The 56,023-nt window shown below is 72.7% G+C and carries 50 protein-coding genes, 1 tRNA gene and 3 pseudogenes (1 of these 54 cut by a window edge); 31 read left to right on the top strand and 23 right to left on the bottom strand.

Translation table 11 applies throughout. The features are described from left to right. Together JHAT_RS22585 and mscL are read left to right on the top strand one after the other, a co-directional pair. The coding region (locus JHAT_RS22585; RefSeq protein ID WP_107481993.1) for an RcpC/CpaB family pilus assembly protein at positions 1-377 on the top strand (377 nt) is incomplete at its 5' end. Positions 378-488: 111 nt separating this feature from the next. Further along, entirely contained in the window at positions 489-959 is a 471-nt protein-coding gene (gene mscL / locus JHAT_RS22590) for a large conductance mechanosensitive channel protein MscL (RefSeq protein ID WP_077800076.1), read from the top strand. A gap of 40 nt (positions 960-999) precedes the next feature. Here the strand turns inward: mscL and JHAT_RS22595 are convergent, their stop codons facing one another. After that, positions 1,000-1,176 carry a hypothetical protein gene (locus JHAT_RS22595; RefSeq protein ID WP_077800077.1) on the bottom strand — a complete coding sequence of 59 codons (177 nt, stop codon included), beginning with the start codon at positions 1,174-1,176 and terminating at the stop codon, positions 1,000-1,002. A gap of 151 nt (positions 1,177-1,327) precedes the next feature. Between JHAT_RS22595 and JHAT_RS22600 the strand changes: the two genes are divergently transcribed. The 3 genes from JHAT_RS22600 (at position 1,328) to JHAT_RS22610 (ending at position 4,754) form a co-directional block, all read left to right on the top strand. Further along, entirely contained in the window at positions 1,328-2,371 is a 1,044-nt protein-coding gene (locus tag JHAT_RS22600; RefSeq protein WP_077800078.1) for a P1 family peptidase, read from the top strand. 218 nt (positions 2,372-2,589) lie between these two features. Further along, the gene (locus JHAT_RS22605; protein ID WP_077800079.1) at positions 2,590-3,819 is read left to right on the top strand and encodes an Ig-like domain-containing protein; all 1,230 of its coding nucleotides are present in this window, start codon (positions 2,590-2,592) and stop codon (positions 3,817-3,819) included. 188 nt (positions 3,820-4,007) lie between these two features. Then, a complete protein-coding gene (locus JHAT_RS22610) occupies positions 4,008-4,754 on the top strand; it encodes a DUF6227 family protein (RefSeq protein ID WP_107481994.1) in 747 nt (248 codons plus the stop codon). Between the two features lie 83 nt (positions 4,755-4,837). Here the strand turns inward: JHAT_RS22610 and JHAT_RS22615 are convergent, their stop codons facing one another. The 4 genes from JHAT_RS22615 to JHAT_RS22630 form a co-directional block, all read right to left on the bottom strand. Further along, positions 4,838-6,946, bottom strand: a complete 2,109-nt coding sequence (locus JHAT_RS22615) for a fructose-specific PTS transporter subunit EIIC (RefSeq protein WP_077800081.1) — start codon at positions 6,944-6,946, stop codon at positions 4,838-4,840. A gap of 154 nt (positions 6,947-7,100) precedes the next feature. Beyond that, positions 7,101-8,045 carry a 1-phosphofructokinase gene (pfkB, locus tag JHAT_RS22620; RefSeq protein WP_077800082.1) on the bottom strand — a complete coding sequence of 315 codons (945 nt, stop codon included), beginning with the start codon at positions 8,043-8,045 and terminating at the stop codon, positions 7,101-7,103. Beyond that, a complete protein-coding gene (locus JHAT_RS22625) occupies positions 8,042-8,803 on the bottom strand; it encodes a DeoR/GlpR family DNA-binding transcription regulator (RefSeq protein WP_077800083.1) in 762 nt (253 codons plus the stop codon). The genes pfkB and JHAT_RS22625 overlap by 4 nt, the downstream gene beginning before the upstream one ends. 247 nt (positions 8,804-9,050) lie before the next feature. Then, complete coding sequence (locus JHAT_RS22630; protein WP_077800084.1) at positions 9,051-10,595, bottom strand: MFS transporter; 1,545 nt, start codon at positions 10,593-10,595, stop codon at positions 9,051-9,053. Between the two features lie 62 nt (positions 10,596-10,657). Here JHAT_RS22630 and JHAT_RS22635 point away from each other — a divergent pair, with 62 nt between their 5' ends. Beyond that, positions 10,658-11,629 carry a YafY family protein gene (locus JHAT_RS22635; protein WP_077800139.1) on the top strand — a complete coding sequence of 324 codons (972 nt, stop codon included), beginning with the start codon at positions 10,658-10,660 and terminating at the stop codon, positions 11,627-11,629. Positions 11,630-11,911: 282 nt separating this feature from the next. Here the strand turns inward: JHAT_RS22635 and JHAT_RS22640 are convergent, their stop codons facing one another. After that, positions 11,912-12,598: a TetR/AcrR family transcriptional regulator gene (locus tag JHAT_RS22640; protein WP_307718354.1), complete on the bottom strand. Its 687-nt coding sequence runs from the start codon at positions 12,596-12,598 to the stop codon at positions 11,912-11,914. A 424-nt stretch (positions 12,599-13,022) separates the two neighbouring features. After that, complete coding sequence (locus tag JHAT_RS22645; RefSeq protein ID WP_077800086.1) at positions 13,023-14,021, bottom strand: RNA polymerase sigma factor RpoD/SigA; 999 nt, start codon at positions 14,019-14,021, stop codon at positions 13,023-13,025. A 236-nt stretch (positions 14,022-14,257) separates the two neighbouring features. On the opposite strand from JHAT_RS22645, the gene JHAT_RS22650 reads away from it, so the two are divergent. Next, on the top strand, positions 14,258-14,788 hold the full coding sequence (locus JHAT_RS22650; RefSeq protein ID WP_077800087.1) for a GNAT family N-acetyltransferase: 531 nt from the start codon (positions 14,258-14,260) through the stop codon (positions 14,786-14,788). A 5-nt stretch (positions 14,789-14,793) separates the two neighbouring features. Here the strand turns inward: JHAT_RS22650 and JHAT_RS22655 are convergent, their stop codons facing one another. Beyond that, positions 14,794-15,555: a dioxygenase gene (locus tag JHAT_RS22655; protein WP_077800140.1), complete on the bottom strand. Its 762-nt coding sequence runs from the start codon at positions 15,553-15,555 to the stop codon at positions 14,794-14,796. Positions 15,556-15,690: 135 nt separating this feature from the next. Here JHAT_RS22655 and JHAT_RS22660 point away from each other — a divergent pair, with 135 nt between their 5' ends. Then, positions 15,691-16,206 (top strand): MarR family winged helix-turn-helix transcriptional regulator, encoded by a 516-nt coding sequence (locus JHAT_RS22660; protein WP_077800088.1) that lies wholly within the window; start codon positions 15,691-15,693, stop codon positions 16,204-16,206. Between the two features lie 126 nt (positions 16,207-16,332). On the opposite strand, the gene JHAT_RS22665 is transcribed toward JHAT_RS22660, so the two are convergent. After that, positions 16,333-17,868 carry an MFS transporter gene (locus JHAT_RS22665; RefSeq protein WP_077800089.1) on the bottom strand — a complete coding sequence of 512 codons (1,536 nt, stop codon included), beginning with the start codon at positions 17,866-17,868 and terminating at the stop codon, positions 16,333-16,335. Positions 17,869-18,127: 259 nt separating this feature from the next. Then, entirely contained in the window at positions 18,128-18,778 is a 651-nt protein-coding gene (locus tag JHAT_RS22670) for a TetR/AcrR family transcriptional regulator (RefSeq protein WP_077800090.1), read from the bottom strand. Between the two features lie 436 nt (positions 18,779-19,214). On the opposite strand from JHAT_RS22670, the gene JHAT_RS22675 reads away from it, so the two are divergent. From JHAT_RS22675 to JHAT_RS22760, 15 genes are all read left to right on the top strand, one after another. After that, positions 19,215-20,513 (top strand): M6 family metalloprotease domain-containing protein, encoded by a 1,299-nt coding sequence (locus JHAT_RS22675; protein WP_077800141.1) that lies wholly within the window; start codon positions 19,215-19,217, stop codon positions 20,511-20,513. 81 nt (positions 20,514-20,594) lie between these two features. Continuing rightward, the gene (locus JHAT_RS22680) at positions 20,595-22,229 is read left to right on the top strand and encodes an IclR family transcriptional regulator C-terminal domain-containing protein (protein WP_077800091.1); all 1,635 of its coding nucleotides are present in this window, start codon (positions 20,595-20,597) and stop codon (positions 22,227-22,229) included. A gap of 54 nt (positions 22,230-22,283) precedes the next feature. Continuing rightward, a tRNA-Arg gene (locus JHAT_RS22685) sits at positions 22,284-22,356 on the top strand. A gap of 162 nt (positions 22,357-22,518) precedes the next feature. Then, complete coding sequence (locus JHAT_RS22690) at positions 22,519-22,773, top strand: helix-turn-helix domain-containing protein (RefSeq protein WP_077800092.1); 255 nt, start codon at positions 22,519-22,521, stop codon at positions 22,771-22,773. A 542-nt stretch (positions 22,774-23,315) separates the two neighbouring features. After that, complete coding sequence (locus tag JHAT_RS22700; RefSeq protein ID WP_077800142.1) at positions 23,316-24,176, top strand: class II glutamine amidotransferase; 861 nt, start codon at positions 23,316-23,318, stop codon at positions 24,174-24,176. Between the two features lie 5 nt (positions 24,177-24,181). After that, a complete protein-coding gene (locus JHAT_RS22705) occupies positions 24,182-26,860 on the top strand; it encodes a LuxR C-terminal-related transcriptional regulator (protein WP_077800094.1) in 2,679 nt (892 codons plus the stop codon). A 97-nt stretch (positions 26,861-26,957) separates the two neighbouring features. Continuing rightward, complete coding sequence (locus tag JHAT_RS22710) at positions 26,958-28,619, top strand: MFS transporter (RefSeq protein ID WP_077800095.1); 1,662 nt, start codon at positions 26,958-26,960, stop codon at positions 28,617-28,619. A gap of 17 nt (positions 28,620-28,636) precedes the next feature. Continuing rightward, positions 28,637-29,170 carry a hypothetical protein gene (locus JHAT_RS22715; RefSeq protein WP_077800096.1) on the top strand — a complete coding sequence of 178 codons (534 nt, stop codon included), beginning with the start codon at positions 28,637-28,639 and terminating at the stop codon, positions 29,168-29,170. A 142-nt stretch (positions 29,171-29,312) separates the two neighbouring features. After that, a complete protein-coding gene (locus JHAT_RS22720; protein ID WP_077800143.1) occupies positions 29,313-29,510 on the top strand; it encodes a hypothetical protein in 198 nt (65 codons plus the stop codon). A 412-nt stretch (positions 29,511-29,922) separates the two neighbouring features. Next, positions 29,923-30,582 carry an HdeD family acid-resistance protein gene (locus JHAT_RS22730; RefSeq protein ID WP_077800097.1) on the top strand — a complete coding sequence of 220 codons (660 nt, stop codon included), beginning with the start codon at positions 29,923-29,925 and terminating at the stop codon, positions 30,580-30,582. Positions 30,583-30,607: 25 nt separating this feature from the next. Beyond that, on the top strand, positions 30,608-31,972 hold the full coding sequence (locus tag JHAT_RS34720; RefSeq protein ID WP_171991009.1) for a hypothetical protein: 1,365 nt from the start codon (positions 30,608-30,610) through the stop codon (positions 31,970-31,972). 56 nt (positions 31,973-32,028) lie between these two features. After that, positions 32,029-32,502, top strand: coding sequence for an SHOCT domain-containing protein (locus JHAT_RS22745; RefSeq protein ID WP_077800102.1), 474 nt, complete (start codon positions 32,029-32,031; stop codon positions 32,500-32,502). Between the two features lie 30 nt (positions 32,503-32,532). Continuing rightward, the gene (locus JHAT_RS22750; RefSeq protein ID WP_077800103.1) at positions 32,533-32,979 is read left to right on the top strand and encodes a hypothetical protein; all 447 of its coding nucleotides are present in this window, start codon (positions 32,533-32,535) and stop codon (positions 32,977-32,979) included. A 27-nt stretch (positions 32,980-33,006) separates the two neighbouring features. Continuing rightward, a complete protein-coding gene (locus JHAT_RS22755) occupies positions 33,007-34,368 on the top strand; it encodes a diacylglycerol kinase family protein (protein WP_077800104.1) in 1,362 nt (453 codons plus the stop codon). Continuing rightward, positions 34,365-34,628, top strand: a complete 264-nt coding sequence (locus JHAT_RS22760) for a hypothetical protein (RefSeq protein ID WP_077800105.1) — start codon at positions 34,365-34,367, stop codon at positions 34,626-34,628. Before JHAT_RS22755 ends, JHAT_RS22760 begins: the two co-directional genes overlap by 4 nt. A 110-nt stretch (positions 34,629-34,738) precedes the next feature. Here JHAT_RS22760 and JHAT_RS35425 read toward each other — a convergent pair. The 4 genes and pseudogenes from JHAT_RS35425 to JHAT_RS22780 form a co-directional block, all read right to left on the bottom strand. Next, positions 34,739-35,023: pseudogene (locus JHAT_RS35425) on the bottom strand (helix-turn-helix domain-containing protein); the annotation flags it as partial. Positions 35,024-35,319: 296 nt separating this feature from the next. Continuing rightward, complete coding sequence (locus JHAT_RS22770) at positions 35,320-36,738, bottom strand: DUF234 domain-containing protein (RefSeq protein ID WP_077800107.1); 1,419 nt, start codon at positions 36,736-36,738, stop codon at positions 35,320-35,322. Between the two features lie 119 nt (positions 36,739-36,857). Next, positions 36,858-37,553 carry an NAD(P)-dependent oxidoreductase gene (locus JHAT_RS22775; RefSeq protein WP_077800108.1) on the bottom strand — a complete coding sequence of 232 codons (696 nt, stop codon included), beginning with the start codon at positions 37,551-37,553 and terminating at the stop codon, positions 36,858-36,860. Then, a complete protein-coding gene (locus tag JHAT_RS22780; RefSeq protein ID WP_077800110.1) occupies positions 37,550-38,572 on the bottom strand; it encodes an EamA family transporter in 1,023 nt (340 codons plus the stop codon). Before JHAT_RS22780 ends, JHAT_RS22775 begins: the two co-directional genes overlap by 4 nt. A 79-nt stretch (positions 38,573-38,651) precedes the next feature. Between JHAT_RS22780 and JHAT_RS22785 the strand changes: the two genes are divergently transcribed. Beyond that, on the top strand, positions 38,652-39,551 hold the full coding sequence (locus JHAT_RS22785; RefSeq protein WP_077800111.1) for a LysR family transcriptional regulator: 900 nt from the start codon (positions 38,652-38,654) through the stop codon (positions 39,549-39,551). Positions 39,552-39,601: 50 nt separating this feature from the next. On the opposite strand, the pseudogene JHAT_RS35430 reads toward JHAT_RS22785, so the two are convergent. The 4 genes and pseudogenes from JHAT_RS35430 to JHAT_RS22800 all read right to left on the bottom strand — a co-directional run. Continuing rightward, a pseudogene (locus JHAT_RS35430) lies at positions 39,602-40,054 on the bottom strand (hypothetical protein); the annotation flags it as partial. Positions 40,055-40,277: 223 nt separating this feature from the next. Then, positions 40,278-40,397: pseudogene (locus JHAT_RS34030) on the bottom strand (ABC transporter permease); the annotation flags it as partial. Between the two features lie 153 nt (positions 40,398-40,550). Then, complete coding sequence (locus tag JHAT_RS22795; RefSeq protein ID WP_077800113.1) at positions 40,551-41,393, bottom strand: DUF4097 family beta strand repeat-containing protein; 843 nt, start codon at positions 41,391-41,393, stop codon at positions 40,551-40,553. 101 nt (positions 41,394-41,494) lie between these two features. Next, a complete protein-coding gene (locus tag JHAT_RS22800) occupies positions 41,495-42,022 on the bottom strand; it encodes a toxin-antitoxin system HicB family antitoxin (RefSeq protein WP_077800114.1) in 528 nt (175 codons plus the stop codon). A 336-nt stretch (positions 42,023-42,358) separates the two neighbouring features. Between JHAT_RS22800 and JHAT_RS22805 the strand changes: the two genes are divergently transcribed. The 3 genes from JHAT_RS22805 (at position 42,359) to JHAT_RS22815 (ending at position 44,227) form a co-directional block, all read left to right on the top strand. Beyond that, a complete protein-coding gene (locus JHAT_RS22805) occupies positions 42,359-42,697 on the top strand; it encodes a hypothetical protein (protein ID WP_077800116.1) in 339 nt (112 codons plus the stop codon). Between the two features lie 52 nt (positions 42,698-42,749). Continuing rightward, positions 42,750-43,271, top strand: coding sequence for a glutathione peroxidase (locus tag JHAT_RS22810; RefSeq protein WP_077800117.1), 522 nt, complete (start codon positions 42,750-42,752; stop codon positions 43,269-43,271). Positions 43,272-43,348: 77 nt separating this feature from the next. Further along, complete coding sequence (locus JHAT_RS22815) at positions 43,349-44,227, top strand: MerR family transcriptional regulator (RefSeq protein WP_077800118.1); 879 nt, start codon at positions 43,349-43,351, stop codon at positions 44,225-44,227. A 94-nt stretch (positions 44,228-44,321) separates the two neighbouring features. Here JHAT_RS22815 and JHAT_RS22820 read toward each other — a convergent pair whose 3' ends face one another. From JHAT_RS22820 to JHAT_RS22830, 3 genes are all read right to left on the bottom strand, one after another. Next, positions 44,322-44,513: a DUF397 domain-containing protein gene (locus JHAT_RS22820; protein ID WP_077800120.1), complete on the bottom strand. Its 192-nt coding sequence runs from the start codon at positions 44,511-44,513 to the stop codon at positions 44,322-44,324. A 172-nt stretch (positions 44,514-44,685) separates the two neighbouring features. Next, positions 44,686-45,543, bottom strand: a complete 858-nt coding sequence (locus tag JHAT_RS22825; protein WP_077800122.1) for a helix-turn-helix transcriptional regulator — start codon at positions 45,541-45,543, stop codon at positions 44,686-44,688. 345 nt (positions 45,544-45,888) lie between these two features. Next, entirely contained in the window at positions 45,889-46,647 is a 759-nt protein-coding gene (locus JHAT_RS22830; RefSeq protein WP_077800123.1) for a GPP34 family phosphoprotein, read from the bottom strand. A gap of 387 nt (positions 46,648-47,034) precedes the next feature. On the opposite strand from JHAT_RS22830, the gene JHAT_RS22835 reads away from it, so the two are divergent. From JHAT_RS22835 to JHAT_RS22845, 3 genes are all read left to right on the top strand, one after another. Then, positions 47,035-49,407 carry a D-alanyl-D-alanine carboxypeptidase gene (locus tag JHAT_RS22835; RefSeq protein ID WP_307718355.1) on the top strand — a complete coding sequence of 791 codons (2,373 nt, stop codon included), beginning with the start codon at positions 47,035-47,037 and terminating at the stop codon, positions 49,405-49,407. Positions 49,408-49,589: 182 nt separating this feature from the next. Then, on the top strand, positions 49,590-51,590 hold the full coding sequence (locus tag JHAT_RS22840) for an MFS transporter (RefSeq protein WP_253195576.1): 2,001 nt from the start codon (positions 49,590-49,592) through the stop codon (positions 51,588-51,590). Positions 51,591-51,889: 299 nt separating this feature from the next. Next, on the top strand, positions 51,890-53,464 hold the full coding sequence (locus tag JHAT_RS22845) for a sodium:solute symporter family protein (RefSeq protein ID WP_077800124.1): 1,575 nt from the start codon (positions 51,890-51,892) through the stop codon (positions 53,462-53,464). Positions 53,465-53,479: 15 nt separating this feature from the next. Here the strand turns inward: JHAT_RS22845 and JHAT_RS22850 are convergent, their stop codons facing one another. Together JHAT_RS22850 and JHAT_RS22855 are read right to left on the bottom strand one after the other, a co-directional pair. Next, positions 53,480-54,595, bottom strand: coding sequence for an ADP-ribosylglycohydrolase family protein (locus tag JHAT_RS22850; protein ID WP_077800125.1), 1,116 nt, complete (start codon positions 54,593-54,595; stop codon positions 53,480-53,482). Between the two features lie 191 nt (positions 54,596-54,786). Further along, on the bottom strand, positions 54,787-55,218 hold the full coding sequence (locus JHAT_RS22855; RefSeq protein ID WP_077800126.1) for an ATP-binding protein: 432 nt from the start codon (positions 55,216-55,218) through the stop codon (positions 54,787-54,789). Between the two features lie 116 nt (positions 55,219-55,334). Here JHAT_RS22855 and JHAT_RS22860 point away from each other — a divergent pair, with 116 nt between their 5' ends. Next, positions 55,335-56,023, top strand: partial view of a helix-turn-helix transcriptional regulator gene (locus JHAT_RS22860; RefSeq protein WP_077800127.1) — the 5' portion only. 124 nt of this gene lie beyond the right edge of the window; the window shows 689 of its 813 coding nt (coding positions 1-689); its start codon is at positions 55,335-55,337; the stop codon falls past the right edge of the window.

Genomic DNA, 56,023 nt, shown 5'->3' on the forward strand with positions numbered 1-56,023 from the left:
CCGCGGCGCTGGTGGCGGCGGGCCCGCATCCGGGCGGCGGGGCGCAGGACGGCGGCCGGGCGCGCGGCCATCCGGTGACCGACCGGGCGCGCGAGCGGCCGACGACGCGGCCGGTGGCGGCGCCCGTGCGGATCGCCGACGCCGCGACGGTGCGGCTGCTGGCGCCGGGCGACCGGGTCGACGTCGTCGCGTCCGAGGAGGACGGGGGCGGCGGTGCCTCCGTGATCGCGCGGGGAGCACGGGTGCTGAAGGTGCCCGAGCCGGTCACCGGGGCGCCGGGGGCCGGAGCGCTGGTCGTGCTGTCGGTGCCGCCCGCCACCGCGCACCGGCTGGTCGGCGCGGGGGCCCGGGCGCGACTGGCGGTGACAGTGTGCTGAGCCTGTCAAGTCCCTCGGTCGAGGGGGCGGGGTGGACAGCACCGCCGGACGACGGCGTAGGTTGCGGAGCGTTTTGTTCTACAACCTGGTCGTGTGAGGAGTGCCCCCGAGGTGAGCGCGAAGAAGGATCCGGGCGTCTGGCAGGGCTTCAAGGCCTTCCTGATGCGCGGGAACGTCGTCGATCTGGCGGTCGCGGTGGTCATCGGCGCCGCCTTCACCAACATCGTCAACTCGGTGGTGAAGGGAATCATCAATCCGCTGGTCGGCGCGTTCGGCACGAAGAACCTGGACAGTTACAGCTCCTGTCTCAAGGGCCCGTGCACCGGTACGGGCGACAGCGCGACCGGCGTCCGGATCCTGTGGGGTTCGGTGCTCGGCGCCACCCTCACGTTCCTGATCACGGCGGCCGTCGTCTACTTCCTGATGGTCCTGCCGATGTCCAGGTACCTGGCCCGCCAGGAGGCCCGCCGCAAGGCCCGGGAGGGCACGCAGGAGGTCGTCGAGGTGTCCGAGCTGGAGGTGCTCAAGGAGATCCGCGACGCCCTGGTCGCGCAGCGCGGACCGGGCCACGACCGCACGTAGCGGGGACGGGCCGCCGGCGGCGGGCGTCCGCCCGCACGGCTCACAGGTGGTGGGGCGGCTTCTCGTCGAGGAAGCGCTTCAGGTCGGCCGCGCTGTCGGCCTCGGGCCGCTCGCCCCATCCCCGGTCGGTGTCGTCGGAGGACTGCTGGTCGAGCGGGTCGTCGAAGACCAGCGCGGGCTTCGGCGCGCGCGGCTCGGGTTCGGGGGCGGTACTCATGGCTCCAGGGTACGGCCCGCCCCGTTCCCGGCGGTCGGGAGCGCATCCGCCGCGTCCCTGCCGTGCCGGGCCCCGTGATGTCCGCCTCCGCTCCCCCGCCCGGGCCCGCCTGTCGCGGCCGGGGTGCCGGGGCCCGGCCGACACTGGGGGCATGACAGTGGACGCATTGACGGACGTCGCCGGAGTGCGGGTGGGGCACGCGACACGCATCGGCGACGGATGGCTCACGGGTACGACGGTGGTGCTCGTGCCGGAGGGCGGGGCGGTCGCCGCCGTGGACGTGCGCGGCGGTGGTCCCGGCACCAAGGAGACCGACGCGCTCGACCCGCGCAACCTGGTGCAGCGGATCGAGGCGGTGGTGCTGACCGGTGGCAGCGCCTACGGACTGGACGCGGCGTCGGGGGTGATGGCCTGGCTGGAGGAGCGTGGGCGCGGGGTGCGCGTCGGCCCCGACCCGGCGCACGTGGTGCCGGTGGTGCCCGCCGCCTGCGTCTTCGACCTGGGGCGCGGCGGCGACTTCCGGGCCAGGCCGGACGCGGCCACCGGGCGGGCGGCCGTCGAGGCGGCGGACGCGAGCGCACCGGGCGCGCGCGTGGCCGAGGGAGGCGTCGGGGCCGGCACGGGAGCCGTGGTGGGGCTCCTGAAGGGCGGGGTCGGCACCGCGAGCACCGTGCTGGACTCGGGCGTCACGGTGGCCGCGCTGGTGGTGGCCAACGCCGCGGGGTCGGTCACGGACCCGGAGACGGGGGTGCTGTACGGGGAGCTGTTCCGGGGACGGCGCGTGGAGTACCCGGCGGCGGACGTGCACGAGGCGGCGCGGCGGCGCCTCGCCGAGTCCGCGGCGCGGAACACGGCGCCTCCGCTCAACACCACGCTCGCCGTGGTCGCCACCGACGCCGAACTGTCCAAGGCGCAGGCGCAGAAGTTGGCCGGCACGGCGCACGACGGCATCGCGCGCGCCGTGCGGCCGGTGCACCTGCTCAACGACGGGGACACGGTCTTCGCCCTGGCGACCGGCGGGCGCCCGCTCGACGCGACGCGGCCGCTCGCGCTGAACGAGGTGCTGGCGGCGGGCGCGGACGTGGTGACGCGGGCGATCGTGCGCGCGGTGCGCGCCGCCGGCCCGGTGGACGGGCCGGGCGGACTGTGGCCCTCGTACGGCGAGTTGTACGGGGACCCGCGCGAGGTGCCGTAGCGGGACGGGCGTCCGGGCGAGGGCGAGTCTCCGGGCGGGAGCGGGCGTCCGGGCAGGGACGGGCGTCCGGGCGGGGGCAAGTCTCCTGTGTGCGGGGGCGATTGTCGCGGTTCTGTCACTGATCGGCTTTTCCGACGGTCGGCTGGAACCCCGTCGGCCGCCGGTCCGCTCTTCAGGGCTGAAGCGGACAGGCATACGACCCGAACCTGGAGCAGCCCGTGACAACGCAGGACATATCAGCGCGCCGTGCACTGGTGGCCTGTGCCGCCCTCGTGGTCGGCGCCCTGACCCTCACCGCCTGTGGTGGCAGCGCCAGCGCCGACGGCAAGGACGGCGGCGACGGCAAGGACGGCACCAGCTCGGTCAAGACCTCCGAGGCGAAGGTCGTGATCTCCGCGAAGGACGGGTCGACCAGCGCGTCGATCAACGCGACCGGCGTGAAGGTCAGCGGCGGCAAGCTGACCGACGTGAGGATGACGGTGGCGGAGACGGGGACGGCCGTAGCGGGCTCGATGTCCGCCGACGGTACGAGCTGGAAGCCGAAGGAGCAGCTGGAGCGCGGCACGAAGTACCGGATCAGCGCGACCGCGAAGGACGCGAACGGCCTGCCGGCCGCGGCCGACTCGACCTTCACCACCGTCTCCCCGAGCAACAGCTTCATCGGCACCTACACCCCGGACGGGGGCACCACGGTGGGGGTGGGCATGCCGGTGTCGTTCACGTTCGACAAGGAGATCGGCGACAAGAAGGCCGTGCAGTCGCACATCTCGGTCACCTCCAGCAGCGGGCAGAAGGTGGTCGGGCACTGGTTCGGCTCGCAGCGGCTCGACTTCCGGCCCGAGGACTACTGGAAGGCCGGCTCCAAGGTCACGATGAAGATCGACCTGGACGGGGTGGAGGGCGCGAACGGCGTCTTCGGCGTGCAGAAGAAGACCGTCACCTTCACCGTGGGCCGCTCGCAGGTCTCCACGGTCGACGTGAACACGCAGACCATGACGGTCGTGCGCGACGGCAAGACGGTCAAGTCGATCCCGATCTCCGCGGGCAGCGCCGAGAACCCGACGTACAACGGGCAGATGGTGATCTCCGAGAAGTCCCTCCAGACGCACATGGACGGCTCCACGGTCGGCTTCGGCGGCGAGTACGACATCCCGGACGTGCCGCACGCGATGCGGCTGAGCACCAGCGGCACGTTCATCCACGGCAACTACTGGTACCTGCAGAGCAACCCGCCCTTCGGCCGCCAGGGCACCAGCCACGGCTGCGTGGGGCTGCAGGACGTGCGGGGCGGCCAGGGCGACACCCAGAGCAAGTGGTTCTACGACCACTCGCTCATCGGGGACCTCGTCATCGTCAAGAACTCCCCGGACGACACGATCGCGCCCGACAACGGCCTCAACGGCTGGAACATGGGCTGGAGCGAGTGGGTCGCGGGCAGCGCCGTCTGACCCCGGCCGTATCAGCAGACCGGGTCGCCGAGCAGCGTTTTTTGACGATTCGCCGGGTCGCGCGGGAACTTCTCGCGCGACCCGCGCGTTTTTCGTGCGGACGTTTTCCCGGTTCCCGAACATGATGTCCGACCGAGGGGCTACGGTATGCACCCACCAGGTGACATGCAGCGACGCCGGGAGAAACCTTGAGCGTTCCGTACGACACGGCAGCGTACGAACCAGCCGAGTCGCCCGAGTCTCCGGAGGAGCACCTCATGCGACTGCTCGGCCGCGCCCTGAACTCGTTCGAGCTGCCCGACGAGACGATACGGCGACTGGACTGCGCGCTGGCGCACGACGGTTCGCTGCACTCCGCGCACCACAGCGCGGGGCTGCATCGCGAGACGTACCGGCACACGTGGCTGCTCGCCGACGGTTCGGCGCTCACCCTCTGGGAGCTCGTCCACAACACCGCTCCGGGCGGCGAGGCGCAGCACGAGGTGTACGTCGACGAGGAGGAACTGCGCGCCGCCACCGCCCGACTGGCGCTGCCGCCGGACACGCCGGACTTCGAACTGCCGGTGCCGGTGCAGCTGTCGCCGATCCCCACCCCGCGGCACGTCTACGTCCAAGGCGGCACCGCGGACCACGCGCGCAGGCTGCTGCGGCGCGCGGAGAACGCGGACCGGCCCGGCGCGGACACCGCCGCCCTGCTGGCCACGGCGTCCGCGCACCAGATCACGCAGGCCTTCGGCGTTCCCGGCCGCACGGGCCGCGCCGCGGTCGGCTTCTCGCTCTACGAGCACGCCTTCCTGCTCCAGGACGGCACCGAGGTCTCCCTGTGGGAGGTCGAGCACACGGCCACGCCCGACGGGCGGCACATGTGCGAGGTGTACGCCAGCGAGGACGCGGCCCGCAGGGCCATGGAGCGGCGGGCGGCGCAGGTGTCCTGAACCGCCGTCACCGGCCGGGCGGGCCAAGACGCGGGCGGCCGGGCCGGGTCCTCGTCGGATCCGGCCCGGCCGCCCGCGGCGTCTCAGGCCGCCACCGGCTGCTTCGTCCCCGTCGTCGAGGCCGAGGAGTCGGCGTCGCCGGTTCCCGGTGCCGCCGCTGCGGGCGTCTGCTTGCGCAGGCCCTTGAGGACGATCACCAGGGCCGTGGTGACGCACACGCCGGCCGCGACGGCGACCAGGTAGAGCAGCGGGTTGCCGATCAGCGGGACCACGAAGACGCCGCCGTGCGGGGCGCGCAGCGTCGCGCCGAAGGCCATCGACAGGGCGCCGGTGAGCGCGCCGCCCACCATCGAGGACGGGATGACGCGCAGCGGGTCGGCCGCGGCGAACGGGATCGCGCCCTCGGAGATGAAGGAGGCGCCCAGCACCCAGGCCGCCTTGCCGTTCTCGCGCTCGGTGGCGTTGAACAGCCGGCCGCGCACGGTCGTGGCCAGGGCCATCGACAACGGCGGGACCATGCCGGCCGCCATCACCGCCGCCATGATCTTCATCGCCGAGTCGCTGGGGTCGCTGACCGCGATGCCGGCGGTGGCGAAGGCGTAGGCGACCTTGTTGACCGGGCCGCCGAGGTCGAAGCACATCATCAGGCCGAGCAGCGCGCCGAGCAGGACGGCGTTGGCACCGGACAGTCCGCTCAGCCAGTCGGTCATCGCCTGCTGCGCGGACGCGATGGGCTTGCCGATCACCACGAACATCAGGAAGCCGACGACCGCTGAGGAGATCAGCGGGATCACCACCACCGGCATGATGCCGCGCAGTGCCGCCGGGATCCGCACCCGCTGGATCGCCATCACCACGGCACCGGAGATCAGACCGGCCGCCAGGCCGCCGAGGAAGCCCGCGTCGATGGTCAGCGCGATCGAGCCGCCGACGAAGCCGGGGACGAGGCCGGGCCGGTCGGCCATGCCGTAGGCGATGTAACCGGCCAGGACCGGGACGAGGAAGCCGAACGCCACGCCGCCGACCTGGAACAGCAGCGCCGCCCAGCTGTCGGCCTGCGTCCACACGAAGTGGTCCATCACCGACGGCGCCTTGTTGATCTCGTAGCCGCCGATCGCGAAGCCGAGGGCGATCAGCAGGCCGCCCGCCGCGACGAACGGGACCATGTAGCTGACGCCGGACATCAGCCACGTGCGCAGCTTGGTGCCGTAGCCCTCGCCGGGTTCGCCGCCGCGCTCGACGGGCGTCGCGCCCGGGGACGCGGAGGTGACCTCGCCGCGGGCCGCCTTGCCGCGGACCTCGCCGATCAGCTCGCCGGGCCGGTTGATGGCCGCCTTGACGCCGGTGTCGACGGTGGCCTTCCCGGCGAAGCGGTCCTTGTCGCGCACCGGCACGTCGTGGGCGAGGATCACGCCGTCCGCCGCCTCGATCACCGCCGGGTCGAGCCGGGTGAAGCCGGCCGAGCCCTGGGTCTCGACGACGAGGTCGACGCCCGCCTCGCGGGCCGCGTTCTCCAGCGACTCGGCCGCCATGTAGGTGTGCGCGATGCCGGTGGGACAGGAGGTGACGGCGACGATGCGGAAGGGCCGCTCGGACGCCGACTCCGTCTCCGCCTCCGCCCCGCCGCCGTTCGCGGTGCCGTTCGCCGTGGTGCCCGGGGCGGTCCCGTTCGCCGTGCTGCCCGTGGCGGTCCCGGCGGAGGCCGCCGCCGGGGCCGCCACGGAGTCCTCGGCGCCGTCGGGGGCGGCCGGTTCCTCCCCGCGGATCAGCGCCGCGGCGGCCGCGGCGTCGCCCACCGAGCGGAGCGCGGCGGTGAACTCGTCGTTCATCAGCTGCCGCGCCAGGGAGGAGAGGATCGTCAGGTGGGCGTCGTCGGCCCCCGCCGGAGCGGCGATCAGGAAGATCAGGTCGGCCGGGCCGTCCGCCGCGCCGAAGTCGACGCCGGGCGTGCTGCGGCCGAAGGCGAGGGTCGGCTCGGTGACGTGCTCGCTGCGGCAGTGCGGGATGCCGATGCCGCCGTCCAGGCCGGTCGGCATCTGCGCCTCGCGGGCGGCCACGTCGGCGAGGAAGCCCTCCAGGTCGGTCACCCGGCCCTGGGCCGCCATGCGTTCGGCGAGGGCGCGCGCCGCCGCTTCCTTGGTGTCGGCGGACAGGTCGAGGTCGACCAGGTCCGCGGTGATCATGTCGCTCATCGCGGGCTCCTTAGCTCGCGTATCGCCCGGGACACGGGGTGGTGGGCGAGGGTGGGGACGGAGGTGCTGCGGGGAGTGGTGGTGCGGTGGGGACTTCGGGGGACGGGGGCACGGGGGTGCGGGCCGGGGAGGGCGCCGAGGGCGCGCGGGCCGGTCACGACACCGGTTCCCTCAGCGCCAGGTCCACCGGCACCTCGGCCGTGACCGTCACCGCGGCCGGATCCAGGTCGGCCGGGGTGGGCATGACGCTGCCGGGGAGCCGGACGGCCGCGGCACCGTGCGCGACGGCGGAGGCGAGGGCCTGCGGTCCGCCGCCGGCGACGAGGAAGCCGGCGAGCGAGGCGTCACCGGCGCCGACGTTGCTGCGCACGGCGTCCACGCGGGCGGTGCCGAACCAGGTGCCCGCATCGTCCACGAGCAGCTGCCCGTCGGCCCCCAGGCTGGCGAGCACGGCCCGCGCGCCCAGCTCCCGCAGCTCCTCGGCGGCCTTCAGGGCGTCGCCGACGGTGGCCAGGGGGCGTCCGACGACCCCGGCGAGCTCCTCGGCGTTGGGCTTGACCACGTCGGGCCGCTCGCGCAGCGCCTCGCGCAGGGCGGGGCCGGAGGTGTCCAGGGCGATGCGGACCCCGGCGGCGTGCGCCCGGGCGACCAGGGCGGCGTACCAGGAGGGGGCGAGTCCGCGGGGCAGGCTGCCGCAGCAGGCGATCCAGTCGGCGCCGCGCGACTGCCGCCGCACGGTCTCCAGGAGCAGTTCCTGTTCGGCCGCCGACAGTTCGGGACCGGGGGCGTTGATCTTCGTCAGGATCCCGTCGGCCTCGGCGAGCGCGATGTTGGAGCGGGTGGCCCCGGCGACCGGCACCGGCGCGACCTCGATGCCCTGGGCGTCGAGCAGGTCGGCGACGAGCGCGCCGGGTGCGCCGCCGAGGGGCAGCACCGCGACGGTGCGCCGCCCGGCCGCGGTGACCGCGCGCGAGACGTTCACGCCCTTGCCGCCCGGGTCGACCCGCTCGCCGGTGGCGCGGACGACCTCGCCGCGGTCCAGGGAGGGGACCTCGTAGGTGCGGTCCAGCGACGGGTTGGGGGTGACGGTGAGGATCATGCGCGTACTACTTCCGTGCCGTCGCGCTCGATGGCGGCGGCGTCGTCGGGGCTCAGCCCGCTGTCGGTGATCAGCAGGTCCACGTCGCTCAGGGCCCCGAAGCGGGCGAAGTGCTCCTGACCGTGCTTGGAGGAGTCGGCGAGCAGCACCACGCGCCGGGCCGCGGCGACGGCGGCCCGCTTGACGGCGGCCTCGGCGAGGTCGGGGGTGGTCAGGCCGTGCTCGACGGAGAAGCCGTTGGCCGCCACCAGGGCCACGTCGGCGCGGATCTCGCCGTACGCGCGCAGCGCCCAGGCATCCACGGCGGCCCGCGTACGGTGCCGCACGCGCCCTCCGACCAGGTGGAGCTGGAGGCCGGGGTGGTCGGCGAGGCGGGCCGCGATGGGCAGGCTGTGGGTGACGACGGTGAGCCGGGTCTCCGGCGGGAGGGCGGCGGCCAGGCCGGCCACCGTCGAACCGGCGTCGAGGATGAGGGTGCCCTCGGCGGGCAGCTCCGCGAGGGCCGCCTTGGCGATGCGCTCCTTCTCGTCGGCCGCCGTGGACTCCCGCTCGGCGAGGTCCGGCTCGAAGTCGAGGCGCCCGGCGGGGATCGCGCCCCCGTGCACCCGGCGGAGCAGGCCGGCGCGGTCGAGGGCCTTGAGGTCGCGGCGGATGGTCTCCGCCGTCACCTGGAACTCCTCGGCCAGCGACACCACGTCCACCCGGCCGCCGTCCCGGGCGAGCCGGAGGATCTCCTGCTGCCGCTCCGGTGCGTACATGCCTGTTCGCCTCCGCCTGTGCCCGAACGTGTGGTTTCACCGGAGGCTACGCCCGGTTTTCCGGAATGTAAACAGCCAAGCGGAAGTGAACAGGCACAACCGGGCATGAACGGGCATGCACTGGGGGCGACTGCCCGCAGAGAGGGGCCGGAGCCGGGACGCGGGTGGGGCCCGGCACCGCAGTGCCGGGCCCCACCCGCGTCCCCCTGCCCGCCGTGCACCGGCCCCGCCGTGCACGGGCCCGTCGTCAGACCAGTGCGGGCTTCTCCCCCTCCTGCGCGGCCTCCTCCTGCGCGGCCTCCTCCTGCCCGGCCTCCTCCTGCTCCGCCGTCCCTTCCGCGTGCCGGTCCGTCCGCCCGGGCAGGGCGAACATCAGCAGGAAGATGACGCCCAGCACCGCGGCCACCCAGCCCAGCGCGTTCTGGAAGGCGTCGGCGTAGGCCGCCCCGATGCCGGACGGGGCCACGTGGTCGTCCATCGTGCCGAAGAAGACCACCGACACCAGGCCGAGTCCGAGCGCGTTGCCCATCTGCTGCACGGTGTTGATCAGCCCGGACGCCGCACCGGCGTGCTCGCGCGGCACCTGGGACAGCACCGCGTCCGTCAGCGGGGCGACGATCAGGCCCATGCCGACGCCCATGACGACCAGGGGCGGCGCCATCTGCCAGGACGTGATGCCGAGGCCGTACCGCCCGGCCTCCCAGAGGTAGAGCAGCACTCCGGCCGCCATCACCAGCGCGCCCGCCTGGAGCACCTTGCGCCCGAAGCGCGGGACCAGCTTCTGCACCGACAGGCCCGCCGCCACGGACACCGCGATCGAGAACGGCACGCCCGTCAGCCCGGCCCGCAGCGGGCTCCAGCCCAGCCCCTCCTGCATGTAGAGCGTCCACACCAGGAAGAAGATGCCGAGCCCGACCCCGAAGACGGTCTGGACGGCGATGCCCGCCGCGAAGCTCTTCACCTTGAACAGCGACAGCTCGACCAGCGGGGAGCCGTCCCGCGCGCTCTTGCGCCGCTCGTACGCCACCAGCACCGCGAGGACGACGAACGCGCCGCCCATCGACACGTACCCCCACAGCGGCCAGCCCAGCTCGCGGCCCCGGGTCAGCGGGTAGACCAGCATCAGCAGACCGAGGGTGACCAGGGCGACGCCGACCAGGTCCAGCTTGAGGGCGCGCGGGGCCTTGGACTCGGTGATGAAGCGGCTGCCGAGGACCAGGGCGGCGATGCCGACCGGCAGGTTGATGAGGAAGATGGGCCGCCATTCCAGCCCGAAGAGGTTCCACTCGGTCAGCAGGGCGCCGAGCAGCGGACCGGAGACGGCGCCGAGGCCGACGATCGCGCCGAACAGCCCGAACACCTTGCCGCGTTCGTGCGCCGGGAAGGTCGCGTGCACGATCGACAGCACCTGCGGCACCATCAGCGCGGCCATGGCGCCCTGGAGGATGCGCGAGGCGACCAGCATCTCCGGGTTCACCGCGAAGCCGCACAGCGCGGACGCGAGCGTGAAGCCGCCGATGCCCACGAGGAACAGCCGCTTGCGGCCGTGGATGTCGCCGAGCCGGCCGCCGGTGATCAGGCCGGCGGCGAAGGCGAGGGCGTAGCCGGCGGTGATCCACTGGATCTGGCTGAAGGAGGCGCCCTCGTCCCGCCGGATCGACGGGACCGCGATGTTGACGATCGTGACGTCGACGAGGTCCATGAACGCCGCCGTCATCACGATCGCGAGGGCGAACCAGCGCCGGCGGTCGGGCCGGACCGTGGAGGTGTCCGGGGTGTGCGTGAAGGTCATGGGAACAAGCTATGACCCAGATAGGTCAGATCGTGTCCTACTTCTGGGGCATGCTCGGACGCATGACGACGGACACTCCGGCCCGGCTCCTGACCCTGCTCTCCCTCCTCCAGACACCCCGTGAATGGCCCGGCGGCGAGCTCGCCGACCGGCTCGGGGTCTCCCGCCGCACGGTCCGGCGGGACATCGACCGGCTGCGCGAGCTGGGCTATCCCGTGCAGGCGACCATGGGTGCCGACGGCGGGTACCGGCTGGTCGCGGGCAAGGCGATGCCGCCGCTCGTGCTGGACGACGAGGAGGCGGTGGCGATCGCGGTCGGGCTGCGTGCCGGGGCGGGGCACGCGGTGGAGGGCGTGGACGAGGCGTCGGTGCGGGCGCTGGCCAAACTGGAGCAGGTGCTGCCGACGCGGCTGCGGCACCGCGTCGCCACGCTCCAGGCCGCGACGACGCCGCTGACCAGCGGGGACGGACCGAGCATCGCGCCCGAGACGCTGACCGTGATGGCCTCCACGGTGGCCGGACGGGAGCGGCTGCGGTTCGCCTACCGCGCCAAGGACGGCACCGAGTCGCGGCGCGTGACGGAGCCGTACCGGCTGGTCTCGACGGGCCGGCGCTGGTACCTGGTCGCCTACGACCTCGACCGGGACGACTGGCGGACCTTCCGGGTGGACCGGGTGAGCGAGCCGTTCGCGACGGGCGCGCGGTTCGCTCCCCGGGAGCTGCCGACAGGGGACGCGGCGGAGTACCTGCGCCGGTCCATGCAGTGGCGCGGCGACTCGTACGAGATCGTCGTCGCCTTCGCCGCGCCGGTGCGGGAGGTCGCCGCACGGCTGCCGGGGTGGATCGGGCCCCCGGAACCGGTGGGCGACGGGACGTCGTGCGTCCTGCGGGCCACGGTCTCGGACGCGGTGGAGTGGATGGCGGTGCGGCTCGCGATGCTCGGGGTGGACTTCCGGGTCCAGGAGCCGCCGGAGCTGGTCGCCTGCGTACGCGCCCTGGGCGCCCGCCTGACCCGAGCGGCCACGGAGGCCTGACGGCCGCCCGGCCCCCGCCCGCGCACACGCACCCGGCGTCACCAGGCGCGGCCGTGCCACCCCGGCCGCGCACGCGTCCCGCGCCACCACGCGCGCCTGTGCCACCTCCGCCGCACGCGCCCCGCGCCACCACGGAAGCCCGTGCCACCCCCGCCGCACACTCACCCCCACGTCACCACGGACGCTCGTGCCACCTCGCCGCACGCGCCTCGCGCCACCACGGACGCCCGTGCCACCCCCGCCGCGCACGCGCCCCGACCGCCGAGGGCGGCCGCACCGCGCCTACGCCCCCGGTGTCTCCTCCCAGGTGAACCCCCTCAGCACCTCCAGGTTCCCCAGCGCCAGTTCCAGGGCCCTCGTCGGGTCCTCCGCGGACGCGGCCCAGTACTCCACCGCCACCCGTACCGCCGCCCCCGCCGTGGCGGCGGCGAAGCGGAGTCGGGGGCCGGGCTCCGGCACCTCGGCAACGTTGTCGTCGCCGTCCCGCGCGGCCGCGATCCGCTCGGCCAGCGCCTCCCCGAGCGCCCGCTCGGTCATGTGGCACACGTCGGTCCACACCTTCCGCAGCGCCGGGCTCGTCCCGGTCAGGCGGATCAGCGTCCGGGCCCCCTCCCACGACGCGGCGGACACCCCGGCCCCCGGCGTCAGCGTATGCCGCGCCGCGTGTTCCAGGGCCTGCGGCGGGGACAGCTCGGGCGGGGCGTTCCGTACCGCCTCGACCCAGCGCTCGGCGCCCAGGGCGTAGAGGGGCGCGACGGCCTCCTCCTTGGTGGCGAAGTAGCGGTAGAAGGTGCGCGGGGCGATGCCGGCGGCGTGCGCGATGTCCTCGGCCCGGGTGGCCCGCAGGCCCTGGTGCGTGAAGAGGCGGGCCGCCGCGCGGGCGATGTCCATGCGGGTCCGGGCCTTGCGCCGCTCGGTCAGCGAGGCCGGTGGCCGGCCGAGAGCGGGAGTACGGGTGGTGCTGCTCACTTCGGCAGGTTATGCCGCTGTGGCAGAATCTGCCATCCGGCGGGTCACCCCGGGGTTCAGGTTCGGGGTGGCCCGCCTCTTCGGGCTCTGCGCAGCCGTGCCCGTCCACGGACGGAGCCGGTCGTGCCCCCGCCCGTGGACGGAGGGAGCCGGGCTGCGGCACCCGGGGGGAAGGGGCGCCGAGCCCGGCTCGGGAAGTCCCGGCGCCGGGGGGAGTGCGTCGGGACGTGGTCCAAGTGTGCGTCGGATCCGGTGCTGAAGGGGGCCCGAACCGCCGGGCCCGGAATTCTTGTTCCCGGGCCCCCGCCGGTTGAAGCAGCGTTGTACGGCCATGTTTGCGCGGGCTTCGGCCACCGGCGTACGCCCCAGGCGCCCCACCACGCCCCCGTCTTACGGGGCCGCCCGGGGACGGCCCCGACGGGTCCTACGCCGCCGCCTCGAAGCCGGTGTCACGCGCCAGCTTCTTCAGCTCCAGCAGCGCGTGCTTCTCGATCTGCCGGATCCGCTCGCGGGTGAGGCCGTGCTCCTTGCCGACCTCGGTCAGCGTGCGCTCGCGGCCGTCGTCGATGCCGTAGCGCATCTTGATGATGGAGGCCGTGCGCGGGTCCAGGCGGCCGATGAGGTCGTCCAGTTCCTCGCTGCGCAGCAGCGTCATCACGGACTGCTCGGGCGACACGGCGGAGGTGTCCTCCAGCAGGTCGCCGAACTGGGTCTCGCCCTCGTCGTCCACCGACATGTTCAGCGAGACCGGGTCGCGGGCCCAGTCGAGCACGTCGGTGACGCGCTCCGGCGTCGAACCGAGCTCGGCGGCGATCTCCGCGGGCTCCGGCTCACGGCCGTGCTCGCGGTTGAACTCGCGCTGCACGCGCCGGATCCGGCCGAGCTCCTCCACGAGGTGGACGGGCAGGCGGATGGTGCGCGACTGGTCGGCGATCGACCGGGTGATGGCCTGACGGATCCACCAGGTCGCGTACGTCGAGAACTTGAAGCCCTTGCGGTAGTCGAACTTCTCGACCGCGCGGACCAGGCCGGCGTTGCCCTCCTGGATGAGGTCGAGGAGCGGCAGGCCGCTGCGCGGGTACCGGCGGGCGACCGCGACGACCAGACGGAGGTTGGAACGGATGAAGACGTCCTTCGCCCGCTCGCCCGCGTCGATCAGGGCCTGGAGCTCCTCCCGGGTGGCGTCCGCCCCGGTCTCCTCGTAGCCTTCGAGGACCTGCCGCGCGAACACACCCGCCTCGATGGTCTGGGACAGCTCGACCTCCTTGGCGGCGTCGAGCAGGGGCGTCCGGGCGATCTCGTCGAGGTACATGCCGACCAGATCGCGGTCGGCGAGCTCGCCGCCGTTGGCGCGGACGCTGGTTGCCCTGTCGGTCGTCTCGCCGGTGGCGGACTTACGACGGGCGACGGCACGGGTTGCCATGCGTGCTCCCTTGCGATGAGTGGTTCAGCGGGTGGTCCAGCGGACGTTCGGCACCGTGTGGGTCGTCTCCGATCTCTGTCGTGCTGTGGCGGAATCCGTCTCCGGACTCCCTCGGGACTCTCCTCGGGTGCCCTGCATCCGAGGGAAACAACGACTGGAATCCGGACAGAATTCCCAACCCGCCCCTCGATTTTCCTGATCATGCAGTACCCTGTGCCGCCGCAGGAGGAGGTGCGATGCCGTCGGAGCGCACGGATGTGCAGGTCAGGCCGGGGGCCGACGGTGACCTCGAGGCCCTCACGGAGCTCTACAACCACTACGTACGTGAGACGCCCGTCACGTTCGACACCGCACCCTTCACTCCGGAGGAGCGCCGTCCGTGGCTGCTCTCCCACCCTGAAGACGGCCCGTACCGGCTGAGGGTTGCCACGGACGCGGACACGCGGGAGATTCTGGGCTACGCCACGTCCAGCCCCCATCGCGCCAAGCCCGCGTACGCGACGTCGGTGGAGACCACCGTCTACGTCGCCCCGCACGCCGGCGGCCGGGGCATCGGCACGCTGCTCTACGCGTCGCTCTTCGAAGCCCTGGCGGGCGAGGACCTGCACCGCGCCTACGCGGGCGTCGCGCAGCCCAACGAGGCCTCCGTCCGGCTGCACGAGCGCTTCGGCTTCCGGCACGTGGGCACGTTCCGCGAGGTGGGCCGCAAGTTCGGCCGCTACTGGGACGTGGCCTGGTACGAGAAGCCGCTCCGGGACCGTCCCTGAGCCCCTCAGCCGAACTGCACCGACCGCTTCGCCAGCCCCATCCAGAACCCGTCGATCACCGACCGGCCCAGGTCCAGCTCGCCGGCCGCGTCGGCCGCCCCCATCGTGACGAACAGCGGGGCGAAGTGCTCGGTGCGCGGGTGGGCGAGCCGCCCCGCCGGGGACGTGCGGGTGAAGTCGAGCAGCGCGTCCACGTCGCCGCTCTCGAGCGCGCGCCGCCCCCAGTCGTCGAACTCGGCCGACCAGGCGGGGACGCCGGGCCGGCGCAGGGCGGCCAGGTTGTGGGTGAAGAAGCCGGAGCCGACGATCAGCACGCCCTCGTCGCGCAGGGGCGCCAGCCTGCGGCCGATCTCCATGAGCCGCGCCGGGTCGAGGGTCGGCATGGAGACCTGGAGGACCGGGACGTCGGCGTCCGGGTACATCTCCACCAGCGGGACGTACGCGCCGTGGTCGAGGCCGCGGTCGGGGACGTCCTGCACGGGCGTGCCGGGGGCGCGCAGCAGCTTGCGGACGGAGTCGGCGAGCCCGGGGGCGCCGGGGGCGTCGTAGCGCACCCGGTAGTAGTGCTCGGGGAAGCCCCAGAAGTCGTACACGAGCGGCACGGTGCGGGTGGCGCCGAGGGCGAGCGGGGCCTCCTCCCAGTGGGCGGAGACGACGAGGATCGCCGTCGGGCGCGGCAGGCCGGCGGCCCAGGCGGCGAGCTGCCCGGGCCAGACGGGGTCGTCGGCGAGGGGCGGGGCACCGTGGCTGAAGTAGAGGGCGGGCATCCGCTCCCGGACGTCGGTCGACATGGCGGCGGCTCCCCATCACACGACTGTTGCTTGAAGTCTCAATCTCTTCCGTGTTCGAACCTACGTCACTTTTGTTTAATATTCAAGGAGTAGTCTCGTAGAGTGGGATACATGAATACGGCACCCATCCCGGCCCCCGCCGACGAGCCCCGCTGGCTCACCGACGAGGAGCAGCTCGTGTGGCGCTCCTACATCGAGGCCGCCACCCTCCTGGAGGACCACCTCGACCGCCAGCTGCAGCGCGACGCGGGCATGCCCCACGTCTACTACGGCCTGCTGGTCAAGCTCGCCGAGTCGCCGAGGCGGCGCCTGCGTATGACGGAGCTGGCCAAGTACGCGAAGATCACCCGCTCCCGTCTCTCGCACGCGGTCGCCCGCCTGGAGAAGAACGGCTGGGTGCACCGCGAGGACTGCCCGTCCGACAAGCGCGGTCAGTTCGCGGTGCTCACGGACGAGGGGTACGCGGTCCTGCGGCGGACCGCACCGGGCCACGTGGACGCCGTGCGCCAGGCCGTGTTCGACCGGCTCACCCCGGAACAGCAGAAGTCCCTCGGCGAGATCATGCGGATCGTCGCCGAGGGACTCCAGCCCGCCGAGGCGGGCGCGGACCTGCCCTGGCTGCGCTGAGCGGATCGCTCGGGCGGCCGGACGGGTCCGCGGGGGAACCGTGCGCGCGGGGGCGTCCCCTCCCCCTGCGCACGGGTGGCACGGGTGGTGCTCAGGGCCCGGGGGGTATCACCGGCCGGTGTCGTGTCAGTGGGCGACGACCGGCACCGGCAGCTCGTCCTCGACGCCGTCACCGGAACCGGCCCCCGTGACGGACGTGCCGCCCGGACGGCCGGCGGTGACGAAGGTCAGGGCGATCACACCGGCGGCGACCAGGATGCCGACGGCGAACCAGATCGCGCTGGTGTAGCCGTGCACCATGCCCTCCAGCTGGACCAGCTGCTGCTGGGACCGGCCGGCCGCGCCGCCGATGTGGTCGGCGATGTAGGACGTGGTGGCCGAGGCGGCGATCGTGTTCAGCAGCGCCGTACCGATGGCGCCGCCCACCTGTTGGGAGGTGTTGACCATCGCGGAGGCGACACCGGCGTCCCGCGGCTGCACGCCCTGGGTGGCCAGGGACATGGCCGGCATGAACGCCGTACCCATGCCGAGACCGAGCAGCAGCATGCCGGGCAGCAGCACGGCGGCGTAGGAGGTGTCGACCTCCAGCTGGGTCAGCAGCAGCATGCCGACGGCGGCGACCAGGAAGCCGGGACCCATCAGGAGACGGGCCGGGACGCGGGTCATCAGACGGGCGCCGATCTGGGTGGATCCCGTGATCATGCCCGCGACCATGGGCAGGAAGGCGAAGCCGGTCTTCACCGGCGAGTAGCCCTTCACGACCTGCAGGTAGTAGGTCAGGAAGAGGAACAGGCCGAACATGCCGATGATGGCCAGGCCCAGCGAGAGGTAGATGCCGCCGCGGCTGCGGTCGGTGACCACGCGCAGCGGCAGCAGCGGCGCCTTGACCCGGCTCTCGACCAGCACGAAGGCGGCCAGCAGCACGGCGGAGCCGACGAACATGCCGATCGTCAGTCCGTCGCTCCAGCCGGCCGACTCGGCGCGGGTGAAGCCGTAGACGAGCGCGACCAGTCCGAGGGTGGACAGGATCACGCCGGGCACGTCGAGCGGGGAGCGGTTGCGGCCGCCCTCGGGCTCGCGGACGACCAGGTACGCACCGGCCGCGGCGACGACCGCGAACGGGACGTTGACGAAGAAGGTCCAGCGCCAGTCCAGGTACTCGGTGAGGAAGCCGCCGAGGATCAGGCCGACGGCGGCACCGCCACCGGCGATCGCGCCGTAGATGCCGAACGCCTTGGCGCGCTCCTTGGCGTCCGTGAACATCACGGCGAGCAGGGAGAGCGCGGCGGGCGCGAGCAGCGCGCCGAAGACACCCTGGAGGGCGCGGGAGCCGAACATCATCGCCTCGTTGGTGGCCGCACCGCCGAGCGCGGAGGCGACGGCGAAGCCGGCCAGGCCGAGGACGAAGGTCCGCTTGCGGCCCCACAGGTCGGCGATCCGGCCGCCGAACAGCAGCAGGCCGCCGAAGGCGAGGGCGTAGGCCGTGACGACCCACTGCCGGTTGCCGTCGGAGATGCCGAGGTCCTGCTGGGCGGAGGGAAGCGCGATGTTCACGATGGTCGAGTCGAGGACGACCATCAGCTGGGCGAGCGCGATGAAGACGAGCGCCTTCCAGCGGCCGGCGTCGGGGACGCCGGGAGCCTTGACGGCTGTTTCGGACATGGGGATACCCACTTCGGGACGTTGTGACGGAAAAAGATGAGGTGAACGAGGTGGCAGGGACGGCGCGTCTACGGTGACGGCCGCCGGGAGGACCGTCCTGCGTGCGGACGGCCGGGCGTCGTGGAACTCTTCGTGGAACTCGTCGTGGAACACCGGCACCGGCACCGGCGCCGGTGCTGGTGCTGGTGCGGGTGTCGGTGTGGACGCCGGTGCCGATGCCGGTGCCGGTCGGAGGAGTGGTCGCGTACGGGTCGCGGTACTAGTCGCAGGGGCGCCGCAGGTCCTCCATGGTCATGGCCCTCTCCGGCAGGGCGGAGCGGGCGGGGGCCCGCAACCCGTCCAGGAACAGCTGGAGATGACGGTGGACGAACCGGTCGGCGCGCAGGCACTCGGTGCCGGCCGGGGGCCGGCTGAGCTGGGCCACGGCGATCATCAGGTCGCCCACGCCCACGTCGGGGCGGAGCTGACCGGCCGCCGCCGCCCGCTCCATGACCTCGGCGACGAGCCGCTCGACCCGGCCGCGCGCCGCTTCCAGGTCGGGGTGGTACTGGTCGAACGTGCTGGCCACCATCGGGCACAGCGCGCTGATCCGCTCGTCGGCGGCGGCGTGCACGAAGCGCTCCAGCGCCTCGAACGCGTCGCCGGTGTCCGCGAGGGCCAGCTCGGCCGCCCGTGCCGTGCGGTCCATGACCGAGCAGACGACCTCGCGGACGAGGGCGTCGCGGTCGGGGAAGTTGCGGTACACCGTGGCGTTGCCGACACCGGCCCGGCGGGCGACCTCGTCGAGCGGCACGTCGGGGCCGTGCTCGACGAACATCTCCCGGGCGGCGGTGACGATCCGCTCCCGGTTGCGCAGGGCGTCGGCACGCGGCCGGGTCGCCTTGCGCTGCGCGGGGGTTGCGGTCTGCACGGCGTACTCCTCGGACGGGGATGACGGTGGATCCTGGGTCGCGATCCGGGGATCGTTTCCCCGTTTCGCTCGAACACAGGGCTAAACGGGGAAGCGGTCCCCGGTTATTTCCCTCACACGCACCTCTTCACAGTGACGTGCGTCACACCTTCCACGGTGCCCCGCGACACCCCGCCGGGGCGGGAACGGGACCCCGGACAAGGGCTGCCGACGAGGCCGCGAACACGCCCGTGAGCGGGGTCACGAGCAAGGCCCCGAGCAGGTCCCTGAGCAGGCCCGCGAGGGCGCGGGCACCCCGGCCCCGGACGGCACCGACGGCTACCCGCGGGAAACCCACGATCGGTCCGCTCCAACGCGCGCCCGCACCCCTCTCGACACAGGGTGTTCACCAGGGTGCAGTCGGTGACCGGCGGCTGCCGTGGTCCGGGAGGTCTGCATGCAGCCGCAGCCGCACGTGCGGCCGCCGAGCCGTCGGATACGCCTGCGCCGGCCGGCCGCGATAGCGACCGTCGCCGTCCTGACGCTCGCCGTCAGCACCTCGGCGGGCACCGGCCGGCTCGCCCCGGGCACCTCCACGGCCGGACCGGGCCCGGCCACCCTCTCCCGCTCCTCCGCGCACGGCCCCTGCCTGATCAGCGGCGGCCCCGAGATCCAGATGTCGGAAGGCGTCCCGACCTCGTCCGGGTACGCCCGCTCCACCGGGACCGTCCGCGCGCTCAACCTGATGATCGACTTCTCCGACGCGCCCGGCGAGGGCACGGCCCTCGACCGGTACGCCGAGTTCTTCCCGCAGACCCGGGAGTGGTTCCGCACCAGCTCCTACGGCCGCCTCGACTACCGCCCCGAGACCCCGGTCCGCGGCTGGCTGCGCATGCCCAAGCCGTTCGCCGAGTACGGCATACAGCGCGGCGCCCCCTTCGAACCCGGCTACCGGGAGCTGGTGCAGGACCTGGTGTCGGTGGCCGACGCGAAGGTGGACTTCCGCGCGTACGACGTCCTGAACGTCCTGGTGACGCCGAACGCGGGCCCCTCCGCCCTGGACACGGTCCTGTCCGTCACCTTCGCCGGCAACGCCGAGGCCCCGGTCGCCGACGGCGTCCCGGTGGCGAACGCGTCCTTCGTCTACTCCCGGCAGGACGACGGCTCCGGCTCCTACGACGAGACCGGCTACCGCGTCCTGCCCCACGAGAACGGCCACGTCTTCGGCCTGCCCGACCTCTACACCCAGGAGGGCGGGGGCGCGGTCGGCCACTGGGACATCATGAGCGAGGACTGGGGCGCCGACAACGACCTGCTCGGCTGGCACAAGTGGAAGCTGGGCTGGCTGGAACCGTCCCAGGTGCACTGCGCGTCGCGGCCGGGCACGACGGAGTACACGCTGACGCCGCTGGCCCGCAAGGGCGGCGACAAGCTCGTGGTCGTACCGCTGGACGGGAAGTCCGGGTACGCGGTCGAGCTGCGCACCCGCGAGGGCAACGACGAGGCCGTCTGCCGCGAGGGCGTCCTGATCTACAAGGTCGACGCGGACGTGGACACGGGGATGGGCCCGGTGACGGTGTACGACTCCCGTGAGCACAGCGGCGGTTGCACGCGCAGCCCCAACGTCCACGCGGAGCTCTCGGACGCCGCCTTCGTCCCGGGCGAGACCTTCAAGGACCCGCGCCGGGGCATCACGATCACGGTGTCGGGGGCGGACCTGAAGGGCGACCACCAGGTGCGGGTCACGCGGAGCTGACGTCCGGGCCGCCGGGGAGGGGAAGGGACCACCGGCCCCGCATTACGGTAGGCCTGCCGCGACCGCCGTACCGGAGAGCAGATGCCCGCCCACACCACGCACGACACCGCCGACGCCGCCACGCCGGCCGACGCCGTCACGCCGGCCGAGGCGGTCACGCCGGCCGAGGCGGTCGCGCCGCTGCTGCGCGGCATCGCCGTACTGCGGCGGCTGACCGAGGCGGACGGCGGCACCCTCAGCCTCAGCGAGCTGGAGAAGGCCACCGGCCTCGCCCGCTCCACGGTCGACCGCGTCACCGCCACCCTGGCCCGCATGGGGTACGTCCGCCCGGACGGCCGCGACGTGACCCTCGCCCCCCGCCTGATGGAACTGGGCAACGCCTACCTCGCCGCCCTGCGCCTGCCCGCCCTGCTGTCCCACCGGGCCGACGCCCTCGCCGACGAACTGGACGAGTCGGTGTCCCTGGCGGTCGGCGACCGGGACGGCGTCCGCTTCATCCACCAGGCCACGCGCCGCCGGGCGATGTCCCTGAGCTTCCGCATCGGCGACCTGCTGCCCGCCGAACGCACCGCACCCGGCCCGCTGTTCGCCACGGAGTGGACGGAGGCCGACTGGGACCACTGGCACGCCCGCCGCTCCACCGACCCGGAGGACCGCACCTTCCCCTCCGTACCACCACGCACCCACGCCACCACCTCCTCCGACGCGGACTTCGAGCACCGCACGGCGAGGGCGGCGGCCGACGGCTGGGCCCTGGACGACCAGCTGATCGAGCCGGGCCTGGTCGCGGTCTCGGTGCCGGTGCGGGATCCCGGCACCGGCCGGGTGACGTGCGTGGCGAGCGTGGTGAGCCACACCAGCCGCCACACGGCCCGGGACCTGCGGACCACCCTGCTCCCCCGCCTGCGCTCGGCGGTGACGCGGATGGAGGACGACCTGCGCACCGCCCCGCCACCGGCCTCCGACGCACCGCCCGCGACGGGCCTGGCCATCTGGACGGGCGCGTCGAAACAGGAGCTGGGCCGGGACTTCGTGGAGTCCCTGGCCCGCGGCCTGACCGTCCTCACGGCCTTCGGCGAGGGCCGGGCGTCCCTGACCCTCACGGAGGTCGCGAAGGCGACGGGGCTGGCGCGGGCGACGGTCCGCCGTGCCCTGATCACCCACGAACACGCGGGCCTGGTGACGCAGTCCCCCGACCGCGCCTTCACCCTCACCCCCCGCGTCCTCTCCCTCGGCTTCCCGCCCCTCTCCCGCCTCACCCTCCCCCAGATCGCCCAGCCCCACCTGACCGCGCTGGCGGCCCGCGTCAACGAGTCGGCCTCCCTGGCCGTCCTGTCCGACTCGGGCACGGAGGTCCAGTACACGGCCCAGGCCTCCCCGAGCCGCGTGATGAGCGCCCGCATCCCCGTGGGCACCCGCCTGCCGGCCTCCGCGACCTCCCTGGGCCGCGTGCTCCTCGCGCACCTCGAAGAGGTCCGAGCACAGGGCTACGCCCTGGTAGACGAGGAACTGGAAGCCGGCCTGCGCTCGATCGCGGTCCCGGTGCGCGACCGCACGGGCCGGGCGGTGGCGGCGGTGAACGTGGCGATGCACGCGGCCCGCCGGACGACGGAGGCCTGCGTGACGGAGATCCTCCCGGAGCTCCGCCGGACGGCCACCGGCATCGAGACGGACCTCCACACGGCAGCCCGCTTCACCCCCGTCCCCCCGACCTGACCACCCGCTACACTGTCGGCGGTGGCACAGCCGTACCACCGCGCACCATCACCGGCCTTCGTAGCTCAGGGGATAGAGCACCGCTCTCCTAAAGCGGGTGTCGCAGGTTCGAATCCTGCCGGGGGCACAGAGCTTGACCAGGGCAGAGGCCCCGGAAACCGCAGGTCAGCGGACGTCCGGGGCCTCTCTCGTGCCCGTGATTCCCAGTCTGCCTACGGTCTCCCTGCGAGCTGAATACACCCTCCCTACGGAGCCCCGTCTCCTAAATGTCCCCTAAACGATCAAGTCGTTGTCGCAGGTCACCTCGGACGCAAGCAACCCCCGCACTCCCGTAGGAGTCGGGGAGCGGATCCGCCAGGTGCGCGAGGACCTGAACCTAAGCCAGCTGGACGTGTGTGACCGGTCGGGTATCGACGTGGCCTCGTACAGCCGCATCGAGAACGGGCACTCGGCCCCGATCCCCGACACGCTGATTCGGATCGCCGACGCCATGGGCGTGCAGCTAGAGGAGCTCGTCAGGCGGCCCGCCCCCGACGGGGAGTAGGGACGAGCCGCAGCCAGGAGAGAACCTCAGGCGCGCGCTCGGACGACAAGGGTCCCGATCGCCCGGTTGCCGGGCGGTGCCTCCAGGACCGTCGCGTCGACGTCGGTGAACCCGTGCTCCTTCAACAGCCGCTCCCAGGCGTCGGGCCCGTAGTCCTCCTGTTGTGGACGTCGCCTCCGGACGGAGGCGTCTGACCCGCCCGCTGGTAGCGGGCGGGAGTCTGTGCGAGGCGCGACGGCCCGCAGCCCGACAGGGGCGGGCAGGCGTACACCTCGATGTTGAGGTCGTGGACGCCGGGGCGGCCTTGGGCGCGGCCGACGGACACGCCACCCGTCGTCGCGAGAGAGGCACCGCAGAAGCAGCACGCCCATCCGGCGTACTGCGCCCACGACGCAGGACTGCCCGTCCGCATGCCCCGACGGCCACCGGAAGCGATACTGGTAGCAGCCGCGGGACGACGTCTGCCGTGCGCTGGGACTGCGGGGTATCCCGTGGCCGGTCACCGCGGTGGCGCCTTCGCCACCGCCGGAAGGGGCGTCACCATGTGCCGCTGGATCGCCTACTCGGGTGCACCCGTCCTCCTCAGCCAGGTTCTGTTCCAGCCGGAGCACTCCCTGATCGACCAGAGTCTGCACTCCCGTATGGGTGTGGAGACGACCAACGGAGACGGCTTCGGTATCGGCTGGTACCCGCAGGACACGGATACCGCCGATCCGGCGGTCCTGCGGGGTGTGGGCCCGGCCTGGAACGACCGCAATCTGCAGGAAGTCGCCCACCACACGCGCTCGGGGCTGTTCTTCGGGCACATCAGGGCATCGACGGGGACGGCGGTGCAGCAGAGCAACTGCCATCCCTTCCGGAGCGGTCGGTGGCTGTGGATGCACAACGGGATGATCAGTGAGTTCCGTCGGATTCGGCGTGATCTCGCCCTGGCCGTCGACCCGGCCCTGTACTCCGACATCGAGGGCTCCACCGACTCCGAGGTCATGTTCTTCCTCGCCCTGACCTTCGGTCTGCCCGACGACCCGCCCGGTGCGGTGGCGCGCATGGCGGGGCTTGTCGAGACGACCGCTCGGTCGCACGGTATCCCTCACCCACTGCAGATGACCGTCGCGGTGACCGACGGCGAGCACGTGTGGGCCTTCCGTTATTCCAGTGAAGGCCGTTCGCGATCGTTGTACGTCAGCACGAAGGTGGACGCCCTGCGCGCGCTTCACCCGGACGTGTCGTTCCTGCGTGAGCTGTCCGACGAGACCCGTCTCGTCGTGTCGGAGCCTCTGGGTGACCTGCCGGGGGCGTGGAACGAGGTGCCCGAGAGCAGTTACGGCGTCGTCCAGCCGGGCGGGGGCGTGCTCCACCGCTTCAGGCCCGAGTCCACCGAAGGGGCAGGGGCACGGGGGTGAGGAGTGTGAGCACGACCGACGGCAGGGCCCGGGCACCGGCCGATGCGGGCACCGACCCGTCAGGCGATCCGTACCTGCGCACACGGTTCGCGCTTCCCTGTCGGCCTGACACCTTCTTGCGGCGGCAGCGGCTCGTCTCGCATCTGGATCAGGCCCTGAACACACCGCTGACGCTGGTCAACGGATCGGCCGGCGCCGGCAAGACGCTCCTGACGGCCGACTGGGCCGCGGGGCTGCGGCTGCCGGTCGCCTGGTTGACCGTAGAGGCCGGAGATCACCGGCCCGGGATCTTCTGGGCCTACGTCTTCGAGTCCCTGCGCATGTGCGGGGCGCGGGCGGCCGGCGGTGCCGGGGCGCCGGCGGACTCGAGCGGCGTGGGACGCGGTCTGCTGGCATCGCTCGCCGCCGAACTGAACGCCCGCGACGGCCCCGTGGTCCTCGTGCTGGACGAGTACGACCGGATGGCCGTCCCTGAGGTCGCGGAACAGCTGGAGTTCGTCCTGCGCCACTCCGGGCGGGGACTGCGCCTCGTGCTCGTCACCCGCACCGAGCCGCTGCTCCCGCTGCACCGCTACCGCGCCGCCGACGAGCTGACCGAGATCCGCGGCGCCGAACTGTCCTTCACCCCGGAGGAGGCCGGTGCGCTGCTGCGGCTGCACGGGCTGTGCCTTCCCGAGTCCGCCGCTTCCGCCCTGGTGGACCGGACCCGAGGCTGGGCCGCCGGGCTGCGGCTGTCCGCCCTGGCGGCCCGGGAGAGCACCGATCCCGAGCGGTATCTGAAGGAGTTCGAGGCGGACCACAGCACGGTCGCGGACTTCCTGCTGGCGGAGGTCCTCAAGGGGAGGACGGAGGAGACGCAGGACCTGCTGTTGCGGGTGAGCGTCCTGGACCGGTTCTGCCCGGACCTGGCCGACGCCCTGACGCTACGGGCCGACGCCGAACGCCTCCTCGCCGGGCTGCACCGGGAGAACGCGTTCATCGAGCGGCTGGGACACTCCTGGTACCGACTGCACCCGCTGTTCCGGGAGATCCTCCGGGCTCACCTGCGCGAACGCATGCCCGGTGCGGAAGCGGAGCTGCACCTGCGAGCCGCGCGATGGCTGCGCCGTTCCGGCTTCCTCCCGGAGACGCTCGCCCACGGGGCCGCGGGCGGCGACTTCGACCTGGCCGCCGGCGCGCTCGTCGACGACCTCGCGATCGGGCAGCTCTTCACCGGCCTGCGCTCGGACGCTCTGGCCCAGCTCTTCGCCGGCATGGGGCCCGAAGCGGGGAGCCCGGCGAGCGACCTCGTGCGGGCGGCCGGCGCACTGGCCCGACGCGACCTCGACCACGGTCTGGACCGGCTGCGACGGGCCCGGGAACAGCTCTCCGAGACCGAGGACTCTCCCGGCCCGGTGGCAGCCCGGCTGAGCTGCACACTGCTGGAGGCACTCGCCGCCCGGCTCACCGGCTGCCCTCCGCGAGCCGAGCAGGCCGCCGCGACGGCCGAGGAACTGCGCCGGGACCTGCCTGACCACCTGCTGGACGAGCATCCGGAACTGACCGCCCTGCTGATGACACACGTGGGTTCGGCCCGCCTGTGGGAAGGACGCTTCGACGACGCACGCGCCGCGCTGCGCCGTGCGGCCGGTGCCCCGGGCGGATCCGCCACCGTCCTGCCCCGAGTGGAGTCGATGGGGCACCTGGCCCTGCTCGACTATCTGAACGGCTGGCTCGGCCGGGCGGAACGCAGGGCACTGGCCGCGGTGGCCGAGGCGGAACGGGCGGGGTTGCCCCGGCCCCCCGGCGCGGGCCTGGGCCGGCTGGTCCTGGCCGCGGTGGCCGTGGCCCGACAGGAACTGGGCCGGGCCCGGGTCCTGCTCGACGAGACGGCACGGCTTCCGGCGCGGGAACACGATCCGGTACCGACGGCGGGTCGGGCCATGACCGTCTCACGCCTTCTGCTCGACGACGGTGAAACGGACGCCGCCGCCGAGGCTGCGGAGCCGACCGTGTCCACGGCAGTGGCGTCCCCCTGGGCGGAGAGTCAAGCGGCAGTCGTCCGCTCCGCCGCCTGCCTCGCCGACGGACGGCCGGACGAAGCCGTGCGCCTTCTCCAAGGCGTCGGTGGCGACCAACCGGTGTGCGCCGTCGAAGCAGCGGGGATCCAGGTCGCCGCGGGGCATCCCCGCGCGGCGGCAGAACTGCTCGGCGCCGTTCGCGCCGAGGGACGCACCGGCCCCGCGGTGAGCGTGGGGGCGGCGCTGGTGCGGGCCCGGGTGGCGCAGGAGTCGGGAGACACGATCACCGCCCGCCGGCTCGTCGCACGTGCGCTTCTCGACGCCCGGCGCGAGCGACTGCGGCGTCCTTTCCTCCAGGCAGGGGACTGGATCGAGCCGCTGTTGGCCACAGCCCCGCTGCACGGGCTCGCCGAGGGCTGGCTCCCGTCCGGCCGGCGGCAAACGCACGGCGAGCCGGTGCAGCCCGTAGCTGACCCCGCGCTCCTGGTGCCGGTGGAACTGAGCGGACGCGAACGCGACGTGCTGCGGCGGCTGGCCCGCATGATGTCCGCGGAGGAGATCGCCGCCGACCTCTACGTGTCGGTCAACACGGTGAAGACCCATCTCAAGAGCGCCTACCGGAAGCTGGCGGTGAACCGGCGCGGCGACGCGGTACGCCGGGCGCGCGACCTCGGCCTCCTGTGACCTCCCCCGCGAGGGGTGAGGCACACGGCGCCGCCGCCGGGGTGCGATGGGAGGAACGTGCCGCAGCGCACCGGTCGACCCGGCGAGGTGAGACGACGTGAAGCACTGGCGGGCCCTCGCAGTCCTCGGTACGGCCCAGTTCCTGATGGTCCTGGACACCTCCGTGATGAACGTGTCGATCAGCCAGTTGGTCGAGGACTTCGACACGGAGGTCACCGCCATCCAGGCCGTCATCACCCTGTACGCGCTGGTCATGGCGGCGTTCATGCTCATCGGCGGCCGGCTCGGGGACATCCTGGGCCGGCGCCGCATGTTCCTCACGGGACTGGCCGTGTACGGGGTCGGCTCGGCCGTGACGGCCGTGGCGCCCACACTGTGGGTGCTCACGCTGGGCTGGTCCGTCGTCGAAGGGCTCGGGGCCGCCATGGTGCTTCCGGCCATGGCGGCGCTGGTCGCCCAGTCATACCGCGGACGGGACCGGGCCGTCGCCTACGCGGTCATCGGCGGGCTCGCCGGCTCCGGGATCGCGGTCGGCCCGCTGCTGGGCGGCTGGATGACGACCTACCTCACCTGGCGGCTGGTCTTCGCCGGTGAGGTACTCGTCGTCGTGGCCGTGCTGCTGTGCCGGCGGGTGATCGCGACGCCCGCCCCGGCCGCGAAACGCCCCCGGCTGGACGGGCTCGGCGCGGTGCTCTCCGCCGCCGGGCTGGGGCTGGGCGTACTCGGGGTGCTGCAGAGCAGCACCTGGGGCTGGATCGAGCCCCGCAACCCTCCCTTCACCGTCCTGGGCTTCTCCCCCACGCTGTTCGTCGTCGGTGCCGGAATCGCCGTGCTGACCCTGTTCCGGGTCTGGGAACGGCGGCGGGAGGCCCGGGGCGCCGACCCTCTGGTACACCTGTCCCTGCTGGGCAGGCCCGTACTGCGGGCCGGCCTGACGACCCTGCTCAGCCAGAACCTCATCCTCCTCGGCCTGTTCTTCGCCATCCCGCTCTACCTCCAGGTGGTGCAGGGCTTCAACGCCTTCCAGACCGGGCTGCGCCTGCTGCCGGTGTCGGCCACCATGCTGGTGACCTCCCTGTGCGGGTCCGCGCTGGGGCACAGGATGGGACCGCGCCGGGTGGTGCGGCTGGCCCTGGCGATTCTGGCGGCGGCCGTCGTGTGGCTGCTCGCCACGATCGACCCGGTCATCGACGACGCCCAGTTCGCCGGAGCGATGGCGGTGCTCGGGGTGGGCGTCGGTCTGCTCGCCTCGCAGCTCGGCAACGTCGTGCAGTCCGGTGTCGGTGAGGAGGAGCGCAGCGAGGCCGGAGGGCTGCAGTTCACGGCCCAGAATCTGGGCTCGTCGCTGGGCACCGCGCTCATCGGCTCGATCCTGGTCGGCGCGCTGGCAGGCGCCTTCACCACCCAGGTCGCGGACGACCCCCGGCTGTCCCCGGCCGCCCGGGACGAGGTGGGGGTCCGTCTGGAGGCCGGCATCACCTTCGTCCCGACCGAGCAGGTGCGTTCCGCGGCCGAGGAGGCCGGGCTGCCGCCGTCCGAGGTCGACGCCGTGGCGGACTCCTACGCCTCCGCCCAGTTGGACGGGCTGAAGGCGGCGATCCTGGCCACGGGCGGCGTCGCGCTCGCGAGCTTCCTGGTCACCGCACGTCTTCCGACCACCCGGGCAGGCCGCCCGTCCGAACCCGAACCCGAACCCGGTGCCGGGGGCCGGACAGCCGGGCCGTCCGGGCCGACCGGGCCGTCCGGGCCGACCGGCTGAGCTCGAAGGAGACACAGGTGACCGCGGGCGAGACCGGGACAGGGCGATCCACGGACCGGCGGGAGCGGCGGGCCGCGCACCGGGCCCATGCGGACTACACCGGCGGTGTCTACGGCTCCATGCTCGCGGCCTCCGTCGTGATCGGCGCCGGCACCCTGGGCTCGTTCCCCCGCGCCGAACTGGTTCTGCTGCTGTTGCTCACCAGCCTGGTGTTCTGGATCGCCCACGTCCACGCCGAGCTGTTCGGAGCGCGTCTCGCGCGGCGCACTCCGGACCGGCGGGTGATCCTGCGGGTGTGCCGCGAGGAGTGGCCCATCGTGAAGGCCGCCGTGCCTCCGGCCGCGGCGATCGCCGTCAGCCCCGTGCTGGGGCTGGACGTCCAGGGCACCCTGTGGCTGGCGCTGTCCGTCGCCGTCACCGGACAGGTGGGCTGGTCCGTCGCCGCGGCACACCGCGCGGGCGCCCCGTTGCGGCTGATGGCCACCACCGCGACGGTCAACGTACTGCTCGGTCTGGCGATCGTCGTCGTCAAGATCGCAGTGACGCACTGAAAGGCACGGGCACTGCGGCCGGAGTCACCTGTACCGGGTGAGGGCGTCGGAGGGCGACGAGGCGCAGGATCGTCGCACAGGACACCGTCCGCCCCGGAGCCCCGGACGGTGTCCCGAGCCCCGTCCGGTGGAGGGACCGCTCGTGCGCTGCGAGATCCGCATCGAGGGACACCTGTCGGAGACGCTGGCCAACGCGTTCCCGGAGCTGGAGCACGTCGTCATGTCCGGCCAGACCGTCCTGTTCGGCACGGTGATCGACGAGGCCCACCTGTACGGGCTGCTCACCCGCTGTCAGTCACTGGGTCTGCGCGTCATGGAGATGCGGCAGCTCCCGGAATGACGCCCACGGACGGTGTGCGTCGGCCCGCTCGCCGGACCGGCGCTCCAGCGGGTAGTAGGTGGTGACGAGCCCGACGGCGACGGACCCAGCGCGCGCGACCGTGACCGCCCCGGCGGCCCGGCGAGAACGGAGCCCGTCACGTGGGGCCGGTCCTGACGAGGTGCGGCTCTTGCCGCCTCCTGAGGTGTTATCGCTCGTCTCACGTCTCTTCGTCTCGTCCGGGCCCGGTGGACAGGTGTTCTCGAATCCCACCTCGCTGCCCCGCCGTCCGGCCGGGATCACCCCTGACGGGTGATCCCGGCCCTCAGCGCCGGCCCCGACCCTGGAACGGACACCCACCAGTCCTGCGGTGCTCACCGGCCTTCCCCACCGGGCGGCCCGGTGGCGACCGGCCGGTCCACGAGGAGGCGCCATGACCGTGCCCCGAGACGCGGCGGAACCCCCCGGCCGGGGAGGCGGGGCCGGCAGGGCGGTTCCCGGAGCCGTGGACGACCCTGCGCACGTCCTCACCCGGCTCGGCCGGTCCTGGACCTGGCTCATGGGATCGGCCGTCGCCACGCTGGTCCCCGGCGTCCTGGTCCTGGTCTGGCCGGAGGCGACCCTGCATGTCCTGGCCGTCCTCGTCGGCCTGTACCTGCTGCTGACCGGTGTGTTCCGGTTCGTAGCCGTCTTCGCGCGGGAGGGACACGAGCGGCTGCCCGGGCTCCTGCTGGCCGTGCTGTACCTGCTGGCCGGGGTGCTGTGTCTGCGCAACCCGCTGCAGACCATCGCCGCGCTGTCACTGATCGTCGGCATGGTCTGGCTGGTGTCCGGCATCCTCACCCTCTACGCCGCCCTGGTCACCGAGAACCTGCCGCACCGCGGCCTGGTCATGGGGATGGCGGTACTGGCGGTCGTCGCCGGGATCGTCGTCCTCGCACTGCCCGCGGAGTCGGCCCGTGCCCTGACCCGGCTTCTCGGCCTGTGGCTGGTCCTGCTGGGGCTGGCCGAGGCGGTGGCCGCCCTGGGGTGGCGGTCCGCGCTGCGCGGGGCACGCCCGCCGAAAGCGGGAACGCCCGCTGCCACGACCTGACCACGGGCCGGTGGAAGGAACGTCGATGGCCCCGACCACCCCGGCCGGATCGCCCGACTCCGGCGGGCCTGGCGACCGCTCCCCCGCCCTGTCGGCCGGTGAGCGGGCGGAGTACGAGCTTCTGCGCCGGCAGGCGTCGGTACGCCACCGGCGGGCCCGCGTGGCCGGCTCCTCGGTCCTTCTCCTGCTGACTCTGTTGCTCGCCCCCCTGGCCGTGGTCGCGGCCTGGGTGCAGGACACCGTCTCCGACACCGACCGGTACGTGGCGACCGTGGCGCCGCTGGCGTCCGCGCCGGCCGTGCAGGACGCCCTGACCGACCGGCTCACCGACCGGGTGGTGGCACAGGTGGACGTGAAGGCGGTGACGGACTCGCTCGCCGACACTCTCCGGGAGGCCGGGGCGCCGCCCCGCATCGTGGACGGCGCCGAGTCCCTGGAAGCCCCACTGCGCGACGCCGTACGGTCCACCGCCGAGCGCACCGTCAGCGGCGTGGTCACCAGCGATGTCTTCCGGCGAGCGTGGGAGGGTGCCAACCGGCGGTCGCACGCCGCGGTGGTGCACATGCTCACCGGTGAGGGCCGGGGTGCTCTGAGCACCGGGGAGGGCGCCGTCCGGCTGGACGTGGGGGAGGTCGTCGATCAGGTACGGGCGCGGCTGGCCGACGCGGGCTTCGGCAAGGCCGCCGCAGCGATCCCGGACAGCGACCGGACGGTCACGCTGTTCGAGTCGGAGCAGCTGGACAAGGCGCAGGGCGTGATGCGGCTGCTGGACGTCGTCGGTGTCTGGCTGCCCGTACTGACCACCGTCCTCGCCGCGCTCGCCGTGTGGACCGCACCCGCCCACCGCGTGATGCTGTTGGCCACCGCGACCGGTGTCGGGGCGATGATGGCGCTGCTGCTCGTGGCCTTGGCGGTAGTGCGCCGGGCCTGTCTGGACTCGGTACCGCCCACGGCGCTGCCGCTCGACGCGGCGGCGGCCGTCTACGACACGTTCGTCCGCTTCCTGCACGACAGCACCCGCACGCTGATGGTCGTCGCGGTGGTCACCGCGCTGGCCGCGTACCTGTACGGGCCCGGGCACGCCGCCCGTGCCGTCCGAGGGACGGCCGCGCGTGCCACGGCGGCCACCGGCCGGGCCCTGCGCCGAAGCGGTGTGGACACCGGGTCCACGGGACGTCTGCTGGCGAAGCACCGGACGTGGGCCACCGGCACCGTCGTCGCGGCGGGAGCGTTGGCCCTGTTGCTCTGGAACCACCCCACGGTCACCGCTGTGGCGCTCGTCCTCGGGATCGCCTCGGCCGCCCTGGTCGTCATGGCGGTCCTGGCGGCAGCCGCCGACCCGGCGGCCAACTCACCCGTGCCGGGTGATGCCGGGCGCCGAGCCCCATGACCACCCTGAGGTCGGTACGCAACGACGGCCGGGCCCGCCCGGGACGGAGGACGGACATGAACGCGCAGACCTACCTGGCGTACGACTACCCACTGCTCAACATGTTCTGGACCATGCTTCTGGTCTTCCTGTGGATCATGTGGTTCGTCCTGCTCTTCCGGATCATCGGTGACATCTTCCGCGACGACCGGCTGAGCGGCTGGGCGAAGGCCGGCTGGCTGGTGTTCTGCCTCCTCCTGCCCTTCCTCGGCGTATTCGTCTACGTCATCGCACGCGGGAAGAACATGGGCCGCCGGGAGACGGAACACGCCCGCGCCCGCCAGGAGGAGTTCAACGCCTACATCAGGAAGACCGCGAGCGATGGACAGCGCTCCAGCGTCGACGAACTGGCCCGGCTCTCCGAGATCCGCGATCAGGGTGCCATCACGGACGAGGAGTTCCGCAGGGCGAAGGAGCTGGTCCTGAGCGGCCACGGCCCGGCGGAACACGTGGGCCGGGCCCCCTCCGCATCCAGCCCTTCCGTCCGCTGACCATCCGCACGCCACGAATCGAGGCGCACGATGACCGCCACACACACCCGGCCGACGCACTCGTCGAGACAGGCGTGGGCGACCGGCCTGACCGTCTTCGCCGCCGTCATGCTCCTGCTCGTCGGCCTCCTCGACATCCTGCGGGGGATCATGGCCATCGCCGAGGACGACGTCTTCGTCACCACACCCGACTACGTCTTCCGGTTCGACCTCACCAGCTGGGGCTGGATCCACCTCGTCCTGGGCGTACTCGCTGTGATCATCAGCGCCGGGCTGCTCAAGGTCGCGACGTGGGCGCGTGTGTCCGGCGTGGTCATCGCCGCACTCGTGATCCTCGCCAACTTCCTCTCCCTGCCGTACTACCCGCTGTGGTCCGTCGTGATGATCACCATGTCGGGCTTCATCATCTGGGCCCTGAGCGTGATCAAGCCCGGCGGCAACCTCTACGACCTGTCCGGGGAACGCACCCCTGACTAGACGTGTGACCGAGCGAAGGAGCGACACGTGGATGCGCGAGGGACGGACACGAGGAGGCGGCGCGTAAGGGGCCCCGGGGGCGAGGGCGGCACCGCTCTCGCCCGCATCGCCCTGCTGGCTCTGTCGGCCTGCGTCCTGGTGCCGCTCGTTGCCGCCGGGCTCCGCAGCGTGCTGTGGGCTTTGACCGGCATCGCGGGACTCGCGCTCGCGGCCGTCGGCGTGTGGTGGGCCCTGGCCCATACCGGTGTCGTCCGCATCGTCGGAACAGCTCTGTCGGTGGCCGCGCCGGTCACCGTCCTCGCGCTTTACGCCACGGCCGGCCTGCTGGGTCCCGCCCTGCTGTCGTCGGGCCTTTTGGTACTGGCCGTCGTAGCGGCACGCTGGGCCCTGGCCCCTGCTCCCACCCCCTACGAAGAGGCCGCCGGAACACCCTGCCACCCCTGGGTGCTCATGAACCGCCGATCCGGCGGCGGCAAGGTGGACCGGTTCCGCCTGGTGGACAAGGCACGGGCCGCGGGTTGCCGTGTGCACGTGCTCGGCCCCGGCCAGGACGTCACCGCGCTGGCCCGGCAGGCCGTCGCCGACGGAGCGGACCTGCTGGGGGTGGCGGGCGGCGACGGCACCCAGGCGCTGGTCGCCGACGTCGCCGCCCGCCACGAGGTGCCGTTCGCGGTGATCCCGGCCGGAACCCGCAACCACTTCGCCCTCGACCTCGGCCTCGACCGCGACGATCCGGTGGCGGCGTTGGAAGCCCTGACGGGAGGTGTGGAAATCCGCGTCGACCTGGGGTACGCCGCGGACCGCGTCTTCGTCAACAACGCCTCGTTCGGCACGTACGCGGCCGTCGTCAACGACCCCGCCTACCGGGAAGCGAAAGCCCGTACGGTCCTGCAGACCCTTCCCGGACTGCTCACGGGCGACAGCGCCTCCGCTTTGCGCATGACGGCCAACGGGCGGCACATAGCCGGCCTGCAGGCCCTGCTCGTCAGCAACAACCCCTACGGCCGGGCCGTTGACGTGTCGCACCCGGGGCGCCGGGGGCGGCTGGACACGGGACTCCTCGGTGTGGCGTGCGTCCGGGTCGCCGGCACCGCCGAAGCGGCACGCCTGGCGAGCCGACCGCACTCCGGGGGCCTCGTCCGGCTCACCGCCGACGAAGTCCTCGTCGAGACCGATACCGCCACCATGCCGGTCGGCATCGACGGGGAGTACGTCGTTCTGCCCTGCCCTGTGGTGTGCCGCAGTGCACCCGGAGCCCTACGGGTCCGCGTGCCGCGCCACCGGCCCGGTGGATCGAGGTCCCCCGGACCGACGGCCGACTGGCCGCGCGTCGCCCGCCTGGCACTGCGCCGGCCAGTCGGGGGCAACGAGATGGAGAGACACCCATGACTCAGGCAACCACAGGCAAGGCGCACAAGTCGTTTCTTTCCCGCCCCGCGGTCCGACGCCTCATGCCCTTCACCCTGATCACCGCGATCGCTCTCATCTTCATCTTCGAGAACCGTTCGAGTGTCGAGATCCGCCTCCTCATCCCCATGGTGACCATGCCGCTGTGGGGCGCCCTCCTGATCGCCTGGGCCCTCGGCGTCCTCGCCTGCGTCTTCACCGTGCGCCGACGGTCGAACCGGCATGCACGACGGCAGGGGTGACGCCACACCCCAGCCGATGCCCCAGGCAGCACAGAGCCGGCACACATCGGCACGGGAAGCCCGCGAATCTGACGCCGCCCTTCCCTGCGGCGCTCACACCGCTGCTGGAACGCCGGCACGTCGGCACGGCGCACCCCACGGTGACTGCTTCCGGGCAGATTCACCGACGGGATGTCACCGGCGTCAAGGAGACGGGTGACAAACGGTCGGGACAAGCCCAGAAGCTCAGCGGCCTCAGCGGGCGACAGCTGAACCTCGGAGGCCAGGACCGTAACCGCATGCCCACGGGCCAGCTCGTCGGCGGAGGCGAAGAGGGTCCGGACCAGTTCCCGTGGCAGTGCCGGCTCGCCACCGTCCGAGGTGCGCACCACAACCTGGACCTGCTCTGGCACCATGCGGGCAGTCGCGGCGAGGGCATCCTGATGCGAGGGGTTCGGTTCGACCTTCTCCGCGCGGGCGAGGACGCTCGTACGGGCCACGGCCTCCTCCGATCACCGCCCTGGACGAAAAATCATCTGCAATAACTGCAACCGGGGGGCTTGCGCGGACAATCGTGCGGCCACCAGGGGCGGTCACGACGGCCAGGACAGCCGCCACGGCAGGAGTTCGTCCGCCGCCGGCGCGGACTCGACCGGTCCGGGTCCGGTCGGCGGTCCGTACGCCTCCGGCCCGGCAGGTGATTCCGGCGTGCTCAGGAGGACCATGCCGCGAGGAGGTCCGCCGGGCCGTAGGCGGCGTCGAGCCCCGCGCAGTCGGTCCCGTTGCGCGAGACGGCGATCACCGGCACGGGAGCAGGCGTGAGCACGGCGCGGTGCCGGTGCAGGGCCGCGAGATCGTGCCGGTCGAACGGGGAGTTCTCCAGCCACTTCACCGAGCCGACGAACAACAGCTCCTTGGCGATCGGCGCGCGGTCCGCTCCCACGATGTCGATCTCCACGTCGTTGGTACGCGTCCAGTAACCGCCGATGGCGGGGGCGGCGGGGAGGTTCGCGTCGGGCAGGAGGCGTGCCAGCGCCTCGCGCACCAGCGGTTCGACGGCCCTGCCACGCCAGCTGGTCCAGTTCTCGCGGATGCGTCGCAGCGTCAGGTCCCCCCGGCCCCGCTCGATCTCCTCCATCGCCGGGCCCAGGAACTTCAGCCAGAAGCGGAGGTAGGGGTCCGCGACCCGATAGCGCCGGTCCTTCGAGGGCCGCGTGGACACGGGAAGCTCCGCCGCGATCACCCGCTTGTCCGCGAGGACCCCCAGCGACCGCTGCAGCGGGGTCGCCCCGATCCCGCCGGCGGCGCGGGCGATGTTGGAGAACGTCCGCTCACCGCTGCCGATCGCCGAGAGGACGGTGCGGGCCTGGACCTGCTGGGGGAACTCCGCGGCGAGCGAGCGCTCCGCCGACACCAGCAGGGCCGAGACCGGATCGTCGAGCGCCGCCTGCAGGAACTCCCACATCCCGGCGCCGTGCCTCCACTCCGCGCAGATCAGAGGCAGTCCACCGGTGATCAAGGCCGCGTCGAAGGCCGGGGCGGGATCGAGGCCGAGCATCTCGCCCACCTCCGCCGGGTTGAGCGGGCCCAGCACCATCTCCCGTCCGCGCTGGTGGAACGGGCGCCCATAGCTGTTCAGCGCCTCCATCATCGACAGGTCGGAGCCGATGAGCACCAGCAGAACCGGCTTCTTCTCCAGCACCCGGTCCCAGGCCCGCTGAAGCATGCCCTCGAAGGCGCCCTCCGCATCCATCAGATAGGGCACCTCGTCCATGACCACCACGCTCGCCCGGTCGTGCGGAAGCGCTGCCGCCAGGACGTCGAAGGCCGCGTCCCAGCTCGCCGGGCGGGCCGCGGACAGCAGATCCGCCAGCGGAAGGCTGGACGACCGCGCGTCCTGGCCGAGCCGTTCCAGGTCCGCCTCCGGTGACGCCCCTGTGGCGGCGTAGAAGAGGAACGGCGCGCCGGACCTCTCGGCGAACCGCTCCACCAACCGCGACTTGCCCACCCGGCGGCGCCCCCGGAGCATCACGCACCGCCCGGGCCGCTCCCCGCCGACCCCGGCCGTCACCTTGCCGAGCTCGCGATCCAGCGTCTCGAGCTCGTGCCGCCTGCCCACGAAATCCGCCATGTCGCCGCCTTACCCGAGCACCATCCGGAAACCACAGAGACTAACATTGAAGTTAGTAACATTAATGTTGGCAACATGTGACAGGCGCTCCCGCGCCGTGACGGCCGACGGGGACGCGCTCAGTCGGTGGCCGGGGTGTCGGGGCCCCGGTGGACCACCGTGATGTGGTGGTCGGGGCCCGGGGTCTCCAGTTCGTCGATCACCGCGACGGCCAGGTCCTCGGCGCTGATCCAGGAGCGGCCGTCGGCGTCCACGAGCAGGGTGTCGGTGCCGCGGCCGTAGCGGCCGGTGCGTTCGCCGGGATGCAGGAGGGCCGGCGGGCTCAGGTAGGTCCAGTCCTGGTGGGGGTGGGACCGGCAGGTGCGCAGCTGGGCGACTCCGGCGGCGGCCACGGCCCTGAACTCGGCGGGTACGTGCTCCGGATCGTCGGCGACCAGGAGACCGGGGTCACCGGGGCTGCGCAGTGCCCCGGCGCCGCCGATCACGAGGACGCGGATGCCGAGCCGTGCGGCGGTGTCCAGCACCGTGCGGGTGGCGCCGACCAGGAAGTCCTCGTCGACCGGCACGGTCCGCAACGTCACGACGACCGCGTCCGCCGCGCCGTGGGAGCCGGAGGCCGCGAGTGCCTCGTGCAGGGCGGACGCGTCGTCGGCGTCGACCGCGATCGGCGTGACGTTCGGGTTCCCCGGGTCTCCGCCACCGGGCTTCCGGGACAGGGCGAGCATCCGGTGGCCGCGTGCGCCGCCCTCGGCGGTCACCCGGCTGCCGGCCATCCCGGTGGCGCCCAGTACGGCGATCGTCAGCTGTTTCCTCATCGGATCCGTCCTTCTCGTACGTCGTGGTCGTGCGGCCGGTGTTCGGGGGCGGCGGTTCGTGCCCGGCCGGTTCGTGCCCGGCCGGTGCGCACCCGGCCGGTGCGCACCCGGCCGGTGCGCACCGCCCCGGTGGGCAGCTGCGCGGCGAGCAGCGCCGCCAGGGCCAGGGCGAAGCCGAGGGTCTGCAGCGCACTCAGCGACTCGCCCATCGCGACGCCGATGACGGCCGCGACCAGCGGGGACAGCAGTACCAGCGGTGCGGACGCGCCGACCGGCAGCCTTCCGAGACCGCGGAACCACAGCGTGGACGCGATCAGTCCGCCCACGCTGCCGAGCCACAGGTACCCGGCGGCCGCTCCGGCGCCGATGCTCGGCGGCGCCCCCTCGAACGCGGCGGTGAGGGGGAGCAGGAGCAGGCCGCCCGCCGTCAGCTGCCAGCCGGTCAGGGCCAGGGGGCCGACGCCCGCGGGAAGCCCCCAGCGTTTGGTGAGGACGATGCCGGCGGCCATGCCGGCCGTACCGGCCAGGCCCGCGACGACTCCGACGGCGTCCAGCCGGGCCTGCGGCCCCAGGACGACGAGGCCGACGCCGACCACGCCGAGCACGCTCCAGATCGACCGCCAGGCCGTCGGCTGGTCGTGGAGCAGTACGAGGGCCAGCCCGGCGACCATCAGCGGCTGGGCGGCACCGAGGGTGGCGGCGACGCCTCCGGGGAGCCGTTCGGCCGCCACGAACAACAGGGGGTACAGGGCGCCGATGTTGAGCGCGCCGAGGACCGCCGCCTTCCACCACCACTCCCCGCGCGGGAGCACACGCGTGATCGCCAGCGCGACCAGGCCTCCCGGCAGGGCGCGCAGCATCCCGGCGAACAGCGGGTGCCCGGGTGGAAGCAGTTCCGTGGTGACGACGTAGGTGGTGCCCCAGGTGGCGGGGGCGACGGCGGTCAGCGCGACGGTGGCCGCCCGGTGCGCGTACGGGATGCCCGGCGCCCCCGGCGCTCGTGCGGTGGGTGTTCGCATGGGAAGGAGTCTCGGCCGACGGCTGTCATGAGTCCAACACATGCTTGTCATCGCAACGATGAAGCAGAACGATGGTGGGGTGGACCTGCAGCAGATGCGCTACGTCGTCGCCGTGGCCGAGACCCGCAACTTCACCCGCGCCGCCGAACGCTGCTTCGTCGTGCAGTCGTCGCTCAGCCACCGGATCGCCGGCCTGGAGCGGGAACTCGGGGTCAGACTGTTCGCCCGGTCCAGTCGCCGCGTCGAACTGACGCCCGCGGGAGCGGCGTTCGTCGCCGGCGCGCGCGAGTGCCTGGCCGCCGCCGATCGCGCCGCCGCCGACGCCGCCGCCGCGACCGGCGTGGTGCGCGGCCGGCTCGCCGTCGGCGTGATCGTGACGACGGCCGCCGTCGACGTGGCCGAGCTGCTGCAGCGGTACCGCGCCCAGCACCCGGACGTCCAGGTCGCCCTCCGTTCCGGGCGCAGCGACGAACTGGCCGCGGCGGTACGGAACGGCGACCTGGACATCGCCTTCCTCGGCATGCCGGAGAGCGAGGGTCCCGCCGGTGTGGAGTGCGTCGTCCTCGCGCACGACGAGCACGTGCTGGTGGTGCCGGCGGGGCACCGGCTGGCGGGCGCTTCCCGGGTCACGCTGCGGGAGATCGCCGAGGAGACGTTCGTGGACTTCGTGAGCGGGACGCCCGCCCGGGCCCAGTCCGACCAGGCGTTCACCGCCGCGGGCCTGGTCCGCGACGTCGCGTACGAGACCGGCGTCGTGGAGCTGATCACCCGGCTGATCGGCCGCGGGCTCGGCGTCGCGCTGCTGCCGTCGGCGTTCGTCCGGCCGCGGGCCGCCGCCGACCCCCACCTGGCACTGGTCCCGGTGGCCGACGGGCCGCGTCGCATCGAGTACCTGGTGTGGAACCGCTTCAACCCCAGCCCGGCCACCCGTGCGATGCTCGACGTCCTCGGGATCGAACGGCCGTCGGCAACGCCCTGACCGGCCGGTACGGCCGTACCGTGCGGTGCGCCCGCCGGGTGCTGCCACGGCCGCTCGGCGTCGCCGGTGGCCGCGGCCCGCGCGTGGTTCCGGGCGAAGACGACGACGCGCAGCACGGCGAACCGCGCGATCCCGGCGAGTGCGGAGGCGGACAGGTAGACGACCTGTTCCAGTACCGCGCCGGGTGCCGCCACCAGCTGCTGCAGGGCGAGCATCGCCCCGCCGGTCACCGCGTACGCGGCCGCGGCCGACCCGGCCGACTGCGCGTGCTGGCGCCAGGTCGCGCGTCCGCCCGCGCCGAAGGTGAACCGGGCGTGCAGTTCGGTGGCGAGCAGCGTGGAGGCCACGGTGATCACGGCGTTGGCCAGGGCCCAGGGCAGCCGGGAGGCGAGTGCCGCCACGGCGAAGCTGGACGCCAGTCCGACCCCGCCGCCGCACACCACGAAGCGGGCGAAGGACGCGAGAGCGCCCGGTGCCGCCTGCCGCCGGATGTGTTCTGTCATGGCCTGCCCCTCCCTCCGCACCGTCTCGTCCGTGCCGTGGCGCCATGGTGGCACAACGATGGCACCACTCGCAGCCTTTTTTGGCGCGGGCTGTCCGACTCGCGGCATCATCCCTGGTGAGAGGCGTCGTGAGGGTCCGGCCGACGGATTCGACGACCGCACACACGACCACGAACACGAGCACGAACGCGAGCACGAACGCGAACGGGGCAGTTGGTCCCGGTCACTTCGGGTCGCGGTCGAAGGCCGACTTCGACCAGAAGTGACCGAGCACGGTCAGGGCCAGGCACCAGGCGGGCGCGAGCCATCCGTGGTGGCCAATCTCCGTGCCGAGGAGCAGGCCCGGCATGAGGTAGGCGAGGTAAGCGGAGCGGTCGGCCGTCCGCATTTCTAGACATGGGCATGACAGACAAAGGCATGGAGCCCTCCCGTTCGAGGGGTGGAGTGACGAGGCGGGGTGACGGGGTGGGGCGGCGTGTTCGCGGGACGCGGTCGGTCAGGCCGTGGCGCGGCGGACGTCGATGTTGCCGTACCGGGTGCGAGCGCGGATCTTGACGGTGTCCTCGGCCTCCCCGGGGGCGCCGGACGCGGTGAGCGCGTTGCGCACCCGCCCGGCGTCCGCGTGCGCGTCGAGCCAGGCGGCCGTGCCCTCGCGGATGCCGATCTCGATGGCGCCGTAGGAGGTCTCCAGCTGCACCTCGCCGCGGGCCACCTCGCCCACCCGCAGCGCACCGTGGGCGGTGGTGGCGGCGAGCGAGCCCTCGGCACGGGTGATGGTGATGTCGCCGTTGGCGTGGCTCACCCGCAGGTCGCCGACGGCGGTGCCGACGGTCGTGGAACCGTGCGACTTCTTCAGGACGGCGGGGCCTTCGAGGAGGCCGACGCGCACGCTGCCGGAGCTGGTGGTGATCTCGGCCGCACCCTCCACCCGGTCCACGGTGACCGAGCCGTGGGAGGCGGTCAGGTGGAGCGGGCCGGTCGTGTCCAGGCGGACGTCACCGCCCGAGGTCTTCACCCGGACCTCGCCGAGCCGGCCCTCGCCGAGCACCTGGGTCCAGGAGCCGGTCACGTCGACGCTCGAGCCCGCGGGCAGCTCCACCGTCACGTCGACGGCGCCGGTGGGCCCGATGAAGCGGCGCTCCCTCGTGCTGACCGTCAGGACGCCGCCCGTGAAGGAGACCTCGGTCTGCTCGGCGGCCCGCACGTCCTTGTCCCGCTTCGGGTCGCCGGGCCGCACCGAGACGACCGTGTCGGTGCGGTCGCCCGCGGTGAGCTGGAGGGAACCCGCGCCCACGTGGGCGGTCACCGCGATGGGTCCGGGAGTGTCGAAAGAAGGCATGGCTGTACCGTCCTCATGAGTCCGTGGGGCGTCCCCGCTGGTGGGACGTGGTGTGAGTGCTGCGCTTCCGTGCGGGCGGTGCGGTGCGGGCGTGGGCGCGGCTAGCGCACCCAGCCGGTGAAGCTCTCTCCGACGTTGCGGGCCCGTTCCGTCGTGCGCGGCGTGCCGCCGCCCTCGACCGCGGCCGAGACGGCCCGCACCAGCCAGGCGTTGACCGAGAGGCCCTCACGGCTCGCGGCCTCCTCGGCGCGCGCCTTGAGGTGGGCCGGCAGCCGCAGGTTGACGCGGGCGACGCCTCCCTCGTCGCCGTCGGCCGGGGTCGGGGCCGGGGTGGGGAGCGGTCCGGCGGGTACGGCCGCCGGCTCCGGGAAGGTGCCGCCGTCGGTGGGCGGCGGTGTCACCACGAAGTCGGGGTCCAGTCCGCGCAGCCGTACGTCGACCGAGCCGGGGGCGAGTTCCCGGGTGATCTCGTCCATCGCGGCGGAGAGCACGTTGAGCATGGTCAGCCGGGTCACCGACTCCAGGGGAGCCGTGAGTCGCTCGGCCAGCTCGCGGGCTTCGCCACCGCCGGCCTCGGCGGCCACCACGAGTTCGCGGCGGAGGGAGTCGACATACGGGGTGAGGTCCATGACACCATGGTGGCACCATGATGGCATCATATGCAAGCACTCGGGGCGCCGCTCGCGCGAGAGAGTGACAGAAACCGCCCTGACCTGCGGAAATGTCACCGCACCTAATTCGTTCGACCACGGCGGCAGCGCGTCGAGGCACCTTCGGTGGCGTGAAGTGGCGCCGCATGGTGCCACATGGCACCGGTTGGCGTCATCGTTGCCGGGCCGCACGCCCGAAGGAGCGCACCGCCGGGCCCACCCGCCTCCCATACCCACGTCGACCCAGGCGTTTTGTCTTCCTTGTCCGCTGGTAACCCGTTCGGAGCACACCCACCACACGACGAGGTGAGGACCATGGTGTTGCTGGGGCTTCTGCTCATGGCCGGTGCCGCCGCCTTCGCGGGCCTGCTGATCGCGTACAACCTGTCCGGCGGTCCGGACTACACGGTGACCCTGTTGGGGAGCCAGCCGTTCACGATCAACACCCTCGGGGCGTTCCTCGGCGGTATCGCCCTGACGCTGGTCTTCGGCCTGGGCATGTGGCTGCTGCTGGCCGGCACGATGCTGGCGCGGCGCCGCGGCAGGAGGCGCCGGCTGGAGGGAGGGGGCCGCACCGGCGTCGGGGACGGGACGGCGGAACGCCACCGCCCGGCCGCCCACCGGCCCCGCTGGCTCCGGCCGCACAGCCACTGAACTGGAGGGCGGCGCCCCGTCGCCGCCCGCCCCGCACCGCTAGCATCCGTCCATGACGACCTCAGAGAACGCCCGCAGCAACGACGGCCTCCCCCTCGACGTCGAGATCGGCGCCCTCCAGGGCGGGTCCGCCGACCTCTCCCGGTACGCCGGCCAGGTGGTGCTGGTGGTCAACGTGGCCTCCAAGTGCGGGCTGACCCCGCAGTACTCCGGTCTGGAGCGGCTGCACGAGCGGTACGCGGAGCGGGGCTTCACCGTGCTCGGCGTGCCGTGCAACCAGTTCATGGGACAGGAGCCCGGCAGCGCCGACGAGATCGCCGAGTTCTGCTCGGCGACGTACGGGGTCACCTTCCCGATGACCGAGAAGGTGGACGTCAACGGGGAGGGCCGGCACCCGCTGTACGACCGCCTGACCGGCTTCGCCGACGCCGAGGGCCACAGCGGGGACGTCCGCTGGAACTTCGAGAAGTTCCTGATCGGCCGGGACGGCAAGGTCGCCGCCCGCTTCTCGCCGCAGACCGAGCCCGAGTCGACGGAGGTCGTCGCGGCCGTCGAGGAACTCCTCGTCGGCTGACCGGACGGACGGGCCGGTTGACCTTGCCCCTGGGACAGGGCCGAGCCTCGTCCTCACCGGGCGGAACAGGCCGCCCGGTGACGGAGGACGACGGCGTGGACGACGCGCGCGACGACGAGTTGCTGACCATCGGGGTGTTCGCCGCGCGGGCCCGGTTGTCGGCCAAGGCCCTGCGGTTGTACGACCGCCTGGGCCTGCTGACGCCGGCCCACGTGGACGAGACCACCGGCTACCGCTACTACCGGACCGGCCAGGTCGAACGCGCCCGGCTCGTGGCACTGCTGCGGCAGCTGGACATGCCGTTGGCCCGGGTCGCCGAGGTGGTCCGGGCGGACGGGCCCGGGGCGGCCGGGTTGCTCGGCGCGTACTGGGCGGACGTGGAGGCGCGTTTCGCCGGGCAGCGCACGCTCGCCGTCTATCTCCGTGCACGGCTGTCGGGAAAGGACTCCGAGGTGTACGAGACGTTCGCGGTAGAGACGGTGGACGTGCCCGGGCAGGTACTGATCACCGAGACCCGGCACACGCGGGCGCACGAGCTGCCGGCGTGGATCGGTGCTTCGCTGGGACGGCTGGAGGAGGCGGCCCGCGACTGCGGGGGCGTGGTTGCGGCGCCGTTCGTCCTCTACCACTCCGAGGTGTCGTTGGACAGCGACGGCCCGGCCGAGTCGTGCGTGCCGGTCGCCGACGAGGCGGCGGCGCGGGCATGGGTGGAACGGCACGGGCGCACCTGGGAGACGCGGGTGCGGGTGGAGCCGGCCCGGCGGCTGGCCTTCACCCGGATCACCAAGGCCCAGGTGGCCCATCCGCAGATCCTGGCGGCCTTCGAGGCGGTGGAGGCGTGGATCGCCGACCGGGGTCTGACGGTGGACGGGCCGTGCCGTGAGGTGTACTTCGCCGACTGGGACGCGGCCGGGCCGGAGGATCCGGTGTGCGACGTGGCGTTCCCGGTGAGGTGACCGTGCCGCCGGAGTGAACAGGGCCCTCTCGGCAAGGTCGGCGAACTGGCCGAGAGGGCCCTGCCGGCGGCGCCGGGGGTCGTGCGCGGAGTCGTCAGCCCTTGACCGAGGTCACGAAGGCGTTCCACGCGTCGGCGGGGAACGCCAGGACCGGACCCTCGGGGACCTTGGAGTCACGGACGGCGAGAGCCGCCACGACGGGGGACTTGACCTCGACGCACGCGCCGTTCCCTCCGGAGTAGGAGGACTTGGTCCAAGATTCCGTGGCGCCCTGAAGAATTGCCATGTCTGCTCCGATGGCGAGTGAGTGTGGTTTACGCCAATGACACGTGATCTTTGGCGTGATCGACGCTACTCGCTGACCTCGCCGATCGGAGCGGCCATTCACCCGACCGGATGGCATATTCCAGGCGACTCTTCCAGAACGGCATGGCAGGGGTGTAACATCCCGCCGCCTCTCAGCGCGCGTACTCCTTCGCCACGTCCTCGATGAGCTGGCGGGACTGCTCCACGTTCAGTGCCTGGGCCCGCAGGTGCTCGTACATCACCGTGTACTTCTGCACGTCCTGGGCCTTTTCCAGGTACAGGTCGCTGGTGACGCCCTCGATGTAGACGACGCTGGAGTCGGCCGCGTCGGCGAACTCCAGGATGGAGTACTGGCCGTTGATACCGGGGTGCGCCCCGACGTCGTACGGCAGCACCTGCACGGTGATGTGCGGCAGCTGCGACATCTCGGCGACGTGCTCCAGCTGTTCGCGCATCACCTGCTTGCCGCCCACCACCCGGCGCAGCGACGCCTCGTCGAGGACCACCCACAGCCGCAGGGGGTTGCTCTCGGCGGAGATGCGCTCCTGACGCCTTATGCGGACCTGGACCCGCTTCTCGATGTCGGCGACCGACGTCTCGGGCAACGCGCCCTGGATCAGGGCCTCGGCGTACGGCCGGGTCTGCAACAGGCCGGTGATGATCTGGGGTTCGTACGTCCGGAGCGACTCGGCGTCGGTCTCCAGGCCGATGTAGACGCTGTACGGGATGTCCCCGAAGGCGTGCCACCAGCCCTGCTGGCGCGAGTCCTTCGCCATCTGCATCAGCGAGTCGACGATCCGCTGGTCCTCGACCTCGTAGACCCCGCACAGGTCGCGGACGTCGCGCTGGCTGATGCTGCGCCGGCCGTTCTCCAGGCGGCTGATCTTCGACTGCGAGACCAGCAGCCGCTCCGCCACCTCCTCCGCCGTCATGCCCTTGAGCTCGCGGAGCCGACGCAGCTCCTGGCCCAGCCGGCGCCGCCTGACGGTGGGATTGACATTGGACGCCACGGGACGTGCACCTCCGGCTGCGTGACTCATACCTGCCACTTTGCGTATCTGCTGTTGAGCAGACTGCCACCAAGACGCTTTCCGCCGCTGGCAAACAATCAATATGCGCTGCGTGCACGCCGGTTCGGGGACGCGCCGCGCATACGGCCGCGCGGGGCGGCGGGTCCGGCCGCGCCCGGGCGTGCCGGACGTACGGTCGGCCCCGCCACCCCGCGCGGACCTGCGGCTCCCGTGACCGGGCCTCAGGGACTGTCGGTGCGGCGGTACGACGGTGCGTGGTGGTCGTGCGTGGTGCGTGGTCGTGCGGGCCGTGCGTGGTCGTGCGTGGGGTGCCGGTGACGCGGCTCAGTGGACCACGGCACGTGCCATGGATCCGTGGCGCGGCTGCGCCGGAACACCACGGGCGGGTTCCGGGACGGACCTCGCCCCCGGTCCCGCGGCCGGCCTGCCGACCGGTGCCGGGCTGCGGCGCGACTGGGCCGCCGCACCGTTCTGGACGTCCATCACCGCGTGCGCCACCAGACCCCCCATGGGGTCGTGCCTGATGAGGTCCCGCAGTCGGGACCGCGACGAGCGTCCTTCGTTGCCCGGGTACAGGTGCTTGCCGAGACCGACCGCGTGGGCCAGCGCGGCGAGCGCCGCGGTCCGCGGGTCCGGCGGTACGCCGGTGCGGATCGCCGAGTCCAGCCGGGCCTTGATCTCCCGGCTGATCGCCGTGTCCGTCGCCTGGTAGCGAGTCGTCGGCAGCACTCCGCACATCTGGCCCTCCACGGCATGCACCATGCCGCAGCGTTCCAGATGCGAGAGGTAGGTCTGGCGCAGCCCCAGGCGGGGCCCGCCGATCCAGTTGACCGCCCGTACGGGAGCGCCACGCCTTCGCAGCAGCTCCAACGCGCAGTCGAGTGTCGGATCTCCAGTCGGCCGTGGGGCCACCACGGCGATACGATCCCCGTCTGGGGCTATCCGTCCGGCCAGCGCCAGCTCCACCAGCTGTGCTCCGGCCAGACCGAGGTCGAGCGACTGCGGCTGTGCGGTGGTACCCGTGGTCGGGTCCAGCGCCAGCAGCAGAAGCTCCTCCGGAAGTGTTCTGCGGCTCCTGCCCATCCATGCCTCCCCGCGTGGATGACAGACAGGGTGACCCCTCTCACATTGGTCTGTCGAGGGTGCGTGACCGGTTCGTAGTGGAACCAGTAGGTATGTCGTTCTCGTCTACCGCGTGGGTTCCAGCCGTACACAGGACACTGGTACATGGTTCGGTAGCGCACACAGAACGTGCGGCGCATGGAGGAGGCATCGGTGGCGGGCGAGTCCCCCGACAGGTCGAAACAGCGCGAGTCGTCGGAAGAACCGACGTCGGGGAGCGCGGGTCCGGTTCCCGAAGCCAGGACCGGGGCGAGCGAGACGCGTGATCCGCGGCTGGCGGTGGCGCGGGAGACCGCGAAGGCGCCGGCGTCCGCGGAATCCGCCGGGTCCGCGGCGTCCCGTGGGGGCGTGGACACGGCCACGCGGGTGCTGTCGGTCCGCGAGACGGAGGCCGGGGCGAAGACGCCGGAGGCCGGGGACGGCGGCGAGGCCGACGCGGAGACCGCACCCGAGGACAGGGCGGAGGCGGACGGCGAGGCGAAGGCCGCGCCCGAGGCCGAGGGCACGCCGGAGGCCGACGCGGACGACGAGCCCGGGGCCGACGCCCCGGACGACGCGGACGACGGCAAGACTGCGCCCCAGGCCGAGGACGCGCCGGAGGCCGGTGAGGCCGACACGGACGACGCGGACGACGCGGACGGCACGGACGACGGCGAGAGCGCGTCCGAGGCCGGGAGCGCGCCACAGGCCGACGGGAAGGGTTCGTCGGGCACGTCCGGCGACGGTCGGCTGCGGGACGCCGTGGCGGCGTGGGTCGCGACCGCGGACGAGCGCGCCGCCGCGAACGCCCGCCACGAGGCCGGGGACGGGCCGGAGGACACCGACGCGCCCGAAAAGGCGGCCGAGGGCGCCGACGCACCCGAGGACGCCTCCGAGGGCCGCACGGACGACCGCGCCGACGCCGAGCAGGAGCCCGGCACCGACGAGAAGGCCGAGGGCGGCAAGGGCGCCGTCGATCAGCCCACCGCCGTCTTCAAGGCCGTACGGCCGCCCGCCGGGCCCCCCGTGGACCAGCCGACGACCATGCTGAAGCTGGGCGACGCGGCGAAGAAGGCCGAGCGGGCCGACAAGGCCGACAAGGCCGGTAAGGCCGGTAAGGCCGGTAAGGCCGGTAAGACCGACGGAACCGGCAAGAGCGACGGAACCGACAAGGCAGGCGGGACCGGTAAGGCTGACGGAACCGACAAGGCGGGCAAGGCGGGCAAGGCCGAGTCCGACGCCGAGCGCACCAGCAAGTTCGTCGCGTTGCGGCACCCGGACGACCCGGCCACCCGCAAGCCCCCGCGGCCCGCGACGTCGGCCCCGGCCCCGGCCCCGGCTCCGAAGGCCGGTTCCGAGGAGCCCCGGGCGGCGTTCTCCGGGGTCACCGCGGCCGTGCCGCAGGTCGGTCCCGAGCGGACCACGCAGCAGCCGCTGCCGCCGAAGCCGCCGCTGGACCTGCTGGCGGAGCTGACGAACACGCCGCCGCCCCCGGAGACCCCGCTGCGCACGACCGTGCGCCGGGTCAAGATCTGGACCCCGCTGGTCCTGCTGCTGGTGATCGTGTTCGCGATCGTCCAGGCCGTGCGCCCGCTGCCCACGCCCACGCTGCACCTCACCGCGCAGGAGACCGTCTCCTTCGAGGGCGACAAGCCCTCCATGCCCTGGCCCACCCAGGGACAGGCGGCCATGGACGTCAACGGCATCGGCACCTTCGGCACGTCCGGCGACCAGAAGCCCGTACCGATCGCCAGCATCGCCAAGGTCATGACGGTGTACCTGATCCTGCGCGACCACCCGCTGAAGACGGGCGAGAAGGGTCCGGCGATCAGCGTCGACGCGGCCGCGCAGAAGCACTACGAGACCGGCAAGGCCGAGAACGAGTCGGTGGTGAGGGTCTCCGAGGGCCAGAAGATCACCGAGTACGAGGCACTGCAGGCGGTCATGCTGCCGTCCGCCAACAACATCGCCAAGCTGCTGGCCCGTTGGGACACCGGCAGCGGCTCCGAGGACGCGTTCGTCGCGAAGATGAACAAGACCGCCCAGGAGCTGGGGATGAAGAACACCACCTACACGGACCCCAGCGGCCTCGACAAGACGACCGTCTCCACCGCCGAGGACCTGGTGAAGCTGGGCCGCGCCGCGATGGAGAACCCGGTCTTCAGGGAGATCTCCCGGCAGCCCAGCTACGTCGACCTCAACGGCGACAAGCAGAACAACTTCTTCGGGCTCGTCCCGACCGTGGCCATCGGCATCAAGACCGGCACGACCACCGCGGCCGGCGGCAACATCCTCTTCGCCGCGGAGAAGACCATCGACGGCAAGACCCGGACGATCATCGGCGCGGCCCTCGGCCAGTTCGGGCAGAACGGCGTCGCCAACATCGACGAGGTCACCGGCGTCGTGCGCAAGCTGATCGAGGCGGGGCAGGACGCGCTCACCTCGAAGACCATCGTGAAGAAGGGCGACGTCGTCGGGCAGATCGACGACGGTCTGGGCGGCACCACGCCGGTGGTCGCCACCAAGGACGTCTCCGCCGTCGGCTGGTCCGGCCTGACCGTGAAGCTGAAGCTGGACGGCCTCGGCGACACGTCGGTGCCGCACACGGCGAAGGCCGGCACCCGGGTCGGCACGCTCGTCGTCGGCGACGGCAGCAGCGGTGACGCCGTCAAGGTCCCGGTCGCCCTCCAGGAGGACCTCGCGGAGCCCGGCTTCACGGCCAGGCTGACCCGGCTCGGCTGACACCGGGCAGAATGGGACGGTCCTGGCACGCACCCCGTCCGGCAGCCGCCGGACGGGGTGCGTGCTAGCGTCACGAAACGGGGCAGGTCGCCGGGTCGCGGGAACGCGGCCGTGAAGAGTCGTGAAGAGTACGGGACGTACGCGGCCGAAAGCAGAAGACGGGACACGGGGAGTGCCTTCAGGTGGCCACTGCGGAGCCGACACGCGCCGACGACGCCGATCCGGGCCCGGGAACGGGCCCGCGCCCACACGTACCCGCTCCCCGCAAGGACGGCGGGGACGGCGGGAGCGGCGGGAGGTCCGGCACCGGTCCGGCGGACGACGTTCGTGAACCGGACCGCGCCCGGCCGGAGCCTGCCGAGCCGGAGCCTGCCGAGCCGGAGGCCCCGTCCGCGGTGAAGGCCGCTTTCCTGGCCGTGCGCGAGCGCATGCTGCGCCACCCCGTCCTGTCCGTCACGGCCCTCGCCGGGGTCCTCCACGTCGTGTGGTTCTTCACCTTCGCGAACAGCGGCGGCGACCTCGCCGCGCAGGACGCGTGGGCGGAGTTCGTCGGCCGGCACCCGGCCTCGGCGTACAACCTCGCCTGGTACGGCGGCATGCACCCGGTGTCGTACAGCGTGGTGTCGCCGTACCTGATGTCGGTGCTCGGCGTCCGGACCACGATGATGATCGCGGGGACGCTGTCGGCCGGGCTGCTGACGATGGTCCTGATCCGCAGCCGTGTGGTCCGCAACCCGTTGTGGGCGTCGCTCGCGGGTCTGTTCGGGCTGCTGGCCAACGCGATATCGGGCCGGGTGACGTTCGGGCTGGGCACCATGTTCGCGCTGGGCGCGGTGGCCACGGTGTTCTGCTGGCCGTACCGCTGGCGCCACAGGCGCTGGGCGAAGGCGCTGTGCGCGGCGCCGCTGGCCGCGCTGTCGACGATGGCCTCGCCGGTCTCGGGTCTGTTCGTGGGCCTGATCGCGGTGGCCCTGTTCCTGCAGAAGCGCCGTCCGGGCGCCTGGGCGCTGGGCCTGGCGCCCAGTGCGGTGGTCGCGCTGTCGGCCTGGCTGTTCCCGTTCTCCGGCACCCAGCCGATGTCCTTCGGCTCGGCGGTCCTGCCGCTGCTGTACTCGGGGCTCGTGTTCGCGCTGGTGCCGCGCACGTGGAAGACGGTGCGGATCACCTCGGCGGTCTACGGGCTGTCCGTGCTCCTCGTCTGGGTGATCAGCTCCCAGATCGGTTCCAACATCACGCGCCTGGCCATGCTCTTCGCCGGGGTGACGCTGGTGGCCGCGCTGCCGTTCACGGTGCCGCGCTCGCGCAAGTGGTACGCGCTCGTGGCCGGGCTCGCCGTCTTCGCCGGCTGGATCGGCTTCAAGACGGGCGACGACATCGTCCACACCACGCCGGCCGCCTCCTGGGCGCGCGAGCTGGCGCCGCTCGTGAACGAGCTCCAGGAGGCCGGCGCGGAGAAGGGCCGGGTGGAGGTCGTCCCCGCCCGTTCCCACCGCGAGGCCTCGGCGCTCGCCCCGTACGTGAACCTGGCCCGGGGCTGGAACCGCCAGGCCGACATGAAGCGCAACCCCCTCTTCTACGACGACACGCTCAACTCGGCGAACTACCACGAGTGGCTGCAGCGCTGGGCGGTGCACTTCGTGGTGCTGCCCAAGGACGAGCCGGACGGTGACGGCGGCGAGCGGGAGCGCGCGCTGCTGCAGCGCGGGCTGCCGTACCTGAAGCAGGTCTGGGGCGACGCCAACTGGCAGTTGTTCCAGGTGACCGACCCCGCCCCGCTGGCCGAGCCGGACGCGGTCGTCCAGCGCGCCGAGCAGGGCGAGTGGACGATCGACGTGCGCGAGGCGGGCCCCGTCCTGATCCGGATGCCGTACTCGCCGTGGCTGAGCCTCGTCGACGCCGACGGCGAGAAGCTCAAGCCGCCGCAGGAGACGGAGGCGTCCGAGGACCGTCCCGAGGACTCGCCGAAGACGTTCGACAACGTCAGCGGCTGTCTGACGGAGACGGAGGAGACCGTCGACGGCGACACGTGGACGGTGTTGATCGCCCCGAAGGCGGGCACGTACCGTCTGGCGGCTCCCTACGGGTTCTCGCGCGGCACCCCCTGCCCGGACGAGATGAAGGACGAGCTCAAGGACCGGCTCGTGGACCAGTTCGGGGACGAGCTGAAGTTCGTCCCGGAGTAGCCCGAGGGCGGCCCGAGAGCGGCTCCGGGGCTGCCGGGAGCGGCTCCGGAGCTGGGGAAACGGCCGGGGACCCTGATCCAGGGACCTCGGCCGATCTGTCTTTCCGAAGTTCACGTGTATGAACGCAGGTCAGTGCGCAGAACATTTTTACTCGCTCTTGACCCTCCACTTTCTTGTCGTGCCCGCGCCGACGCAACACGATGAGCGGGCACTTCGCCACACGCCTCGCCCTCACCCCGCTCTTGCGAAGTGCCAGCCTGCTGAGCGGAGTTCACAAGGCGGACCCCGGAAGGGGGCACATGAACGGTCTCGACTGGTCCGTGCTGATCGGCTACTTCGCCGTGATGGTGGCGATCGGCGTCTGGTCGCACAAACGCGTGGACAACGTCAGCGACTTCTTCACGGCCGGCGGCAGGATGCCCTGGTGGCTGTCCGGCATCTCGCACCACATGTCGGGCTACAGCGCGGTGATGTTCACCGGGTACGCGGGCATCGCCTACACCTACGGCGTCACGTCCTTCGTCACCTGGTCGTTCCCCATCGCCCTGGGCATCGCCGTCGGGTCGAAGCTGTTCGCGCCGCGCATCAACCGGCTGCGTTCACGGCTCCACGTGGCCTCTCCGCTGGAGTACCTGAAGAACCGCTACAACCTGCCGACCCAGCAGGCCCTGGCCTGGTCCGGCATGCTGCTGAAGATCGTGGACGTCGCCGCGAAGTGGGCGGCCATCGCCACGCTGCTGTCGGTCTTCACCGGCATCTCCCTCAACCAGGGCATCCTGATCACCGGCGTCATCACGGGCATCTACTGCACGATCGGCGGCCTGTGGGCCGACGCGCTGACCGAGCTGGGACAGTTCGTCATCCAACTGCTGGCCGGTGTCGCGATGTTCGTGGCCGTCGTCATGAAACTCGGCGACCACGGCGGCTTCTTCGGCGTCTGGGACGAGCCCGCCCTCCAGGGTCACGGCAAGCCGCTGGTCGGCCCCTACGGGACGGTGTTCCTGCTCGCCTTCCTCTTCATCAAGCTCTTCGAGTACAACGGCGGCATGCTCAACCAGGCCCAGCGCTACATGGCCACGAGCAACGCCCGCGAGGCCGCGCGGTCGGCGCGGCTGTCGGCGGTGCTGTGGCTGGTCTGGCCCGTGGTGCTGTTCTTCCCGATGTGGATGTCGCCGCTGCTGGTGGAGTCGCAGAAGCCGGACGGCTCCGACTCCTACGGCCTGATGACCGAACAGCTCCTTCCGCACGGCCTGCTCGGCCTGGTCATCGTCGGCTTCTTCTCGCACACCATGGCCATGTGCTCCTCGGACGCCAACGCCATCGCGGCCGTCTTCACCCGGGACGTGGCACCGGTCGTGTCGGCGCGGGCGAGGGCCTGGGGCGAGCGGTCCGGGCTGGTGGCGGCGCGGGTGACGACGGTCGTCTTCCTCGCCCTGTCCATGGCGGTGGCCACGCAGGTCAACTCGCCGGCGTTCAAGGACATCATCACCGTCGTCATCAAGTGGGTCGCCGGCCTGATGGGCCCGATCGCGATCCCGATGATGCTCGGCCTGCTGCGGCCCTTCCGCCGCTCGGGACCGACGGCCGCGCTCACCAGCTGGGCGGCCGGCCTGTTCGCCTTCTGGCTGGTCAACTACCCGATCAGCTGGAACGTCGAGGGCGGGGTGCCGCTGGAGTACCAGGTGTCCGTCCCGCTGGCGGTCTCGCTGGTCCTGTACGTCGTCGTCGGCTACCTGAAGCCGGAGGACACCCCGGAGCGGCTCGCGATCATCGAGCGCGTCAACACGGACGACGACGCCTCCGGAGCGGCGGCGGTCCCGACGCCCGCGCAGGACAGGGACGACACGGTGGGCCGGACGCGGGTGAAGGACTAGGGCCCGCCGCGCCGGTCACGCCCTGGGGTACCTCGCCAGCCAGCCCGGCGACGAGCCCGCCGGACCGTGCAGGGCGGGGCTCTGGGTCATCTCCATCGCGAAGTCGTCGGCCAGTTCCAGGATCGTCGGACGGCCCTCCAGCTCGGCCAGCCAGGCCGGCGGGAGGGCCGTCTCGCCGTGCAGGGCGCCGAGCAGTCCGCCCGTCAGCGCGCCGGTCGCGGCGGAGGACCCGCCGTGGTTCACGGCGAGCCGCAGGCCGTGCCGTACGTCCTCGGCGACGAGGGCGCAGTACACGGCGGCGGCCACCAGCCCCTCCGCCGTGCCCCCGCCGGCCAGCTCGGCGACCCGGGCCGCCGTCGGGAGCCCCTGCCGTACCGCGCCCAGCGCGTGCTGCAGGGCGGCCGACACCGGTTCGTGCCCGGGGCGCGCGGCGAGCAGCGCCAGCGCCCGCTGCACGGCCGGGTCCAGGCTCTCCCCGCGCGCCAGCCCGTGCACGACCACGGCGTACGCGCCCGCCGCCAGGTAGCCGGTGGGGTGGCCGTGGGTCTGCGCGGCGCACTCCACGGCGAGCTGGGCGACCAGGTGCGGCTCCCAGCCGACCAGCAGCCCGAACGGCGCCGACCGGGCGGCCGCCTCGGCCCCGCGCTCACCGGGGTTCTTGGGCGCCTCGGGGGTGCCCATGGTCTCGTCGCCGAGCCCGAGCAGCAGCGCGCGGGTGGGGTCGCGCCGGGCGTACAGCCACTCCTCGCGGGCCAGCCAGCCGTCCTCCTCGCGCCGCAGGTCGGGCCCCCAGTCGCGCTGGGTGGCGGCCCAGCGCCGGTACGCCCGGTGCAGGTCGGTCGGCGGGTGCCAGGCCCCGGTGTCCCGCCGCACCTGGGCGCGGATCAGCCCGTCGACGGAGAACAGGGTGAGCTGCGTGAGGTGGGTGACGGCGCCGCGCCGCCCGTAGGCGGGGGCGAGGTCGGCCGGGCCCTCGGGTCCGTGCGCCTCCGCGATGGCGTCGAGGCCCATCCGGTCGACGGGCGCCCCGAAGGCGTCCCCGACGGCCACGCCGAGCAGCGTCCCGCGCACCCGGCTGCGGAAGTCCTGCTGCTCCGCACGCCCCCAGACGGCGCCGGCTGTCCCGCCCACCTCGACCCCCCTCCGCACCGCCCACACCGCCGTCCGTACGTACGACGTCCAGCACTGTATGCGAACAGAAGTGGTCGGTCAGGGCCGGAACCGTGTGGAAACGTTCACGCGCGGCCGCACACCTCGCGGCAGCAGTGGAGGTGCGGCCGCCGTCGGAGCCGCGCCGGGCTTGTTGCGGGAGACCGTCCGGGTCACGTCCGGCCACGACCCGGTGGGAGTTCGGCCCAGACGATCTTGGCGGGGGCCGGCCCCTCGTCGACGCCCCATCGGTCCGCGTACGCCGCCACGATGCGCAGACCGCGCCCGCCCTCCCCGTCCTCGGCGGCCGGGGAGTGGAGACGCGGGACCCGGTCGCCCCGGGCGTCCGTGACCTCGACGCGGAGGGCGCCGTCGGGGAGCAGGCGCAGGGCCAGCCGGAAGTCCCGCCCCGGCACCCGGCCGTGCAGCACCGCGTTCGCCGCCAGCTCGGCGACGACCTGGACCGCCTCCCCCGACGGCACGCCCCAGTCGGCGAGTTGGCGTTCGGCGAGCAGGCGCGCGAGCCGGGCGCCCCTCCGCGTCGAGGACAACTGGACCGCGAAGTGCGGTGCGTTCGGGGTGGCGCACAGGGCCGATTTCTCCATCACGTCACCCAGCGTGGCCGCCCGTCCCTACCCTGAACAGCAACGACCTCGGTACCGAGAGTGACTGTCCGGGTGCCCGCCGTGGTCGTACGGGTCGTACGTCAGGAGGGGAAGACGTGGAGGACGAGGAGGCCGCGGCCGTGCTCAAGGCGGTCGGGCGGCAGATCAAGCTGTGGCGGGAGGCGGCCGGGCTGCGCCAGGCCGAACTGGGAGCCGCCATCGGGTACGGCGAGGACATGGTCTCGTCGGTGGAACGCGGACGGCGGGTGCCCAAGCCCGACTTCCTGGACAAGGCCGACGAGGTGCTGGGCGCGGGCGGGAAGCTCTCGACCATGAAGGAGGACGTGGAGAAGGCCCGCTACCCGAAGAAGGTGCGGGACCTCGCCAAGCTGGAGGAGGAGGCGGTCGAGCTGGGCGCCTACGCGGGCCACCACATCCACGGGCTGCTGCAGACCCCCGAGTACGCGCGAGCGTTGTACGCGATGCGACGCCCGGCGTACACGGAAGAGGAGGTCGACCGCTACGTGTCCGCCCGTATGGCGCGGAAGACCGTGTTCGAGCGCATCCCCCGGCCCCAGCTCACCTTCGTCCAGGAAGAGGTCACGCTACGGCGTCCCCTCGGGGGCAGAATGGTGCTTCGCCAACAGCTCGAACACCTCCTGGAGGTGGGCAGGTTGAGGCACGTCGAGATCCAGGTCATGCCGACGGACCGCGAGGATCACGCGGGGATGGCCGGGTCGCTGCGACTGCTCAAGCTCACGGACGGCAAGACGCTCGGGCATCTGGAGGCCCAACTGCACAGTCG

Origin of the sequence: Streptomyces sp. JHA26, from assembly GCF_002005565.1 — a bacterium.
Taxonomy (GTDB): domain Bacteria; phylum Actinomycetota; class Actinomycetes; order Streptomycetales; family Streptomycetaceae; genus Streptomyces.

What these genes read in the sequence shown, in the direction of transcription:
- JHAT_RS22595 (WP_077800077.1), bottom strand. Translation starts at nt 1,176, where the DNA reads ATGAGTACCGCCCCCGAACCCGAGCCGCGCGCGCCGAAGCCCGCGCTG.
- JHAT_RS22600 (WP_077800078.1), top strand. Translation starts at nt 1,328, where the DNA reads ATGACAGTGGACGCATTGACGGACGTCGCCGGAGTGCGGGTGGGGCAC.
- JHAT_RS22615 (WP_077800081.1), bottom strand. Translation starts at nt 6,946, where the DNA reads ATGAGCGACATGATCACCGCGGACCTGGTCGACCTCGACCTGTCCGCC.
- pfkB (WP_077800082.1), bottom strand. Translation starts at nt 8,045, where the DNA reads ATGATCCTCACCGTCACCCCCAACCCGTCGCTGGACCGCACCTACGAG.
- JHAT_RS22625 (WP_077800083.1), bottom strand. Translation starts at nt 8,803, where the DNA reads ATGTACGCACCGGAGCGGCAGCAGGAGATCCTCCGGCTCGCCCGGGAC.
- JHAT_RS22630 (WP_077800084.1), bottom strand. Translation starts at nt 10,595, where the DNA reads ATGACCTTCACGCACACCCCGGACACCTCCACGGTCCGGCCCGACCGC.
- JHAT_RS22635 (WP_077800139.1), top strand. Translation starts at nt 10,658, where the DNA reads ATGACGACGGACACTCCGGCCCGGCTCCTGACCCTGCTCTCCCTCCTC.
- JHAT_RS22645 (WP_077800086.1), bottom strand. Translation starts at nt 14,021, where the DNA reads ATGGCAACCCGTGCCGTCGCCCGTCGTAAGTCCGCCACCGGCGAGACG.
- JHAT_RS22650 (WP_077800087.1), top strand. Translation starts at nt 14,258, where the DNA reads ATGCCGTCGGAGCGCACGGATGTGCAGGTCAGGCCGGGGGCCGACGGT.
- JHAT_RS22655 (WP_077800140.1), bottom strand. Translation starts at nt 15,555, where the DNA reads ATGCCCGCCCTCTACTTCAGCCACGGTGCCCCGCCCCTCGCCGACGAC.
- JHAT_RS22660 (WP_077800088.1), top strand. Translation starts at nt 15,691, where the DNA reads ATGAATACGGCACCCATCCCGGCCCCCGCCGACGAGCCCCGCTGGCTC.
- JHAT_RS22665 (WP_077800089.1), bottom strand. Translation starts at nt 17,868, where the DNA reads ATGTCCGAAACAGCCGTCAAGGCTCCCGGCGTCCCCGACGCCGGCCGC.
- JHAT_RS22675 (WP_077800141.1), top strand. Translation starts at nt 19,215, where the DNA reads ATGCAGCCGCAGCCGCACGTGCGGCCGCCGAGCCGTCGGATACGCCTG.
- JHAT_RS22680 (WP_077800091.1), top strand. Translation starts at nt 20,595, where the DNA reads ATGCCCGCCCACACCACGCACGACACCGCCGACGCCGCCACGCCGGCC.
- JHAT_RS22700 (WP_077800142.1), top strand. Translation starts at nt 23,316, where the DNA reads ATGTGCCGCTGGATCGCCTACTCGGGTGCACCCGTCCTCCTCAGCCAG.
- JHAT_RS22730 (WP_077800097.1), top strand. Translation starts at nt 29,923, where the DNA reads ATGACCGTGCCCCGAGACGCGGCGGAACCCCCCGGCCGGGGAGGCGGG.
- JHAT_RS34720 (WP_171991009.1), top strand. Translation starts at nt 30,608, where the DNA reads ATGGCCCCGACCACCCCGGCCGGATCGCCCGACTCCGGCGGGCCTGGC.
- JHAT_RS22745 (WP_077800102.1), top strand. Translation starts at nt 32,029, where the DNA reads ATGAACGCGCAGACCTACCTGGCGTACGACTACCCACTGCTCAACATG.
- JHAT_RS22750 (WP_077800103.1), top strand. Translation starts at nt 32,533, where the DNA reads ATGACCGCCACACACACCCGGCCGACGCACTCGTCGAGACAGGCGTGG.
- JHAT_RS22760 (WP_077800105.1), top strand. Translation starts at nt 34,365, where the DNA reads ATGACTCAGGCAACCACAGGCAAGGCGCACAAGTCGTTTCTTTCCCGC.
- JHAT_RS22770 (WP_077800107.1), bottom strand. Translation starts at nt 36,738, where the DNA reads ATGGCGGATTTCGTGGGCAGGCGGCACGAGCTCGAGACGCTGGATCGC.
- JHAT_RS22775 (WP_077800108.1), bottom strand. Translation starts at nt 37,553, where the DNA reads ATGAGGAAACAGCTGACGATCGCCGTACTGGGCGCCACCGGGATGGCC.
- JHAT_RS22780 (WP_077800110.1), bottom strand. Translation starts at nt 38,572, where the DNA reads ATGCGAACACCCACCGCACGAGCGCCGGGGGCGCCGGGCATCCCGTAC.
- JHAT_RS22795 (WP_077800113.1), bottom strand. Translation starts at nt 41,393, where the DNA reads ATGCCTTCTTTCGACACTCCCGGACCCATCGCGGTGACCGCCCACGTG.
- JHAT_RS22800 (WP_077800114.1), bottom strand. Translation starts at nt 42,022, where the DNA reads ATGGACCTCACCCCGTATGTCGACTCCCTCCGCCGCGAACTCGTGGTG.
- JHAT_RS22805 (WP_077800116.1), top strand. Translation starts at nt 42,359, where the DNA reads ATGGTGTTGCTGGGGCTTCTGCTCATGGCCGGTGCCGCCGCCTTCGCG.
- JHAT_RS22810 (WP_077800117.1), top strand. Translation starts at nt 42,750, where the DNA reads ATGACGACCTCAGAGAACGCCCGCAGCAACGACGGCCTCCCCCTCGAC.
- JHAT_RS22820 (WP_077800120.1), bottom strand. Translation starts at nt 44,513, where the DNA reads ATGGCAATTCTTCAGGGCGCCACGGAATCTTGGACCAAGTCCTCCTAC.
- JHAT_RS22830 (WP_077800123.1), bottom strand. Translation starts at nt 46,647, where the DNA reads ATGGGCAGGAGCCGCAGAACACTTCCGGAGGAGCTTCTGCTGCTGGCG.
- JHAT_RS22845 (WP_077800124.1), top strand. Translation starts at nt 51,890, where the DNA reads ATGAACGGTCTCGACTGGTCCGTGCTGATCGGCTACTTCGCCGTGATG.
- JHAT_RS22855 (WP_077800126.1), bottom strand. Translation starts at nt 55,218, where the DNA reads ATGGAGAAATCGGCCCTGTGCGCCACCCCGAACGCACCGCACTTCGCG.